Origin of the sequence: Pseudoalteromonas sp. SG45-3 (genome assembly GCF_014164075.1) — a bacterium.
Taxonomy (GTDB): Bacteria; Pseudomonadota; Gammaproteobacteria; order Enterobacterales; family Alteromonadaceae; genus Pseudoalteromonas; species Pseudoalteromonas distincta.
Window position 1 is genome coordinate 1 of sequence record NZ_JACJEN010000014.1, and the last position, 57671, is coordinate 57671.

The 57671-nt window shown below is 39.0% G+C and carries 48 protein-coding genes and 4 tRNA genes (1 of these 52 running past the window's edge); 26 read left to right on the forward strand and 26 right to left on the reverse strand.

Features of this window, described 5'->3' with window-relative positions:
- From H5126_RS14770 to murB, 8 genes are all read right to left on the reverse strand, one after another.
- Positions 1-125 (reverse strand): GTP-binding protein (locus tag H5126_RS14770; RefSeq protein WP_033023824.1); only part of this gene is annotated, 125 nt, incomplete at its 3' end.
- 128 nt (positions 126-253) lie between these two features.
- Positions 254-329: transfer RNA gene (locus H5126_RS14775), tRNA-Thr, on the reverse strand.
- An 11-nt stretch (positions 330-340) separates the two neighbouring features.
- A tRNA-Gly gene (locus H5126_RS14780) sits at positions 341-415 on the reverse strand.
- Positions 416-459: 44 nt separating this feature from the next.
- A tRNA-Tyr gene (locus tag H5126_RS14785) sits at positions 460-544 on the reverse strand.
- 40 nt (positions 545-584) lie between these two features.
- A tRNA-Thr gene (locus H5126_RS14790) sits at positions 585-660 on the reverse strand.
- Between the two features lie 126 nt (positions 661-786).
- On the reverse strand, positions 787-1497 hold the full coding sequence (locus tag H5126_RS14795; RefSeq protein ID WP_024597283.1) for a type III pantothenate kinase: 711 nt from the start codon (positions 1495-1497) through the stop codon (positions 787-789).
- Positions 1494-2486 carry a bifunctional biotin--[acetyl-CoA-carboxylase] ligase/biotin operon repressor BirA gene (gene birA, locus H5126_RS14800; protein ID WP_182721072.1) on the reverse strand — a complete coding sequence of 331 codons (993 nt, stop codon included), beginning with the start codon at positions 2484-2486 and terminating at the stop codon, positions 1494-1496. The genes H5126_RS14795 and birA overlap by 4 nt, the downstream gene beginning before the upstream one ends.
- A complete protein-coding gene (gene murB / locus H5126_RS14805) occupies positions 2483-3493 on the reverse strand; it encodes a UDP-N-acetylmuramate dehydrogenase (protein WP_182721073.1) in 1011 nt (336 codons plus the stop codon). The genes birA and murB overlap by 4 nt, the downstream gene beginning before the upstream one ends.
- A gap of 143 nt (positions 3494-3636) precedes the next feature.
- Between murB and H5126_RS14810 the strand changes: the two genes are divergently transcribed.
- On the forward strand, positions 3637-5478 hold the full coding sequence (locus tag H5126_RS14810; RefSeq protein ID WP_024599730.1) for a M1 family metallopeptidase: 1842 nt from the start codon (positions 3637-3639) through the stop codon (positions 5476-5478).
- Between the two features lie 57 nt (positions 5479-5535).
- Here H5126_RS14810 and H5126_RS14815 read toward each other — a convergent pair whose 3' ends face one another.
- Complete coding sequence (locus H5126_RS14815) at positions 5536-6135, reverse strand: DUF2057 domain-containing protein (RefSeq protein WP_169044554.1); 600 nt, start codon at positions 6133-6135, stop codon at positions 5536-5538.
- A 92-nt stretch (positions 6136-6227) separates the two neighbouring features.
- Here H5126_RS14815 and H5126_RS14820 point away from each other — a divergent pair, with 92 nt between their 5' ends.
- The 3 genes from H5126_RS14820 (at position 6228) to H5126_RS14830 (ending at position 9794) form a co-directional block, all read left to right on the forward strand.
- Positions 6228-6596, forward strand: coding sequence for a histidine triad nucleotide-binding protein (locus H5126_RS14820; RefSeq protein WP_024597062.1), 369 nt, complete (start codon positions 6228-6230; stop codon positions 6594-6596).
- 218 nt (positions 6597-6814) lie between these two features.
- The gene (locus tag H5126_RS14825; RefSeq protein ID WP_004334929.1) at positions 6815-7471 is read left to right on the forward strand and encodes a response regulator transcription factor; all 657 of its coding nucleotides are present in this window, start codon (positions 6815-6817) and stop codon (positions 7469-7471) included.
- A gap of 166 nt (positions 7472-7637) precedes the next feature.
- A complete protein-coding gene (locus H5126_RS14830; RefSeq protein WP_182721074.1) occupies positions 7638-9794 on the forward strand; it encodes a response regulator in 2157 nt (718 codons plus the stop codon).
- Between the two features lie 40 nt (positions 9795-9834).
- On the opposite strand, the gene H5126_RS14835 is transcribed toward H5126_RS14830, so the two are convergent.
- From H5126_RS14835 to H5126_RS14850, 4 genes are all read right to left on the reverse strand, one after another.
- Positions 9835-10470 carry a hypothetical protein gene (locus H5126_RS14835; RefSeq protein WP_259397996.1) on the reverse strand — a complete coding sequence of 212 codons (636 nt, stop codon included), beginning with the start codon at positions 10468-10470 and terminating at the stop codon, positions 9835-9837.
- On the reverse strand, positions 10448-11863 hold the full coding sequence (locus tag H5126_RS14840; RefSeq protein ID WP_182721075.1) for a mannose-1-phosphate guanylyltransferase/mannose-6-phosphate isomerase: 1416 nt from the start codon (positions 11861-11863) through the stop codon (positions 10448-10450). Before H5126_RS14840 ends, H5126_RS14835 begins: the two co-directional genes overlap by 23 nt.
- Positions 11864-11938: 75 nt before the next feature.
- Positions 11939-12712: an amidohydrolase gene (locus tag H5126_RS14845; RefSeq protein ID WP_182721076.1), complete on the reverse strand. Its 774-nt coding sequence runs from the start codon at positions 12710-12712 to the stop codon at positions 11939-11941.
- Positions 12700-13842, reverse strand: a complete 1143-nt coding sequence (locus H5126_RS14850; RefSeq protein WP_182721077.1) for a methionine aminotransferase — start codon at positions 13840-13842, stop codon at positions 12700-12702. The genes H5126_RS14845 and H5126_RS14850 overlap by 13 nt, the downstream gene beginning before the upstream one ends.
- Positions 13843-13950: 108 nt before the next feature.
- Between H5126_RS14850 and H5126_RS14855 the strand changes: the two genes are divergently transcribed.
- The 3 genes from H5126_RS14855 to H5126_RS14865 are packed head-to-tail and all read left to right on the forward strand — an operon-like array spanning position 13951 to position 15802.
- Positions 13951-14580: a methylthioribulose 1-phosphate dehydratase gene (locus tag H5126_RS14855; RefSeq protein ID WP_182721078.1), complete on the forward strand. Its 630-nt coding sequence runs from the start codon at positions 13951-13953 to the stop codon at positions 14578-14580.
- Positions 14577-15263 (forward strand): acireductone synthase, encoded by a 687-nt coding sequence (mtnC, locus tag H5126_RS14860; RefSeq protein ID WP_182721079.1) that lies wholly within the window; start codon positions 14577-14579, stop codon positions 15261-15263. Before H5126_RS14855 ends, mtnC begins: the two co-directional genes overlap by 4 nt.
- The gene (locus H5126_RS14865) at positions 15260-15802 is read left to right on the forward strand and encodes an acireductone dioxygenase (protein WP_182721080.1); all 543 of its coding nucleotides are present in this window, start codon (positions 15260-15262) and stop codon (positions 15800-15802) included. The genes mtnC and H5126_RS14865 overlap by 4 nt, the downstream gene beginning before the upstream one ends.
- A gap of 67 nt (positions 15803-15869) precedes the next feature.
- Here H5126_RS14865 and mtnA read toward each other — a convergent pair whose 3' ends face one another.
- Entirely contained in the window at positions 15870-16895 is a 1026-nt protein-coding gene (mtnA, locus tag H5126_RS14870; protein ID WP_182721081.1) for an S-methyl-5-thioribose-1-phosphate isomerase, read from the reverse strand.
- Between the two features lie 129 nt (positions 16896-17024).
- On the opposite strand from mtnA, the gene mtnK reads away from it, so the two are divergent.
- Positions 17025-18242, forward strand: a complete 1218-nt coding sequence (mtnK, locus tag H5126_RS14875; protein WP_182682781.1) for an S-methyl-5-thioribose kinase — start codon at positions 17025-17027, stop codon at positions 18240-18242.
- A 46-nt stretch (positions 18243-18288) separates the two neighbouring features.
- On the opposite strand, the gene H5126_RS14880 is transcribed toward mtnK, so the two are convergent.
- Positions 18289-19770 (reverse strand): FMN-binding glutamate synthase family protein, encoded by a 1482-nt coding sequence (locus H5126_RS14880; RefSeq protein ID WP_182721082.1) that lies wholly within the window; start codon positions 19768-19770, stop codon positions 18289-18291.
- 175 nt (positions 19771-19945) lie between these two features.
- Positions 19946-21724, reverse strand: coding sequence for a DUF885 family protein (locus H5126_RS14885; RefSeq protein ID WP_182721083.1), 1779 nt, complete (start codon positions 21722-21724; stop codon positions 19946-19948).
- Positions 21725-22058: 334 nt separating this feature from the next.
- On the opposite strand from H5126_RS14885, the gene H5126_RS14890 reads away from it, so the two are divergent.
- The 14 genes from H5126_RS14890 to mdoH all read left to right on the forward strand — a co-directional run bounded on the left by H5126_RS14890 (position 22059) and on the right by mdoH (position 38567).
- Positions 22059-23045 carry a GGDEF domain-containing protein gene (locus H5126_RS14890; protein ID WP_004334947.1) on the forward strand — a complete coding sequence of 329 codons (987 nt, stop codon included), beginning with the start codon at positions 22059-22061 and terminating at the stop codon, positions 23043-23045.
- Positions 23046-23128: 83 nt separating this feature from the next.
- Positions 23129-23884, forward strand: a complete 756-nt coding sequence (gene ubiE / locus H5126_RS14895) for a bifunctional demethylmenaquinone methyltransferase/2-methoxy-6-polyprenyl-1,4-benzoquinol methylase UbiE (RefSeq protein WP_024597074.1) — start codon at positions 23129-23131, stop codon at positions 23882-23884.
- 11 nt (positions 23885-23895) lie between these two features.
- Positions 23896-24579, forward strand: coding sequence for an SCP2 domain-containing protein (locus H5126_RS14900; protein ID WP_004334950.1), 684 nt, complete (start codon positions 23896-23898; stop codon positions 24577-24579).
- Between the two features lie 9 nt (positions 24580-24588).
- Positions 24589-26190: a ubiquinone biosynthesis regulatory protein kinase UbiB gene (gene ubiB / locus H5126_RS14905; RefSeq protein WP_182721084.1), complete on the forward strand. Its 1602-nt coding sequence runs from the start codon at positions 24589-24591 to the stop codon at positions 26188-26190.
- An 80-nt stretch (positions 26191-26270) separates the two neighbouring features.
- Entirely contained in the window at positions 26271-26519 is a 249-nt protein-coding gene (tatA, locus tag H5126_RS14910; protein WP_004334954.1) for a Sec-independent protein translocase subunit TatA, read from the forward strand.
- Positions 26520-26524: 5 nt separating this feature from the next.
- Complete coding sequence (gene tatB / locus H5126_RS14915; protein WP_024597077.1) at positions 26525-26857, forward strand: Sec-independent protein translocase protein TatB; 333 nt, start codon at positions 26525-26527, stop codon at positions 26855-26857.
- Between the two features lie 48 nt (positions 26858-26905).
- On the forward strand, positions 26906-27646 hold the full coding sequence (tatC, locus tag H5126_RS14920; RefSeq protein ID WP_004334958.1) for a twin-arginine translocase subunit TatC: 741 nt from the start codon (positions 26906-26908) through the stop codon (positions 27644-27646).
- A 1-nt stretch (position 27647) separates the two neighbouring features.
- Entirely contained in the window at positions 27648-28163 is a 516-nt protein-coding gene (locus tag H5126_RS14925) for a hypothetical protein (protein WP_004334960.1), read from the forward strand.
- The gene (locus tag H5126_RS14930; protein ID WP_154903832.1) at positions 28163-28948 is read left to right on the forward strand and encodes a TatD family hydrolase; all 786 of its coding nucleotides are present in this window, start codon (positions 28163-28165) and stop codon (positions 28946-28948) included. Before H5126_RS14925 ends, H5126_RS14930 begins: the two co-directional genes overlap by 1 nt.
- Positions 28948-30801, forward strand: a complete 1854-nt coding sequence (locus H5126_RS14935) for a diguanylate cyclase (protein ID WP_182721085.1) — start codon at positions 28948-28950, stop codon at positions 30799-30801. Before H5126_RS14930 ends, H5126_RS14935 begins: the two co-directional genes overlap by 1 nt.
- Before the next feature lie 12 nt (positions 30802-30813).
- On the forward strand, positions 30814-31824 hold the full coding sequence (hemB, locus tag H5126_RS14940; RefSeq protein ID WP_024597079.1) for a porphobilinogen synthase: 1011 nt from the start codon (positions 30814-30816) through the stop codon (positions 31822-31824).
- Between the two features lie 127 nt (positions 31825-31951).
- Positions 31952-34684 (forward strand): ExeM/NucH family extracellular endonuclease, encoded by a 2733-nt coding sequence (locus H5126_RS14945; RefSeq protein ID WP_182716479.1) that lies wholly within the window; start codon positions 31952-31954, stop codon positions 34682-34684.
- Positions 34685-35014: 330 nt separating this feature from the next.
- The gene (locus tag H5126_RS14950) at positions 35015-36634 is read left to right on the forward strand and encodes a glucan biosynthesis protein (RefSeq protein WP_182693856.1); all 1620 of its coding nucleotides are present in this window, start codon (positions 35015-35017) and stop codon (positions 36632-36634) included.
- A complete protein-coding gene (gene mdoH / locus H5126_RS14955; RefSeq protein ID WP_182721528.1) occupies positions 36606-38567 on the forward strand; it encodes a glucans biosynthesis glucosyltransferase MdoH in 1962 nt (653 codons plus the stop codon). Before H5126_RS14950 ends, mdoH begins: the two co-directional genes overlap by 29 nt.
- Positions 38568-39038: 471 nt before the next feature.
- Here the strand turns inward: mdoH and fusA are convergent, their stop codons facing one another.
- The 7 genes from fusA to H5126_RS14990 form a co-directional block, all read right to left on the reverse strand.
- Positions 39039-41123: an elongation factor G gene (fusA, locus tag H5126_RS14960; RefSeq protein WP_182720801.1), complete on the reverse strand. Its 2085-nt coding sequence runs from the start codon at positions 41121-41123 to the stop codon at positions 39039-39041.
- A gap of 206 nt (positions 41124-41329) precedes the next feature.
- Positions 41330-42055 (reverse strand): response regulator, encoded by a 726-nt coding sequence (locus H5126_RS14965; protein ID WP_182720800.1) that lies wholly within the window; start codon positions 42053-42055, stop codon positions 41330-41332.
- A gap of 14 nt (positions 42056-42069) precedes the next feature.
- Positions 42070-43692 (reverse strand): sensor histidine kinase, encoded by a 1623-nt coding sequence (locus H5126_RS14970; RefSeq protein ID WP_182720799.1) that lies wholly within the window; start codon positions 43690-43692, stop codon positions 42070-42072.
- 11 nt (positions 43693-43703) lie between these two features.
- A complete protein-coding gene (locus H5126_RS14975) occupies positions 43704-45224 on the reverse strand; it encodes a tripartite tricarboxylate transporter permease (protein WP_024599701.1) in 1521 nt (506 codons plus the stop codon).
- A gap of 3 nt (positions 45225-45227) precedes the next feature.
- Positions 45228-45695: a tripartite tricarboxylate transporter TctB family protein gene (locus tag H5126_RS14980; protein WP_024599700.1), complete on the reverse strand. Its 468-nt coding sequence runs from the start codon at positions 45693-45695 to the stop codon at positions 45228-45230.
- Positions 45696-45707: 12 nt separating this feature from the next.
- The gene (locus H5126_RS14985) at positions 45708-46688 is read right to left on the reverse strand and encodes a tripartite tricarboxylate transporter substrate binding protein (RefSeq protein ID WP_182692857.1); all 981 of its coding nucleotides are present in this window, start codon (positions 46686-46688) and stop codon (positions 45708-45710) included.
- An 11-nt stretch (positions 46689-46699) separates the two neighbouring features.
- Positions 46700-47941, reverse strand: a complete 1242-nt coding sequence (locus H5126_RS14990) for an OprO/OprP family phosphate-selective porin (protein WP_182720798.1) — start codon at positions 47939-47941, stop codon at positions 46700-46702.
- 498 nt (positions 47942-48439) lie between these two features.
- On the opposite strand from H5126_RS14990, the gene H5126_RS14995 reads away from it, so the two are divergent.
- Entirely contained in the window at positions 48440-51418 is a 2979-nt protein-coding gene (locus tag H5126_RS14995; RefSeq protein ID WP_182720797.1) for a DUF3857 domain-containing transglutaminase family protein, read from the forward strand.
- Between the two features lie 553 nt (positions 51419-51971).
- Here H5126_RS14995 and ylqF read toward each other — a convergent pair.
- On the reverse strand, positions 51972-52925 hold the full coding sequence (ylqF, locus tag H5126_RS15000; RefSeq protein ID WP_182720796.1) for a ribosome biogenesis GTPase YlqF: 954 nt from the start codon (positions 52923-52925) through the stop codon (positions 51972-51974).
- 254 nt (positions 52926-53179) lie between these two features.
- Here ylqF and H5126_RS15005 point away from each other — a divergent pair, with 254 nt between their 5' ends.
- The 3 genes from H5126_RS15005 to H5126_RS15015 all read left to right on the forward strand — a co-directional run bounded on the left by H5126_RS15005 (position 53180) and on the right by H5126_RS15015 (position 55126).
- Positions 53180-54253 carry an ImmA/IrrE family metallo-endopeptidase gene (locus H5126_RS15005; protein ID WP_182720795.1) on the forward strand — a complete coding sequence of 358 codons (1074 nt, stop codon included), beginning with the start codon at positions 53180-53182 and terminating at the stop codon, positions 54251-54253.
- Entirely contained in the window at positions 54234-54716 is a 483-nt protein-coding gene (locus H5126_RS15010) for a PIN domain-containing protein (protein ID WP_182720794.1), read from the forward strand. Before H5126_RS15005 ends, H5126_RS15010 begins: the two co-directional genes overlap by 20 nt.
- A gap of 65 nt (positions 54717-54781) precedes the next feature.
- Positions 54782-55126 carry a hypothetical protein gene (locus tag H5126_RS15015; RefSeq protein WP_182720793.1) on the forward strand — a complete coding sequence of 115 codons (345 nt, stop codon included), beginning with the start codon at positions 54782-54784 and terminating at the stop codon, positions 55124-55126.
- Here the strand turns inward: H5126_RS15015 and H5126_RS15020 are convergent.
- On the reverse strand, positions 55079-55915 hold the full coding sequence (locus H5126_RS15020; RefSeq protein WP_182720792.1) for a hypothetical protein: 837 nt from the start codon (positions 55913-55915) through the stop codon (positions 55079-55081). The two genes, H5126_RS15015 and H5126_RS15020, sit on opposite strands and share 48 nt — an antisense overlap.
- A 127-nt stretch (positions 55916-56042) precedes the next feature.
- Positions 56043-57671, reverse strand: partial view of a PEGA domain-containing protein gene (locus H5126_RS15025; RefSeq protein ID WP_182720791.1) — the 3' end only. 3279 nt of this gene lie beyond the right edge of the window; the window shows 1629 of its 4908 coding nt (coding positions 3280-4908); its start codon lies off the right edge, out of view; the stop codon is at positions 56043-56045.

Consider the following 57671-nt stretch of genomic DNA (forward strand, 5'->3'; position numbering starts at 1 on the left):
CCGCCGTATACTTTTGCAAGTACGTTAGTGATTGCTGCAGTTAGTGTAGTTTTACCGTGGTCAACGTGGCCGATTGTACCAACGTTTACGTGCGGTTTTACGCGTTCAAACTTTTCTTTTGCCATGACGGAACCTATCAGTTTTGTGTATCTAAATTACATATGAAAATAATCCACCATAGGTAGATTAAGTTAATTTTTTCAAATAGTATTTTCTGACAGATAAAGGAAGTAATCAAGGAGATTCTTAGGACTGGTGCTGATAGGCAGAGTCGAACTGCCGACCTCACCCTTACCAAGGGTGCGCTCTACCAACTGAGCTATATCAGCAACACAAGAACTGGAGCGGGCAGCGGGAATCGAACCCGCATCATCAGCTTGGAAGGCTGAGGTAATAGCCATTATACGATGCCCGCATAAAAATCTGTTCTTAAACTACCTCTAACCGTCAAGAATAAAGTGGTGGAGGGAGCTGGATTCGAACCAGCGAAGGCTGAGCCGTCAGATTTACAGTCTGATCCCTTTGGCCGCTCGGGAACCCCTCCACGATAATTCTCTACTAATTCACTTCCGGTAAAAGGAAAGTGGTGCCGACTAACCGAGTCGAACGGTTGACCTACTGATTACAAGTCAGTTGCTCTACCAGCTGAGCTAAGTCGGCACTGCTTTAGTACGGGGCGAGATATTAGAGTAAGGTTTATTGGGATGCAACAATAAAATTAAAAAAAGTGTAAATTTTTAGTTTAAATGCTCAATATTCACGCGAAAACACGTTTTTTGCACTTTTTTATACTGTTTCGGTTAATTCATACCAATAATTTAAGCCCTTCATTACTAACAATGAATCAAAAATACTTCCTGCAAATTGCTGTTGCAATAGCGAGCCATAGCCACCAGCAAAAATAATTTGTGGTGCTTGTTCTGTTTTTTGAGCCGTTAAATTCAGCTTAGCTTGCTCAATTGCACCGATGGTTGCCACTAAAGCACCATTTTTTAAACCGTTTGGCGTGTTTTTACCCAATTCATTAGTAAATGGTGTTTTACCGTCATCAAAAACACGTTGGGTGTTTTGTGTAAGTGATGAGGTCATTAAATCAAGCCCAGGTAAAATCCAGCCGCCTAAATGCTTACCTTCATTATCAAGCACATCAATTGTTGTCGCAGTACCTGCATCAACAACAATGCATGCTTTATGTGGGTATAATGTAAAGCCTGCAATAAGCGCAAGCCACCTGTCGATGCCTAAGTTACCTACGTGCTCGTAAGCGCATACAAGATCTCCAAGCGTTTTGGTTACTTTGGCTTCAAAGCAAGTAATATTATTGCTAGCCGCTTGCGTTAGAATATCGTTTAATAAATCACTGCGCCCTACGCACGCATAAATCACTTCGGTTATTTGCAACCAAGGTAGGTTATTTATATCTGCTGGTTGTGCTTGATCGTTATCCCACAGCACAGCTTTTAGTGATGTATTTCCTACGTCGATCAGTAATCTCATACTTGCGCCTTTCTGAGGGAGACTTCCCCACCGTAATAACTTTTTACTTCACCATCTTGGCGAATTCGTATTCCACCTTGTGGGTCAATACCTTCACATATTCCACGCCAGCTTCGGTGCCCTGTATTAAGCTCAACATAATCACCAGCAAATGCATTGAGTGAATTCCATTGCTCATACATATTTTGCAAACCTGTTTGACGATACTGCACTAAACGCTGCTCTAAATGATGAGTAAGCGATGCCACTAGCTGGTTTTTATCTAGCTGTTGGGTATGTTGATTTAAGTCGGTCCACGCTTGGTCTATATGTTGGCTAAAGCTGTCTGGCATTTGTAAGTTGATACCTATACCAATCACAAGCTGACAAGGACCTTGCGGCTGTCCGTCGAGTTCAACTAATACACCTGCAAGCTTTTGCTTATTTATATAAATATCGTTAGGCCATTTAAGCTCTACGTCAATTTGGTATAACGCTTTAATTGCATCATAAACTGCAAGGCCTACTGCAATTGATACACCCATTGCAGCTTGAAGCCCGTCATCTAAACGCCAAAAGTAACTGTAATACAAATTAGCGCCGAATGGGGATTGCCAAACACGGCCGCGTCGGCCGCGCCCTGCTTGCTGCATTTCAGCAACAATAACAGTCCCAGACTCAAGCGCTGTTTTAACCTGTATACGGCGCATAAGCTCACTGTTGGTCGAATCTATAATAGGGTGTACTTCTACATTGGCCGTATTATCACCTAGCGCTTTGTAGTGTTGATCAATTTGCGTTTTATTTAAAAGGCCCACCTGACTATTCAAACAATAGCCTTTGCCAGTCACTTTAAAAATATCCAAGCCCATTTCTTGTAACGTTTTAATATGTTTACTAACCGCAGCTCGGCTAATTCCTAGCTTTTCACCCAAGGCTTGCCCAGATACAAAGCCTCCTTGGTTGAGTGCATTTAAAATAGCGAGTTTGTTTCCATCAGGTGCTTTCATTGCTCAGGCTCCGCGTTAATATGGCATTCGCTGCACGAATCTATCAAACGTACTTCGTGCTCAAGCATAATGTTGTAGCGCATATAAACCACTTGCTGAATGTGTTTAATCATTTTTATTAGGTCACTACCTTCACTATTTCCGTGATTAACAAGCACTAGCGCTTGTTGTTCATGCACTTCTACACCGGCCTCGCGGTGCCCTTTTAAACCACTTTGATCGATTAACCAACCTGCTGCGACCTTGTGATGGCTTTGCCCATATTCGTAATGAGGTAAATCTGCAAACGGCTTTAATAGCTCAGCTAACTGCTGGTTAGTAATTATTGGGTTTTTAAAAAAACTGCCCGCATTTGGCAATGTATATGGGTTTGGTAATTTACTATTACGCGTTTTTATAACCTGCTCAAACACTGCTTGCGGTGTAATAATATCTAGCTGCTGCAGGGGGCCATAACTTAATACTGGTTGCCACTTTTTTGGAAGCGCTAAATGCACTTGCGTGATCACCGCTTTATTTTTAAGGGCATGTTTAAATATTGAGTCTCTGTAGGCAAATTCACATTGCTCGTTATTTAGTGAGTGCATAGTTTTAGTGGTTATATCAAAGTATTCTACCAACTCAATAAATTTAGCTACCTCAACGCCATAAGCACCAATATTTTGTACCGGCGATGCACCCACTGTGCCCGGTATAAGTGCTAAATTTTCAAGCCCGGGTATATTTTTCTCTAATAAATAACTGACTAGTTGATGCCAGTTTTCGCCTGCGGCAATAGTTATTAGTGTGTCGCTCTCGCGCTCGGTAATTTTAATCCCTTTTAAGGCTATTTTTATAACCGTACCCATGTAGTCATTTAAAAATACGGTATTACTGCCCTCGCCTAGCAAACAAAACGGTGTACTAAAACTTTGCGTTTTAAGTTGCTCAAGCTGAGTAATTTCAACAAAATTTTGGCATTGGTTGTTTAATGCGAATGTATGTAAGGAGTGTAATGAATGCGCCACAAAGCTCTCTAAAAATACCGGTAACTAATCGCAATAGTTTACCTCATCGTCGCAAATGTGGCACTAGATTGTAAAAATCACTCAACCCACCGTGCCAATCGTGATATAAAACCAGCACTTTTTTATTTGTGTTCAGAGTAATGATGAAAATTAAACCTCTTTTTTTAAGCCTCGCTATGGCGGGTATGTGTTCGCAAGCAATGGCTAATGCGATTGACCAAAACTCGTATGCTAACCTTGATGATGTTGTTACTACTCACTTAAACCTTGATTTAGATGTCGACTTTGCCGACAAGCAGTTAGAAGGTTTTGTTGAGCATACTCTTCAGTGGAACAACAGCAAAAGTAGAACGCTTGTACTTGATACCCGCGACTTAGACATTGATAAAGTAATGTACAAAGATCAAAGTGGTAACTGGAAAAAGGCGACTTTTGATTTAGCTAAGCGAGATGACGTTAAAGGTTCAAAGCTTACTATTGTGTTTAAAAACCAAGCTGAAGTAGTTCGTATTTACTACAACAGTCGTCCAGAAGCTTCAGGCCTGCAATGGTTAACACCCACGCAAACGGCAAGTAAAACGCATCCATTTATGTACAGCCAATCGCAAGCAATTCATGCACGTAGTTGGATCCCAGTGCAAGATACACCCGCAATGCGTGTAACTTACTCTGCACGAATTCATACACCAAAAGATATACGTGCTGTAATGAGTGCCGATAACAAAGATGCGCTTTATAAAGATGGCGATTACATTTTTGATATGCCACAAGCAATTTCACCTTACCTAATTGCTATTGGCGCAGGTAACTTAGAATTTAAAGCAATGTCGCATCAAACAGGCATATTTGCTGAGCCGACAATTTTAGATGCCTCAGTTGCTGAGTTTGATGACACCCAAGCCATGATTGATAAAACAAACGCGATGTACGGCGAATATGCTTGGGGTCGTTACGATTTATTAATGTTACCGCCAAGTTTTCCGTTTGGTGGCATGGAAAATCCACGCTTATCATTCATAACTCCAACGGTTGTTGCTGGTGATAAAAGCTTAGTTAACCTTATTGCCCATGAGCTTGCTCATTCTTGGTCAGGTAACTTAGTAACTAACGCAACGTGGGAAGATTTATGGTTAAACGAAGGTTTTACCTCGTACGTTGAAAACCGCATTATGGAAGAAGTATTTGGTCGTGACCGTGCGGTTATGGAACAAGCACTTGATTCAGCGTCTTTACGCGCACAAATTAAAACAATTGATGCACCAGATACACGCCTTAATTTAAAACTTAATGGCCGCGACCCAGACGATGCGTTTAGCTCAGTGCCTTACACTAAAGGTCAGTTATTTTTAATCTATCTAGAAAACAAATATGGCCGCGATAAGTTTGACCCGTTTGTAAAAGCGTACTTTAAAGAGTTTTCGTTTAAATCACTTACTACCGCGCAATTTGTTACTTACTTAAAAGCTAACTTAATTGAGAAGTACCCCGGTGTTGTAAGTATGGATAAAGTAAACGAATGGATTTTTGAGCCAGGCTTACCAAGTGATGCGCCAAACCCTACTTCAGATGCATTTGATAAAGTAGATACTGCAACAGCAGCATGGCTAAAAGGCGACACAACAGCAGCTCAACTACCAACAGCTGATTGGTCTGTGCATGAGTGGCTACACTTTTTAAATAACTTACCACGCGATTTAAGCATAGAGAAAATGAGCGAGCTTGATAGTGAATTTAACCTAACGCAATCAACGAATGCTGAACGTGCATTTGCTTGGTTTATGCTAGCAGTAGGTAATGGTTATCAACCAATTTATCCTGCGCTTAATAAGCACCTATCAGGTATTGGCCGTCGTAAGTTAATTGTACCGTTATACAAATCACTTATCACTAACGGTAAAAAAGAGTGGGCACAAAGCGTGTACTTAAAAGCACGCCCTGGGTATCACCCTCTTGCACAAGGTACTATTGACGCATTATTTGAATAAATAGCGTTAATTAGAAACTAACAAGGGCCAAATTTGGCCCTTTTGTTTTTCTGTTTTTTACTTTGTCACTTTTTCTAAAAAAGCTTTACGCTCCGTAGCCGTGGCTTGCTGCCACCAAAAATCAAGCATTTGCGGCGCACTTGGCATGCCCTTACCTGTAATTGGTGCTATTGGCTTTATTGGTTGGCTAGGACGAGAAGGTCCTGCAGGCATTGTATTTTGCATTGCCGGTTTATTGCTTGCTAGCTGCGTGTTAGAAATAACACTTAAAGGTTTAGCAACAGCGCTACTTTTTGCTTTTAAACTCACTTGAGGGGCTTCTGCAAATACTTTTGCAGATACCGCATTTTCAGCACGATTAAACACTAAGGTATAATCTTTACCTGCTTCAACAGTTACATTTACCCAAAATGGTTCCGACTCTATAACTTCATGCGTGTCATAATCATCTTCATATAAATCGGTGTACTTTAGCCTAAGCTGATAGGTCCCTGGAGCAAGCTCGACATCGTCAATACGACTAAACAAAGAGCTTTCTAGCATTTTATCGCCCACTTGCAGTGGTACAATTTCTTCTGGAAAGTGAATATTCTCAGCATTAGCCGAAAAACTAACTAATAATGCAACTGCACTACTTATTAAAATTGGTTTAAGCATATTAACTCCTTTATTTGATTTCAGTTTGACACTGCTTTGAAAGTTTGTCATTAGTGAGCTTAAAATTCACAACACTTAATTAGGAACACACTATGAGCCAAGAAACTATTTTTACCAAAATAATTAATCGTGAAATTCCGGCAGATATTATTTACGAAGATGAAAACACTCTCGCATTTAAAGATATAAACCCACAAGCGCCATTTCATGTATTAATTATCCCAAAAAAAGCAATTGCTACTATAAATGATATAAATCCTGAAAACTCACATTTAGTAGGCAACTTATACGTAGCCGCAGCTAAATTAGCTAAGCAACATAATTTTGCTGAGGACGGATACCGCGTAGTTATGAACTGTAACGAACATGGTGGGCAAACTGTTTATCACATACATTTACACATGCTTGCCGGTAAAGAGATGGGGTGGCCACCTTATCAAAATGTAAAAAAAGTAAATTAATTAAAATTTTCACTAAACTATTCCACTCAACTAATTAGTTACAAATGTTATGGTTTTTCATGGTTATAAATAATAAATAGTTACTTATTTGCAACATTTTATGTTTAAATAATCGTAATATCGTATTTGTTATTGAGTACATCAACGACTTTCTAATACAAAAGGTGTGGAAGTCGTGATAAACTCAGTCAGTCAGCTTTATAAAAGAGTATAAAAACATGAGCAGTTCAGCCTTTTTGTTATTAGATCAAGAGCCAATTAACACTATTGGTATTAACGTTTTAGAACCTTTGTTAAAAACGCAAGGCCTTGACGTAACCACAGGTACTAATATTTTAGACATACCTGAAGGGACTCGACTTTTGTTTATTGAAACATCAAGCAAGGATGCATGGGGAAAACTAAAAGAACAACTAGTAAACCTACGTATTAAATGCGATATCATATTATTTAATCTAGACGAAAACCCTGAACTTGCTAACCGTGCATTGTTGAGCGGTATTCGTGGCGTGTTTTACACAACAGATAACGCCGATGTATTAATGAAAGGTATTCGCTTACTACTTGAAGATCAACTTTGGTATCGTCGCGATATTATGTGTAATGCATTAAATCGTATGCTTCAGTTTAATAAAGATGCCCTGCATAAATTAACTGAAGGTGATATTGAGCCTGTTAAACTCACTAAACGAGAAAAAGCAATAATCTCACTAATGAGTAAAGGTTCGAAGAATAAAGAGATCGCAGAAGATTTAAGTATCAGTCCACACACTGTTAAAACACATTTATATAGCGCATTTAGAAAAACTAAATGTCGTAACCGTATTGAGCTCCTATCTTGGGCACAGCAAAATATCCCTGATGAAATTCGTTAATCAAATATTTAGTTTAAAATTAAAAGCAGACACTTAGGTGTCTGTTTTTGTATGTGTTGCATGCTTATTTAATACTAATTTGCTTACTTAAGTGATCTGTTTTGAAAATTGGTATAAGTGTATACTTTTGATAATCTTAGTTTAAAACTACTTTGCTGGAATATTAATGCTCGACTCTTTCACTCTTTATTTTGCCAGCATCGCCATCATGGTTGTAATGACCTTACTTAACTTTTTGACGTGGCGAACAAACAAACAAATTCCAGGCACATTGCTTTATATTTTCTATCCCATATTGCTATTAGGCTCAGTTATTGGCTTTACTCTTGTTGGTGATACACATAATTTAGTGATTATTAGCGCTGCTAGTAGCATGATGTTTGCCGCATCAATAGTGCATTGTTTATCGCTCAGTCAGTTTTTAAATTATCACGGTATTGGTTTTAAATTACTTTGCTCAGTGACCGCTTTTTGCACTGTAATGCTTGGCTATTACACCTTTATTGACCCATCTTTACACGAAAGAGTGATTGCATCCGATATACAGCACATAGCAGAAGCCGGTTTTTTACTGTTTATATTTATTAAATGTGCACGCAAACCCTACCCTAATGGCAGTATTGTATACATAACCATTTTAACGCTTGTTGCTTTAAGCTTTATTGGCCGCTCGTTATTTATGAATAACATTGAACAAAAAAACCTTTTAGTAAACGGCTGGTTTAGCTCTTTGCTATTTTTAAATGGCGTAATTGCGCCCATGTTTTATGCTGCAGGTATGGCGTTATTGTGTAATGAGCGCAGAGAGCAGCATCTCAATAAGTTAGCCGATAAAGCACAAAAAGATTTAGAAATACGCGGGCTCTTTTTATCAACTATAAGCCACGAAATTCGCACCCCGCTAAACGGTATTTTAGGCAGCGCCCAACTTGTTATGAACCAAACAAGTGATACCCGCAATAAAGCCTATTGCGAGGCGATTATAAATTCTGCCGAATCTCTTAATTTATTGGTAGATAAAGTACTCGATTATGCAAGTTTGGATCAAAGTGACGAAGCGCTTTACGAAGAAGATGTCGAGTTTAAAACATGGCTTAATAATTTATGCTTATTACTAAGTCCTCTCGCCGAGCAAAAACAGCTCAAGTTTGAACTAATATGTAATATTCCTGAGCAAGCCTGTTATTACTGCGACCAGCAAAAACTTAGGCAAATAATTATTAATTTAGTGGGTAATGCCATTAAGTTTACAGACCACGGAACCGTTAAAATTCAGGTTGATTTAGTTTTAGAAAAGCAACTTGAGCACACTATAAAAATTAGTGTAAAAGATTCAGGGCCAGGTATAGAAAATGATGAGATAGCTTACTTAACAGAGCCCTACGTACAAAGCAGTGCAGGAAAAGAGAAAGGTGGGACCGGCCTTGGTTTAGCTATTACCAGTCGCCTACTTGAAAAGCTCAGTAGCCGACTCGAAATAGCTAGCCAGCTTGGAACCGGCAGTGTATTTAGCTTTACCGTTACTTTTACCTTAGGTGAATTAAGCCTTGTAGAGCAGCGCCATCAAACTAAAGATTACTTAACAGGTCTTGATGTACTACTGGTTGAAGATTTAGATTTAAATCAAAAAATTGCTATAGAATTTATGGCCGACGATGAGCACAAAATTAAGCTCGCAAAAGATGGGAAAAGCGCCATAGAGCTCATGCAAGCTCACCACTTCGATGTTGTTTTGCTTGATATGAACCTACCTGATTTAACAGGCCAAGAAGTACTTAAACGGCTAAAACGCATTGATCATAAAAATCAACGAACGCCAGTACTCGCATTTACTGCAAGCCTTAGCCCTGACGAAGTAAAAGAATATTTAGAATTAGGAATAAAAGACATTGTAGGCAAGCCTATTAAGCACGAAAAGCTTCGCCAAGCACTTAGCGACTCTCAATCTAATCAAACTGCGAGTATTGCAGTAGAGCTTATTGATACGTTGTATGACAAAACAGCGGCCGAAACACTCACCAGCTCGTTTAGTGAAGATGAAGTATCGTCGATTTATAATGAGTTTGTGCTTTCGGCGCGTAACAAACTAATTCGCTGTCAAAAATTAATAGATCAGCAGCCAGAGCAATGCATTAAGCTTTTACATCGCCAAGCAAGTACCGCTCTGCAATTGGGTTTTAATCGCTATGGTATTGAGCTTAAAAAAATAGAGCGCCGTTTACTCGATAAAAAGCCACATAACGATATGCTTGATGAAGCGCTAGATCTGTGGCAACGCAGCTTAGAGCAATATTTAAAGTTTGTGCGAGGACAGTTAGAGTGAAATTAAAAAAGCGTTTAAGTTTTTTAAATTTTACTTTAGGTTAATCAAACCTCGCAACCTCTTCAAAGCTAAGCCCAGTAAAGCCATGGGCTTGCAAGGCACAAAATAGGTTTAAAGTAATATCTTTATCATTTACACGAGAGTCAAAAACGTAAGTGCCTTCAAATCGGTCTTCTGGCATTTTAAATATGCAGCTATGCTTTGGTAGTTTTTCTTTTTTGAACACCGCTTTTTGTAATCCGATATTTAAACTTGGCAGCATAAAAGTACTCATCTCAACATTTAATATACCCTCTATTTTTCGAGTGACATTATAAAAGTACCAATTATCATCACCGACATGGAAAGGCAGTAACTCTCCCGAATCTTCAAAAATCTCTGCCAATTCATTTGCTACATGATCCCTTATAGCAAGACCCTGTAAATTTATTGCTGTCATATCACCTATCGGCGTCTCTTTTTCATTATTATAATGGGCACTAAAATTTATCAGTGTAGACTCTTTTGTAGAAGTATTAGGTTTCCATAACTCAGATTCACATAAAGTTTCATCATCAGGAAATATGACTCGATAATGATTCACGTCAGGTGTGATTTTATAAATGACTTTACTCATTAATATTGAAACGTCCTTTTTGGCATGAATTTTATTTTTAACCCCTTCCATATTTATCATCAAATCGCTCTATATCGCTTTCATCAAGTACAGTACCGGTTTGCACTTCAATAACAATTAACGGCTCTTTTTGATTATTAGCCAAGCTATGAATTTGCTTAGCCGCGATATAACACGATTGGTCATGCGTTAGCGTATACGCTTGCTCATCAATACATACATTTGCAATACCCGAAACCACCACCCAATGTTCAGCGCGATGCTGATGGCGCTGCGTCGAAAGCTTAGCACCGCTATTAACAGTAATTTTTTTAACTTTAAAGCCTGTGCCTTCAACCAAAGTACGGTAATTCCCCCATGGGCGAAAAACCACTTGATGATGATTAAGTTTATCGGCCTGTTTTGTCGCAATTTGCTTGAGCAACAAAGGCAGAGAGTCCAGCTCATTTTGATTTGCGATTAACGTGGCATCATGAGTATGAATAATCGCTAAATTACTTACTCCAAGCGTGGCTATTGTATGCTCAGCCTCGTTAATAACTAAGTTATGAGTGCTTTTTTGAGCCATATAATTAGCATTTAAACTATTACCGTTTTCATCTTTTTTTGTAAGTGCATCAAGGGATGAAAAACTACCTACATCACTCCATTTTAAATCAACAGGCATAACAACTACGTTATTACTGCGCTCTAAAATGGCGTAATCAATTGAATCGCTTGGGCAGTGTTCAAGCACACTTTTGCTTGGGCGGGTAAACCCTAAATCTTTAGTAAATTGTGCCGCTGCGGCGACACTCGTTGCTATTTTTGGCGCAAACCGCTTAAGCTCTTTTAAATAGGCTGCTGGGGTAAATAAAAACATGCCGCTATTCCAGCTATAACCACCTTGAGCTAAATAATGGTTCGCTGTATCTAAGTCAGGCTTTTCTTTAAATTGAGCAACATCGTAACAACCCGTACCGGCAATAGCCGCGCCTTGTTTTATATAGCCATAGCCAGTATGCGGCTGTGTAGGAGTAATCGAAAACGTCACGAGCTTTCCTTGCTCAGCAAGTTTTACAGCTTCAGGGAGCTTAGCTGTTAATACATCAAAGTTTTCAATATGATGATCGGCAGGCATCACTAATAGCGGGCCGGTAATCCCATTTTGCAGTGCATAGTGGGCGGCTAATGCGATGGCAGGCGCGGTATTTTTACCTTTAGGTTCGAGTAATAATGCAGTAGGAATTGAGCTTTCAGCCTGCTCGGCGGCAATAAATCGGTGCTGCTCGTTACACACTAAAATAGCATTATCAAACAACTCATTAGAAACACGCGCCAACGTACTTTGTAGCAATGACATGTTTTCATTTAGTAGTGGTAAAAATTGTTTAGGCATTGCTTGGCGAGAAAGCGGCCACAAGCGAGAGCCTATGCCACCAGCTAAAATTACAGGAGTGATTAAAGTGTTCATTACGAAATTTGCCGCCAACAAAAAATATCAGCGGCTATTTTAACACTTTATTGGCTCTGCGCTAAATTAACGTGTTTATATTAATGTAAAAGAGTCGGCATCTAAATAGGCAGGAAACGCTGCTTTAAACTCATCCAGTGGAGATTTTTCAAGCGTGATAGTAACTAGTTGCTCAGTGTTATCTTGCGCTTTAGTTAATGCATCGCCTTTGAAGTCGTATACTGCGGTACCGCCATTGTGCGCAATACCATTACCATCATTCCCTACACGATTAACGCCTACTACGTAACACAGGTTTTCCATTGCACGCGCCATAAGTAGTGTATCCCATATGTGGCGGCGCACAGCTGGCCAATTTGCTACGTTTATCATTACATCGTAGTCGTTATTATTACGTTGAAATACCGGAAAACGCAGGTCATAACACACCTGTGGTAATAGTTTAAAACCGTTGATTTCAAAAACTTTACGCGCTTGCCCTGCTACAACGTAATCGCCCTCACTGCCTAAGCGAAATAAATGGCGTTTGTCGTAATAACTCACCTCACCGTCGGGCTTTACCCAATAAAACCGATTGGCTTTTTTATTGCCTTGCGCAACCAGTACCGAACCGGCAATAACCGCATTATGTTTATGAGCCTGTGCCTTTAACCAAGTAAGTACTTTACCGCTTTCGGGCTCTGCACAATCTAAATTAATAGCAAAGCCAGTCGAAAATGTTTCGGGCAGTAAAATAAGATTCGGCTGATTAGTAATTGCTTCAAGCTGTTTATTAAACATGGCTAAATTAGCGTCTTTATCAAGCCAGTGAAGCGAACTTTGCAATGCTGTAATAGTTAAAGTTGACATAATATTTGCGCAGCCTCTATGAGAGTGTTGTCGTTTTTAGCAAAGCATAAACGAATGACTTTATCGGTTGGTGGCTTTTGATAAAACACACTTAACGGAATAGCCGCAACACCTGCTTGCTCTACTAACCAATGGCAAAATTCAACATCGTTTAAATCCGATACATCACTGTAATCTAACAATAAAAAGTAAGTGCCTTGGCTAGGTAAAATTTTAAAACGGCTGTTACTTAAATGGCTCGCTAATAAATCACGCTTTTGCTGATAAAACCGACTTAGCTCATCTATATGCTCACCTTGCTGCTCTAGCATATCGCCAAGCGCATGTTGTGCAGGGGTAAAACTTGAAAACGTAACATACTGATGAATTTTTCTAAATTCGACAGCTAAATCGGCAGGTGCAATACAGTAACCCATTTTCCAGCCCGTGCTGTGAAACGTTTTACCAAAACTAGATATAACAAAGCTTTTGGCAAATAACTCATCATCGCGTAATACGCTTAAATGCGGTTGTTCATCAAACGTAATGTGCTCATATACCTCATCGCTTATTACATACAAATTGTGAGTACCAACTAACTCTTTAAGCGCTTTTATATCTTGTGGCTGTAATATTTTACCGCTTGGGTTATGAGGCGTATTAATAATAATTGCACGGGTATTTTTAGTAATAGCTTGGCTTACTACTTGCCAATCAATAGTGTAATTTGGCGCACTTAAAGCAATGTGTACCGACTTTCCACCAGCAAGTTCAATTGCCGGCTGGTAGGAGTCATATGCAGGGTCAAATACAATTACTTCATCACTGGGGCGCACAATTGTTTGAATAGCCACAAACAATGCCTCTGTTGCACCCGAGGTAACAGTAACCTGCTCTGCGGCGCTTATATTAGCGGCATATTTGCGCTTTGCTAAATCAGCAATTTGTTGCTGTAATCGTGGTACACCACTTGAAGGTGAATATTGATTAACGCCCTGCTGAACATAATAATTTAGCTGTGTTTTTAAAAGATCAGGAGCATCAAACTCAGGAAAGCCTTGAGAGAGATTAATTGCTGAAAACTCATTAGCCAACCCACTCATTTGGCTAAATATACTAACGCCTAAATTTGGTAATTTACTTTCAAACACGTGATGCCCTTAATGATGGTTTTGCGCTTAAAGCGATGCTATCATTGCTTAAAACAGAAGTATAGCCGTCTAAAAACAATTAACTTTACGCTCGTTAGTGAGGAATGTATGCAAAACAATACCGCTATTTCACAACTTATTGAAGCCGGAAAATGGGTTAGCCAAAAAGGCTGGGTACCCGCAACAGGCGGAAACTTTTCAGCTCGTACTAGCACTGGCTTTGTTGTTACGGCAAGTGGGCACGATAAAGGCTCACTTACGCAAGCGCATTTTTTGCAATTAGACCACCAAGGCGAACGCCTAAGTGGGGCTGTAAAGCCATCGGCAGAAACACAATTACACCTAAGTTTGTATCAGCTTATACCTGATGCACAGTGTGTTTTGCATACTCACTCTGTAGCCGCCACCGTACTGTCGCAAATTACCCAAAGGCATCAGCTTGATTTAACAGGCTATGAAATGCAAAAAGCACTGAGCGGCTTTACTTCGCATTTAGAAACGCTGAGCATTCCTATTTTCGATAACGATCAAGATATTGACCGATTAAGCCTGCTGGTCAGTGACCATCATTTACATACACCAATTGAGCATGGCGTACTTATACGTGGTCATGGCTTATATGCTGTAGGGCGCAATATTGATGAAGTTCGCCGCCACCTAGAAGCCTTAGAGTTTTTATTTAGTTGCGAACTAGAGCGCCTAAAAATAGTAGGTATTCAAGCGGGAGTAACTAAATGATTAAAGCTATTTTAACCGACATCGAAGGCACAATAACCCGCATCTCGTTTGTTAAAGAGGTGTTGTTTCCTTACGCGGCAAAACAATTACCGACCTTTGTACGTGCCAATGCTAATAAGCCAGATGTAGCCGAACAAATTAATGCCGTAAAAGCGCTTATCGAAAAGCCAAACGCCGATATAGAAGAAGTCATTAGCACCTTACTTACCTGGATTGACGAAGATAAAAAAATCACTCCACTTAAGCAGTTACAAGGCTTAATTTGGCAAACAGGGTATGAACACGGTGATTTTAAAGGTCATTTATACCCAGATGCATTTGATTTTTTACAAGCACAGCACAATAACGATACTGCTTTGTATGTGTATTCGTCAGGGTCGGTAAAAGCGCAGCAGCTACTTTTTAAATACAGTGATTATGGCGACATTCGCAGCTTATTTACTGATTTTTTTGACACCAAAGTTGGCGCAAAACAAGAGCAAGCAGCCTATAACACTATTGTTGAGCTGTTACCGTTTAAAGCAGCAGAAATACTCTTTTTAAGTGATGTAGCCGGCGAGCTTGATGCCGCACAAGCTGCGGGCTTAAAAACTCTACATTTAATTCGTGATGGGCAAGCAAGCACTAAAGCACACCCTTATATTAATGACTTTAGCCAATTTATATTGGAGCAATTGGTATGAGCCAATTAACGGTGTATGCCGACAACGATGCAAACAAAGCACTTGTAAGCACATCAAATGCTGATGATATTGTAAAGCAACTAGCTAAAGTAAACGTACGTTTTGAAAAGTGGCAAGCAAATGCAGAGATTAATGAGCACACTACTCATGAACAAATTATTAGTGCGTACAAAAACGATATAGATCGGTTAAAAACCGAAAATGGCTATCAAACAGTAGACGTAATATCTCTAGCTAAAGGTAATCTTGGCGCATCAGAGCTGCGCAAAAAGTTTTTATTTGAACATACTCATAGTGAAGACGAAGTGCGTTTTTTTGTAAAAGGCCAAGGGCTATTTTGCCTGCATTTAGGCAATAAGGTTTATCAGGTACTTTGCCAGCAAGGCGATTTAATTTCAGTGCCAGAGCTTACCCCGCATTGGTTTGATATGGGAAGCGACCCTGAGTTCACTGCCATTCGCTTATTTAACAATACAGAGGGCTGGGTAGCAAAAAGTACGGAGTCATCTATTGCCAAGCAATTTCCGTTATTATCGTAAGTTAGCCATTCATTCAAAACCTTGGTCCACACTAATAAACATAATGTGGACCAAGGATATTACAAAATTACTTAAGCTTTAAAAGTTCGCCACTTTCTACTTGGCTTTGGTTATAAACGCCAGTATCTAACACCCACCCTGTGACCAGCTTTGCTGGTGTTATATCAAATGCAGGGTTATATACATTAGCGTTAGTGGGTGCCCATAAAGCCTCGCCAAAGCTACCGCTAACTCCGCGCACTTCTTGAGGATTACGTTGCTCTATTTCTATATCATTACCACAAGCAGTATTGGTATCAAGCGTGGTAACAGGCGCGACTACGTAAAATGGAATATTATGAAAATGCGCTAGTACGGCTAAATTATAGGTGCCCACTTTATTAGCAAAATCACCATTAGCGGCAATACGATCAGCCCCAACTACTATTTTATCTACCTTGCCTGCAGCCATTAAACTTGCCGCCATATTATCGCAAATTAGTGTGTACGGAATTTTCCAGCGCTCAAGCTCAAAGGCAGTTAAGCGACCGCCTTGTAATAATGGTCGTGTTTCATCAACCCACACATGTACGTTGCCATATTTTTGCTGCGCTTTGTAAATAACACCTAGTGCAGTACCAATACCAGCGGTTGCAAGCGCCCCTGTATTACAATGAGTTAATATGTTGTCGCCACTATTTATAAGCTCGGCACCACGATTTGCCATTCGTTCACACAGCTCAATATCTTCAATAAACAACCGCTCAGCAGTACTAACAATACCGGCAACATAATCGCTTTGCGTTAAAGCTTTTCGCAATGCCGCCATACAATGCATTAAATTAACCGCCGTTGGACGAGTGGCTTCTAGTTCATTGATTGCTTTTTCAAGCTCACTTTTCACTAACCCTTGCTCAGCTAAATACGCCACTAACAAGCTCGCGCCTAAGCCAATTAGTGGGGCTCCACGCACTTTTAAGTTAATGATCAGCTCTTTCATGGTTTCTACATCATGGCACTGATGCCATACCTGCTGGTGAGGTAGTAAATATTGGTCGAGCACACTAAGCGACCCGTTTTCATATTTTAAACTGCTTGCGATTAAGTTTTGCATAATGCTTAAGGTATTAAAAATGCGTAACGTTATTTTACACCACTTTGAATAACTCTCAAGTTAGACTTGTAGACATCTAAACATTTAAAAGTATAGAATGCTTAAAAGCTGATTTTTGAGATTTAAACCATGACTAACTATGTTGCTTTTAATGCACAGCGCGCTATCGATTACGTATCGACATTAATTGAATCTAAACAATGTAATTTTTTTGATTCCGGACAAACCTTATCGGCATATGAGTTTGGTGATGGCAATCTTAATTTAGTATTTAGAATTACTGATGAGCAAAACAATAGTGTTATTTTAAAGCAAGCTCTGCCTTACGCGCGTTGCGTGGGTGAGTCGTGGCCATTAACGCTTGATAGAGCCCGTATAGAAGCACAAGTTTTACTTAACCATGGTGCTATTTGCCCTACTTATACTGCTAATGTTTTACATTATAGTGAAATGCAAGCGCTGACTATTTTAGAAGATTTAGGTAATTTACAAATATTGCGTACTGCACAAAATAATGCAGAGCAATTCCCTAAATTAGCGCAGCACGTAGCGACCTACTTAAGCCACACCGGCTTTTATAATTCAGATTTTTACTTAACCGCGCAAACTAAAAAAGCACTCGTTAGCCAATTTACTAATCCTGAGCTTTGCCAAATCACTGAAGACTTATTTTTTAGCGATCCGTACATTGAGCACGAACGCAATAACTACCCAAAGCAACTACAAAACGAAGTTGACGCAATACAAAAAAACAACGCATTGAAGTTAGAAATAGCAAAACTAAAAGCTAATTTTTTATCTAACCCGCAAACATTACTTCATGGTGATATGCACAGCGGTAGCATTTTTGTTGATTGTAATAATACAAAGATGATTGACCCAGAGTTTGGCTTTTTTGGGCCTATTGGTTTCGATATTGGCTCTTTTATTGGTAATTTGCTATTGAATTACTGCGCACAAGCAGGGCATATTGATGACTTTGTAGCACGTCGTAATTACCAAACACATTTACTTAGCTGTATCGTAGACACCTATAGTTTATTTGAGCAGCAATGGCTTGAATTAATACGCACTAAAACAACAGATGAATCACTAGCGCCAGTAGGCTATGCGCAATACTTTATGAAAAACGTATTGCAAGATGCTGTTGGTTACTGTGGTGCTGAGTTAATTAGGCGTACTATTGGGCTTGCACACGTAAGCGATATAGATAGTATTAGTGATGACAATGCGCGCCTTACAGTGCAAAAACAAACATTAGCACTAGGCGAGCAACTTATTTTAAATGCACAAACATGCAACAACAAAGAAGCATTCTTTAGTTTATTAATAAGCCAATTAAACTAACAAGCATTAAAAAAGGCGCTATAAGCGCCTTCTAGTTAGTTAAAGCTTACTTGTAGTTTTCATAAATTTTATCAAGCGGCTCTGAAAGCCCACTTTCTTGCACTATACGTACATGCTTACGAGCCAACTCACGTGCACTTGTTACACCGCATGAGTGAGCAATTAAACCGGCTCCGTAATGAATATATTTATTATAGTTAGCTACTCGTTGCGCTTTATCAGCTACATTTAAGCCGCGTTGCAAACGCTCGTTATGCGTAGTGATCCCGGTTGGACAGGTATCTTTATTACATTGCATTGCCTGAATACAGCCCAGTGCAAACATATGACCACGAGCCGATACAACAAAATCAGCACCGAGCGCTAATGCCCATGCAACCTTTGAAGGAACGATTAATTTACCCGATGCAATAATTTTCACGCGTTCTCGAAGCCCGTGCTTTTCAAGCATATTAACTACAAGCGGCAAGCTTTCGCGAAGAGGTAAACCCACCGAATCCATAAGCGGCTGCGGTGCAGCCCCCGTACCACCATCAGCACTATCAATTGTTATAAAATCGGGTGCCGACTCAATGCCACGATGATTAATTTCTGCAAATAACGTTTCTAACCAGGTGTAATCACCAATAACGGCTTTAAAGCCTGTTGGTTTTCCTGTGGCATTACGTACAGTGGCTATCATATCGAGAATATCGGCTGGATTTTTAATTTCAGGGTGTCCATTTGGGCTAATCGAATCTTGCCCTTCTGGAATACCCCTAATTTTAGCTATTTCGGCGTTAACTTTGCGCCCTGGTAACATACCGCCTTTACCTGGTTTTGCACCTTGGCTCATTTTTAGCTCGAACATTTTGACTTGTTCGTGAGCTGCTATTTCTTTAAGTTTTTCGGTGCTTAAGTTTCCATGCTCGTCTCGGGCACCATATTTAGCTGTACCAATTTGAAATACCAGATCGGCGCCACCTTCAAGGTGGTAGGGGCTTAAGCCCCCTTCACCTGTGTTCATCCAACAACCCGCTAATTTAGCACCTTTTGATAAAGCGCGCACAGCAGGCTTTGAAAGCGCACCAAAGCTCATGCCCGACACATTAAATAACGAATTAGTGGTGTAAGGTGTTTTACAATACGGACCTAAAGTAACATTACTCGGGTCGAGTGCTTCTTCATCTAAAGTAGGAAAAGCACAGTTCATAAACATAACCGTACCCGTCACTTCTAAGCTTTGTGTTGAACCAAATGCAGCGGTGCGATCGACATCTTTTGCTGCGCGGTAAACCCAACTGCGCTCAGCGCGGTTAAATGGCATTTCTTCTCGATCGAGAGCAAAAAAGTATTGTCTGAAAAATTCACCTTGGCGTTCAAAAAAATATCGAAAGCGGCCAATTACTGGGTAGTTACGCCTAATAGCATGTTTTGTTTGTGTTATATCGCGAAAGTAAAAAATAATAACAGTAAGCACAATTAACCCAAGTGCGATAATAAAAATACTCGCAAATACGTCAATACTAAACATAATGAAATTGCTCATCTAAGGCCCCTTGATGGCTATATTTTTAGATAATACCTATTGCGTAGTATGTGAATATTTTGACGATTGGAGTCGCTAAAATAAACTACATTACTAGGTCTGTGGTATAAAAAAGGTGTTGCGGTCAAAATGACACAACACCTTTGTTTGTTCAAGGTTTATAAGCCCTACAAAGCTAATTTTGCAGCTTAGTTAACTCATTTTTTATATATAAACGTACCTGTGTTTCTAATACTGACAAGGGCACTGAACCATGGCGAAGAACCTGATGATGAAATTCGCGAATATCAAAATTTGGTCCAAGCGCTTGCTCTGCTTCAACACGTAAACGTTTAATGGTTAACTCACCAATTTTGTATGACAGTGCCTGAGCTGGCCAAGATATATAACGATCAGTTTCTGTTTTAACATTATGCAGCGAAAGCGCGGTGTTCTCGCTCATAAAGTTCATAGCTCGCTCGCGGCTCCAGCCATACATGTGCATCCCTGTATCAACAACCAAACGTGCTGCTCGCCACATTTCATAAGTTAAGCGACCAAAACGGCTATATGGGTCTTGATAAAAGCCTGCCTCTAAACCTAAATATTCAGAGTAAAGCCCCCAACCTTCGCCAAATGCCGAAAGGTAAGCATCACGACGATAGCTCGGCAAATTTTCAAGCTCTGCATTAAGTGATATTTGTAAATGATGACCTGGCACTGCTTCGTGCAACGTTAATGCTTCTAAAACATACAGAGGGCGCTTATCTAAAGCGTAAGTATTTACCCAGTAGTATCCAGCTTCATCATTTCGATTAGAGCCAGAATACCGACCTGTTGTGTATTTAGGGGCAATACTTGCGGGTACCGGTGCCACGCCATAAGGTTTGCGCGGCAAGGTATGAAATAACTTAGGCAGCTGTGCATCCATTTTTTTAGCAATGTAAGATGCTTCTTTCAAAAGTTGCTCTGGTGTTGTTGCGTAAAACTGTGGGTCGGTACGTAAAAAGTGAATAAACTCAGCAAATGAGCCTTTAAAACCAACTTCTTTTATTACAGCTTCCATTTCACCTCGAATGCGAGCAACTTCTTTTAAGCCTAGCTCATGGATCTCTTTTGGTGTCATGTCGGTAGTGGTGTAATGCTTAGCACGATTTTTATAAAAAGCTTTGCCATTAGGGGTTTCTGAAATACCAATACTTGTGCGGGCGCCCGGTTGGTATTGCTCAGTAAAAAACGTTAAGTAGCCTTTATATGCTGGTATTACTTTATTTTTTAAAACAACTTTAGCTCGCTGTTGAAGTGCATAAAAGTCACTCTCACTTAAACTGGCAGTGTTAGCTAAAAACGGTTTATAAAATTCTGATTGAGTTACATCATCAACAATATAAGTACTTATGGAGTCTTCGTATCCTTCTAACACTGCTTTTGGTTGGGTGAGACCTGTTTCGAGCCCTTTTTTCATCCAATATATATTTTGCCCAAAAAAGCGGGGGATTTGTGCTAAACGTGCAAGGTATGTCTCTAAATCTTGCTCTTTTTTATATTGAGAACTGTTAACGATGTACGACAGACCGGAGTGAAAACCATACTCAGATGTAAGCGGCATGTAATGCGCATTAAACACATATTCGTCAACGCTATTTTGCACCTGAGCACGAATAATACTTAAGTTAATTTGATTTTCGTCACTAAGCTTAGTTGCATCTACGGCATCTAAGTCTGCTAATAATTGAGTATTACTTTTGTACTGCTTTGCTAAAAATTCTGGCGATAAATTGGCAAGTAAATAGCCATCAACCCCTTTTGAACTGCTATAAGGATTTATACTTTCTCTATATTGAACAATAGATTGTGCTACTTGAGTAAACTGCTCATCCGCATTGGGTGTGGTTATTTGACATGCACTTAACGAACATAAAGCAGTTATGCCAAGAAGCGTTTGGCGAAGCGTTTTTGGTAAAAAAAGATTCATTATTATTTAACTTGATGATGCAATAGATTGCATAAAACTATCGTAGGCTAAAGAAATAGCAAGTAAATGAGACAAACTAGCATATTGAAATAATGCTACATACGTTAACAGAAGTAAAAACCAGCCGAATTGATGAGAAAAACAGCGATTGGGCTGCTAAAGTAAAATTTAAGTTCCCTAACTATCGTTTTTGCTTTTAAATAGCGCGGATAATGATTACTGTATAAAAAAATAATAAAAAGCTCGGACGCATAACCGCCTCATGGAATGAGATATTTTAAAATTTGCACTTATGCGTACTTAGTTGGTATTTAAAATGATGTTCCATGATTCCATGGCTATTGCACAAGAGAAGATGACTAAAGTGTGTGTGTTTTTAGAGCGCTATGCACTTTCTCCTACGCCGCTCAATTATCAAGTTGTTTATACCTATACTAGCCAAACTAACCTTGAGCTGAACAAAGCCTTAGACCGCGCTATTGCGGTTGAAGATAATATAGACAGTGTTTTAATTGAACAGCTCCATGCTGAATTTTTAAATACCGGTCACACAGAGCAAGTCAACATGATTCAAAATGTTGATGGTGTTATAAGTTCACTTTCTCAAAACTCTCAAGCTACTGAAAAACAGATAATTCGCTTTGCGGGTCAGGTGAGCGAATGCGTACATTCACTAGATGAGAACAACATAGAACAAAGCCGTCAAGCGCTTGAAGTACTTCATAATCAAACCGCCGAATTACTAAATCAACACAAGCAATTTAAGCAAGAACTAAGTAAAGCCAAACAACTACACGAAAAAACAAAAAAGCAGCTAAATCAACTTCGTAAACAACATATTATTGATAGCCAAACAGGGCTTTATAAACGCCATTATTTAACGCAACAAACTCAAGTATGGACTAATCAAAAAAAGTCTATTTGCGCCATTGCGATTCAAATAGATAACCTTGATCACTTTACTGAAAATTACGGTGATATAATTGGTGAAGTTATTTTGAATAAAGTAGCTAAACAAGTGCAAAAATATGTTTTTCAAAGTGGCTTGCCTGGCCGCACAGCTAAAGATCAATTTACTGTTTTACTCGCCGATATAGACCCAGAAACAGCCAATGTTATAGCTGAAAAAGTCCGAAATGGAGTCGAAAAGCTTCGCTTTGTTAGTTCAAAAACAGGGATTAAGTTACCTAGTATTGGCTTATCTCTAGGAATTGCTCAACATCTACAAGAAGATGATTTTAACCAGTTAGCTAAAAAAGCGTCTCATGCGGCTTTTAAAGCGCGGTCATTAGGGCAAAGTAGCTACACTGCAGGGCAATAAATTACCTGATAAATCATATTCAAATTGCACCTACTGCGTACAATAAAGTACACTAACCTCTATTGTCACGATAGAGATTAGTCATGAACGAAACCGAACAAAAGACCACGCATTTTGGTTATAAAACAGTAGCCGAGGGCGATAAAGCTTCTATGGTTGCTGATGTATTTCACTCAGTAGCTGCAAAATACGATGTAATGAATGATTTAATGTCTTTTGGTGTGCATCGTTTATGGAAACGTCAAACTATTGCAAGCTCAGGTGTTCGTAAAGGCCATCATGTACTCGATTTAGCCGGCGGCACTGGCGACTTAACGGCAAAATTTAGTCAACTAGTTGGCGAGACCGGTCAAGTTGTTTTGGGCGATATAAATTCATCTATGCTTAAGGTTGGTCGTGAAAAACTACACAATCTTGGCTTAGTAGGCAATATTGACTACGTACAAATGAATGCTGAAATGCTGCCATTTCCAGATAATAGCTTTGATGTGATCACTATTGCCTTTGGCTTACGTAACGTTACCGATAAAGACAAAGCATTACGCTCTATGTACCGTATTTTAAAGCCAGGTGGCAGATTACTTGTTTTAGAGTTTTCAAAACCAGAGCATGACGTACTTAGTAAAGCTTACGATTTTTACTCATTTAATTTATTGCCAACAATGGGTAAGCTAGTTGCTAACGACAGTGAATCGTACAAGTATTTAGCTGAGTCTATTCGTATGCATCCAGATCAAGACACATTAAAAGCGATGATGGAAGATGCGGGCTTTGAACAAACAACATACCAAAACCTCACAGGCGGAATTGTTGCACTGCATCGTGGTTTTAAATATTAAGGCTAGCAGTTATGGCGCTTGAAAAAATAACAAAAAGCAATAATGGTGCAATGTCATCTGAGTTTTTTATGTTACCTAATTTTGTACTTTCGCTTATTGAGCGTGTACTAAATCAAGCGCTTAGCCTTGACCCACAATTATCTCAAAAGCTAAACGCCGTTAAACATAAGCGCTTAGTGGTTGAAATAAGAGATTGGCAACAAAGCATCCAACTCGTTTATAGTGCTGATCAATTACACTTATACAGTGCCCAAAGTAACGAAAACGCAGATTGTATGATCAGCGCAGATATAGAAACACTTTTAGCGCTCAAAAACCCTGCAATGCTTACCCAATTAATTCGCCAAGATAAGCTCGACTTACAAGGCGATTTAAATATTGCGCAAACTTATAGCAATGCATTTTCAGGTATTGATATTGATTGGCCTGAACAACTTTCTAAATACATTGGCGATGCACCCGCTCAGCAGTTATACCTGCACTTAAAAGAACTAAAACAAAAGAGCAGCAAAACCAATACTAAAATAAGTACCATGCTTACAAGTTTATGCCAAGATGAGCTCGCAATTACTATTCATCCATTAGAACTTGAGCAATTTAAACAAAAAAATAGAGAACTCAAAGGACAAGTCGCTGCCGTTGAGCAACGCATTAACGCCCTCTTAAATTCTTTTTTACCTTCAAACACCCGCTAAGGATTTTTTGTGTCGACTGCACGTTTGTATAACATCACCAAAACGTTACTTAGCTATGGACTAGACGAGCTAATTCCAAAGCATAAAGTGCCTTGGTTTGGTAAAATAGCCCGTGGTAGTTTATTTTGGCTGCGTAATCAGCACAAAGAAAAACCGGCGGGGCTACGTTTACGTTTAGCATTACAAGAGCTGGGTCCTGTTTGGATCAAATTTGGTCAAATGCTCTCTACTCGTCGTGATTTACTCCCTCATGATATCGCTTTAGAGCTTGCGTTTTTGCAAGATCAAGTTCAACCATTTGAAGGCGAACTTGCACAAAAAATAATAGAAAAAGCGCTCGAAATTAACGATATAAATGAATTATTTAGTGAGTTTTCACAAACTCCACTGGCCTCTGCATCTATAGCGCAAGTACATACAGCAAAACTTATTGATGAGCAGAGTATTGAGCAAGATGTCGTAATTAAGGTTATTAGACCTAATATTTATGAGCAAATTAATGCCGATTTAGCGCTAATGGAAAAGCTCGCAAAGGTACTTGCAAAAGTACATAACGAATCAAAACGCCTGCGCCCGGTTGAAGTAGTTAAAGAATATAAAAAAACACTCCTAGACGAGCTCGACTTAATGCGAGAAGGTGCCAACGGCATTCAACTAAAACGCAATTTTGAAGGCTCTGATTCATTATACATCCCTGCAGTTTACAGTGATTACAGCCGTAGCAATGTGCTGGTGATGGAGCGTATTTACGGCATACCCGTCTCTGATACCGATGCACTTATGGCGCAAAACACTAATATGAAATTACTTGCTGAGCGTGGCGTAGAAGTGTTTTTTACGCAGGTGTTTAGAGACAGTTTTTTTCATGCCGACATGCATCCGGGTAATATTTTCGTCTCTCGAGAGCACCCTGAAAACCCAATGTATATCGGTATTGATTGCGGTATTGTTGGTACGTTAAGCAAAGAAGATAAACGCTATTTAGCTGAAAACTTTATCGCCTTTTTTAATCGTGATTATCGCCAAGTTGCACAACTACACGTTGATTCTGGTTGGGTACCACCAGATACTAGCATTGAAGAATTTGAATTTGCGATTCGCACAGTTTGCGAGCCTATATTTAATAAACCTTTGGCTGAAATTTCATTTGGGCACGTACTCGTAAATCTATTTAATACTGCACGTCGTTTTAACATGCAGGTACAGCCGCAATTAGTATTACTACAAAAAACTTTATTATACGTTGAAGGATTGGGGCGTCAGCTATACCCACAACTCGACTTATGGAAAACAGCTAAGCCCTTTTTAGAAGACTGGGTAAAGCAACAAGTTGGACCGCTATCAGTACTGAAGCAAATGTATGCTAACTTGCCATTTTGGGCTGAAAAAATGCCCGAGTTACCGGATCTAATTTACCAAAATTTAAAGCGTGCACCACACATTCAACCGCAAGAACAAAAGGTATCTCATAAACCTTTAATATTGAGTTTATTTGGTAGTGCTACAATGATTATGGCAACACTTTGTTATTTACAGCACGATTTAATAGCTGCAAGTCTTGCAATAAGCTTATCGGCTATTAGCTTTATAGCGGCATGGCGCAGCGCATAAACTGGGTGCTATTTGCGCTAGTGAGCGTATAATTAGTATTTAAAATAAACATTTAACCGTTTTATATATTGGAGAAAACCATGGGTTTTGGTGGTATTAGTATTTGGCAATTATTAATTGTTTTAGCGATCATAGTTTTACTTTTTGGCACAAAAAAACTACGCGGTATGGGTGGCGATATTGGGGGCGCTGTAAAGGGCTTCAAAAAAGCAATGTCAGATGATCAAATGAGCGAGAAAGAGAAATCCGAGCAAATTCAACAATCAGAAAAAAACACTGCTGACAACTCAACCGATACTGAAAAAAACAAAGATAACAATAAGGTTTAATTAGTATGGGCATGTGGGAACTTGTTGTTATTTTTATTGTTGGTTTAGTGGTGCTCGGCCCTGAGCGCTTACCTGTTGCGATTAGAACAGTGAGTAAATGGGTTAAAACCGCTAAATCACTTGCCAACTCAGTAAAAGCCGAAGTAAGTGAAGAGCTTCGCATCCATGAGCTGCACGAAAACCTTAAAAAAGCAGAACAGCAAGAATTAAAAGATTTAAGCCCTGAGTTACAAAGCTCACTAACAGAGCTACAAAAAGCGGCTGAATCAGTTACTCACAGCTACAAAAAACAACAATCTGATACATCAAATAACCAACAACTTGATGAGAAAAAGTGAAATTTATTTCTCACTTTGTGGTCAACTTACTACATGGTATAAAAAATAATGGCTGAGGAAGTAAAATCAGGGTTTGTAGCTCATTTAATTGAGTTGCGTGATCGGCTAATAAAAGCGCTACTAAGCATTTTTGTTATTTTTATTGCCATAGTATATTTTGCAAATGATATTTATGCTTTTGTTGCACAGCCGTTAGTCTCGCATTTGCCAAGTACGGCAACCATGATTGCAACCGATGTAACAGCTCCCTTTTTTGCACCTTTCAAACTTACTTTATTTGTCGCTTTATTTGCGTCGATTCCATGGATATTGCATCAAGTTTGGGGGTTTATAGCGCCGGGTTTATATCAGCACGAAAAGAAAATGCTCATGCCTATTCTCGCCTCAAGTATAATATTATTTTATGGCGGCATAGCCTTTTGTTACTTTGTAGTTCTGCCAATTATTTTAGGGTTTTTTACAAGTACCGGTCCCGAAATGATGACCCTTGCACCTGACATAAGTAGTTATCTAGGATTTGTATTAAAGTTGTTTTTTGCATTTGGCGTCGCTTTCGAAATTCCAGTGGCTATTATGTTGCTATGCTGGAGTGGTGCAACAACAACAAAAAGCTTAAAAGAAAAGCGCCCTTATATCGTAGTGGGTGTTTTTGTAGTCGCGATGTTTTTAACACCGCCTGATGTATTATCACAAACATTGTTAGCATTTCCGATGCTTCTTCTGTTTGAGCTAGGTCTAATTTTAGCAAAGTTTTATACCGCTAAACCACAAAAAGAATCTGAGGAATAAAATGAAAAAACAACTACTCTCACTATTGGTTTTATTAAGCGCACCGACTTTTGCTGCGCAAACAGAGTTTAATACTCAAGCGTTACAAGCATGTAGCTTTATTGAAAACGATTTTAACCGCTTACTTTGTTACGATAATACCATCGCGGGTAAGTCACTGGTTAAGCCATCAGTAACAAAAACGCTCACACCACCAACAGCTAATAATGTGCCTCAGGCAGTAGCCACAACACCAACAGAAGTAAAAACAACAGCTGATGAATTTGGGTTAGAGTACAAAAAATCACAGACAGAAAAAGACGCTGAAATTAAAGCGATGGTTGCTTCAGTTGAAGAAGCTGCTTACGGCGAGTTAATTATTTCGCTAGATAACGGTCAACAATGGCGTCAAATTGGCTCTGACAGCATGCGCTTGAAAAAGAACGATACGATTGTAATTAGCCGTGGTGTTTTTAACTCATTTTTACTTAAAATTGACGGTGAAAACCGCTCTATTCGCGTTAAACGTACTAAGTAATGTCATATACATTAATTGATGCTGGAGTTAACTTAACTAATCATCAATTTGATGAGCAGCATCACGATGTAATTACCCGTGCCAATGAAGCGGGTGTTACAAATATGCTTATTATTGGTTGTGATATTGCAAGCAGTCAGCAATCACTTGAACTTGCAACAAAGCATCTTCAATATTCTACGGCGGGTATCCACCCACATGATGCAAAATCAGCCACTAATGAACTAGAAGCACAACTAACTGTACTTGCAAATAATAAGCATGTTATTGCTATTGGTGAATGTGGCCTTGATTATAACCGCGACTTTTCGCCTCGCGATGTACAGCGTAGTGTTTTTAGGCGCCAATTAGCACTTGCAGAGAAATTAGATTTACCTGTTTACTTGCATGAACGTGATGCAAGTGACGACATGCTAAGTATTTTAAAAGAGTTTAGTATTCGCGGTGTACTCCACTGCTTTACGGGTAACTCAGCAGCTCTAAAGCAATATTTAGATTTAGGTCTATATATTGGTATAACGGGTTGGGTATGTGATGAAAGGCGTGGAAAAGATTTACAACAGCTAGTGCCTAGCATTCCTCTAGATCGATTATTAATAGAAACTGATGCACCATTTTTAATTCCACGAACAGTTAAACCAAAACCTAAATCACGTAAAAATGAACCTGCCCTGCTTCCTTATATCTGTCAAACGGTTGCACAACTTTATCAAATAGATGAAGAAGTTGTAGCCCGTAAAACTACAGAAAACTTTCACCGTGTTTTTGGTTTAGAAGATCGTTAATGGCCTATGCAAAGGCACTTTTAAGCCTATTAGTATTCCTTTGCACTTTTTGCTGTTTCGCAAACCCAGTAATAATAAAACACGATTTTAACTCTCAAAACATTAATAACCTGTATTACTCTTTTGAACCAACGTCGCTATTAAGTGCACAACAAAGTAGCCATATACAGTGGCAAAAAAACACAGCAAAACCCCTTAATTTAGGACTAGAGCAGCGTCCTGTATGGATAAAATTTAAAATAAAAAATACACTTAGTTATAATACTGAGCAAATATTGTCACTAAACAATCCTTTGCTAAACGACGTTCAAGTATATCAATTACATAACTCGCAATTACTTTCTTATACTCAAATTGGTGATGCCTACCCCTTATATAAGCGCACAATTAAAAGTGAATCTTTATTAGTTAAACTGCTCAGCCCTGCAAATAGCGAAACGCTTATTATAATGAAAGTGGCGAATAGTTCAGGCTTGCGAGTCCCTTTAACACTGTGGCAACCAGAAGCTTATTTGGCACACAAAGGAAAACTCAATTTACTCTATGGCTTATTGATTGGTTTTATATTTTCTTTGGGTGTGAGTTGCATAGTTTTATATGGTTTTTCACGTAAAGGTTATTTTGTTTATGCTGGGGTTATATCTCTCACATTAGGTAGTGTATTAGCCTACCTTTGTGGTTTTGGCTTAAGGTACGTTCATCCTAATTTGCCTGCATTACAGCAAGTTATGACCCCTATATTACTTATGCTTATCACTTTATTGTTTTTGCCTTTGCAGAAGCAAGTTTGCCATCCCAGGCCCTCTCTTCTGCTAACTATTCAAAAAGTTGTAGTTAACGCTTTAGCCATTTCGTTATTATTTATTTGGCTACTTCCAAACAACATAGTTACATTATTTTGTTTAATCACTACTCCAATCGTTTTAGGCTTTTATATTGTAACTACGTTTATGTGCGTGCGTTTAACGCCTTCTAAACCAAACAAAGCACTATTACTTGTATTGGTTTTTTTCTTGGTGGTAATGCTTTATTTTACTGTTGCAGTAATGGGCCTATACGCCTTTGACAGAAGTACGCTCGCATTTGTATTTGCATGCTTTTTTGGTTGCACTTTTTGCTTATGCTACAGCGTAATGAAGTTATTTATTTTACAACGCGATGAAGAAGTGATTGCTCAACAAACCTTGATTGCTGAAAACACAGCACAAGATACACTACTTAAAGAGCGCTTAAAATTACAAGAAAAAACTCGCCAAGAACTTGAATCTCAGGTGGACGAGCGCACCTTTGAATTACAAGTGACGCTTAGAGAGCTTGAAGAAAAAAACCGCTCACTTGAGTTACTAAATACTGAAGACGCATTGACTGGAATAAAAAACAGACGCTTTTTTGATAAAAAACTGGTAATGGAGCTTCGTCGCTCTCGTCGAGAACAAACGCCGCTTAGCATTGTTATGCTTGATATAGATCGATTTAAAAATATCAACGACACGTACGGCCATATCATTGGCGATCAAGTTATTAAAGCAGTGTCTGACCTTATAAAAGACCATTTAAAACGACCACTCGATGAAGTTGCCCGTTATGGCGGTGAAGAATTTGTTGTGCTATTACCTAATACCCCTAGTGAAGGCGCACAAGACATAGCTGAAAAAATACGAGCTGATATCTCAGTAAGTACAGTAACGGTTGCCAATAATGATATTCAATTTACTATTAGCGCTGGTGTATACACCAGTATTGCTGATGATGTTAGCAACCCTCAAATTTTTACTGAGTGCGCCGACAAAGCACTTTATTACGCAAAGCAGCATGGCCGTAATCAAGTAATTACTTTTCCATTACCACAGTAGGAGCATATTAACATGGCCCAATCAGGATTAGACCTTTTCCCATATACTCGCATGCGCAGAATGCGCCGCAGCGACTTTTCTCGCCGCTTAATGGCTGAAAACCAGCTTAGCGTAAATGATTTAATTTACCCTGTATTTGTACTTGATGGTAAAAATCGCCGCGAGGTAATTGAATCAATGCCTGGTATTGAGCGCCTATCAATTGATTTACTGCTTGTTGAAGCAAAAGAACTCGTTGAACTTGGCGTACCTGCCGTTGCTATTTTTCCAGTAACGCCTGCGGATAAAAAATCATTATTTGCCGAAGAAGCATATAACGATGATGGCTTAGCACAACGCACCGTAAGAGCGTTAAAAGAAGCTTTTCCTGAGTTGGGTGTGATTACTGATGTAGCACTTGACCCTTTCACTACGCATGGCCAAGACGGTATTATTGATGATTCAGGTTATGTTATTAATGATGTCACTACTGAAATTTTAGTTAAACAAGCACTTTCCCATGCAGAAGCTGGTGCTGATGTTGTTGCCCCTTCTGATATGATGGATGGTCGTATTGGCGCTATTCGCGAAGCACTTGAAGCTGATGGGTTTATTCATACTCGAATTATGGCCTACTCAGCTAAATACGCATCTAGCTACTATGGCCCATTTAGAGATGCTGTAGGCTCTGCTGGTAACTTAAAAGGTGCTGATAAAAAAACTTACCAAATGGATCCAGCAAACTCTGATGAAGCAATACGTGAAGTCGCATTAGACTTACAAGAAGGCGCTGATATGGTTATGGTAAAGCCCGGTATGCCTTATTTAGATATTGTACGGCGTGTTAAAGACGAATTTGGTGTACCTACTTTCGCATATCAGGTAAGTGGCGAGTATGCAATGCACAAAGCAGCAATTGATAACGGTTGGTTAAGTGAAGAGGCTACAATAATGGAATCTTTACTTGCATTTAAGCGTGCAGGAGCCGATGGAATATTAACCTACTTTGCTAAGCAAGCCGCAAAATATCTAGCTAAAAAGTAATTTTTTATTAAAAGGCGGTTAAACCGCCTTTTGTTTACATTCATTTACATTTTTGTATTATTTTCGTCATATTTATTCTCTAAACTGGTGTCCCATTTTGGGATTAATACACGGGAATAATAAAAAAATGTTTAAAACAAAAATAACACCACTCGCACTTGTTATAGCAAGTCTCAGTGCACCAGCATCCGCTGATCTAATCATTTCAGAATATATAGAGGGAAGCAGTAATAATAAAGCAATCGAGCTTTATAATAATGCTGATACGGAGCTTTCTCTTGAAGGTTATACTTTAGGACTCTATTCAAATGGTAGCAGTTCGATTGGCAACTCGATTGATTTAACCGGAACATTGGCCGCCAATACCACCTACATTATTTCAAACCCCAGTGCAGCAGCTGCAATACTTGATATTGCAGATGAAACCAGCACAGTAACCTACTATAACGGTGATGATGCCCTTGTTTTAACTAAAGACGGTGTAATTGTTGATAGTTTTGGTCAAGTTGGTGTTGATCCGGGTTCAGAGTGGTCTGAAGGGGGTGTAACTACGGTTAACAAAACGCTGCGAAGAAAAGATAGCATTACCACAGGCCGAACTGACTCGACAGCCATTTTTGATCCTAGCGAAGAATGGGAACAGTTTGATATTGACACCTTTGATGGATTAGGTTCACACACAGGAAACGGCGGTACCGCTCCTGTGCCAGACCCTGAGCCAGAACCACTTGAACCACTAGTTTGTGGTGCAGAAAAAACACTAATAAATGCTATTCAAGGTGACGGCTCTGCTAGCCCACTTGTAGGTACATTAGTAGAACTTGAAGGTGTTGTAAGCGCCGATTTTCAAGGTGATGAACAATTAAAAGGCTTTTTTGTTAACTCACTGGCTGCTGATATAGATGCAAATCCACTTACCTCTGAAGGTGTATTTGTATATTTTGCAGATACTGACGTGAATGTAGGCGACCATGTACGTGTACAAGGTACTGTTGAAGAATATTTTGATGCAACACAAATTGGCAGTGTTAGCCAAGTTGCGGTGTGTGGCACTGGTTTAGCTGCAGCAGCTACAAAAATCACTTTACCTTTAGCTAATACAACTGATTTAGAAGCTTTTGAAGGTATGTTAGTCACATTAGAGCAACCATTAGTAGTGACTAATAACTTTGGTCTTGGTCGATATGGTGAAGTTGAATTAGCAACAGAGCGCTTGTACCAAGGTACTCAGGTTGCGTTACCTGGCGATGCTGCTAATGCAGTTGAAACTGAAAATCTACTTAAAAAGATTTTAATAGATGATGGCTCTACAGTACAAAACTTAGACCCTACAGCTTATCCAACTCCAGGCTTATCGGCAGAAAATACATTACGAACTGGCGATACTGTTAATACTGTTACAGGGGCACTTGCTTATAGCTTCGGTCTTTACCGAATTCACCCAACTTTAGCGCCTTCGTTTATTGCAACAAATGCACGTGAAGATGCGCCTGAACTTAATGCTGAAGCAGATTTACGTGTAGCTAGCTTTAACGTACTTAATTACTTCAATGGTGATGGCCAAGGCGGAGGGTTCCCTACATCTCGAGGTGCAGATACTGAAGCTGAATTTATTCGTCAAGAAGCTAAAATTGTAAGTGCTATTAGCGCTATTGAGGCCGATGTTGTTGGTTTAATGGAAATTGAGAATGATGGCTTTGGCGAATTTAGTGCAATTGCTAGCTTAGTAGATGCATTAAATGATGCAGATAGTGCTAACAACTATGCATTTGTTGATTTTAACGTAGATCAAATTGGTACCGATGCAATTACTACCGCACTTATCTATCGTGCTAACAAAGTAGAAGAAGTAGGCACTGCTGCCATTACAACTGAGGCTCCATTTGATTTTAGTAACCGTGCTCCAATTGCACAAAGCTTTAAATCAATAGAAACTGATGAAGTATTTACTGTTGCTGTGTCACATCTTAAATCTAAAAGCTGTGGTAGTGCTTCTGGAAATAATGCAGATTTAGGTGATGGCCAAGGCTGTTGGAATGAAATACGCACGCAAGGTGCTAATGCATTCGCAGATTGGCTTGATAGCAAACCAACCGGTGTTGATGACGAAGATACTATTTTAGTCGGCGATATGAATGCTTACGCAATGGAAGATCCAATACGTGCATTTGCTGATAAAGGCTACAAAAATGTAGTTGCTGAAATTGATGGTGATACACTTGGTTATTCTTATAGCTTTTCTGGTCGTGCAGGAAGTTTAGACCATGCAGTAGCTACACAATCATTACTTAGCAAAGTTGTCGCTGCAACAGATTGGCATATCAACGCAGATGAACCTATTTCACTTGATTACAATGTAGAGTTTAAAAGCGAAGGTCAACAATCTAGCTTGTACTCTGAAAGTGCATACCGCGCATCAGACCATGACCCTGTGATTATTGACATTAAATCTGAAATTACTTTAACGCCTGAAGAGCAAACACCTGTAATTGCAGCCGATCAAGTTTTTGCAATCGATGAAAACAGCGCAATTGGCACAATTATCGGCACGCTCGATTTTAGTGATCCAAATGCCGATGAATCACCTGTTGTTAAATTTATTACATCTGATAATGACAGCGTTTCTATTAACAATGAGGGGCAGTTAATTGTTGCTGGAGAGATTGATTACGAATTCGAAAATCGTATTACTTTAACAGTACAAGCTCAAGATAGTGCTGGTAACTTATCAAACATTGAAAAAGTAGCCGTTAAGGTAAATAACTTACGCTCAGATGATGATAATGATGCAGGTTCATTATTATGGTTATCACTTCTTTTAGCACCACTATCAATAGTGCGTCGATTTAAAAAGAAATAATTAAGTAAAATCTAAACATATAAAAAGCCGCTTTTGCGGCTTTTTTATTTTATACAAATGTAATTCAGACAAGCTTCATTAAACTCCCCGTAATATGTTCATACGATTAGTGAGTCTTCTAGTAATTAATCAGTAACAACTACATAAGATTGAGTGAATTTTACACAGCAAAAACCTCAATGAGTTACGTATATTGGTTTTCCTATTGATAAATATGAACTTTTATAAGGGTTCACATTTTGCTTTAAGTAAATTAGAAGATACTTACAAAACAAAATCAATATTTACCCTAAACGTAAAAATAAGTCGTGTTTTTATAAAGGAATGAGAATGAAACAACTAACCCAAAACTTGCCTAAATGGCAAAAAAAGTCAGCACCACTACTGGGTCTACTTATTATTTTTTCGACTTGGGGCAATAGCAACCAAGCGATTGCTGCAACTGTTGATGTAGCAATTCCACAAAGTAGCTTATTTGATGTAATTAGCGCTCGCGCTAAAAAGCTAGCAAGCGAAGAATATGTGGCACCTAAAAACATCGAGCTTGAAGCACTAAATAATATTGATTATCAAGACTACCGTTCAATTCGATTTAAAAAAGACAAAGCGGTGTGGAAAGATGAAGGCCTGTACGAGCTGCAATTATTCCACCCTGGTTTTTTATATAAAACACCTGTAACAATAAATACTGTTGATAGCGACTCTAAACGTAGCCGCTTACCTTTCAGCACCGACTTTTACCAATACGATGGCACTGCTGCACCACTACAAGAAGAAATAGCTAAAAGTGTGGCGGGCACTCAACTAGGCCATGCTGGATTTCGCTTACATTACCCATTAAATACTAACGAGTATAAAGACGAAGTAATGGTATTTCAGGGAGCATCGTATTTTAGAGTCGTTGGCCCTCAACAAGTTTATGGCTTATCAGCAAGAGGCCTTGCCATTGATACTGCTGAGAATTCGGGTGAAGAATTTCCAATGTTCAAAGAGTTTTGGTTAGTTAAACCAAAGGCAGAGCAAACACAAATCACCATTTTTGCATTGTTGGATAGTCCATCTATTTCTGGTGCGTACAAATTTAGCGTCGACCCTACAACGAATATGCTAGTTGATGTTGATATGCAGATTTTTGCGCGTAAAGATATTAAAAAACTAGGTGTAGCACCATTAACGAGTATGTTTTATCACGGCGAAAACAGCACCAAATTTTTTGATGACTATCGCCCTGAAGTTCATGACTCGGATGGCTTATTAACTCAATCTGCTGATGACAAGTGGGTATGGCGCCCTCTTAACAACCCATCACAACTCAGCGTTACTTCATTTTCGTACAATAACCCAAAAGGTTTTGGGTTAGCTCAACGAGACCGAGACTTTAATAACTATCTAGACACAGAAGCACATTACCACGACCGCCCTAGCCTATGGATTGAACCACAAGGTGAGTGGGGAAATGGTCGTGTAGAGCTTGTAGAAATACCGACTGATACAGAAACTAACGACAATATCGTAAGTTACTGGGTACCAGAAAAACCAATGAAGGCCGGAGATTCATTAAAATTAAGCTACAAAATGACGACCTTTAATTCAGTTTTAACTCAGCACGAGAAAGCACGTGTACTACGTACAAGAATTGGTAGCGCCGCTTTACCTGGTGAGGACAACCCACCACCAAAAAGCCACCGCCAATTTACTGTTGATTTTACTGGATCAGAAATAAATCAACTGTCTAAACAGTTAAAACTAGATGCCGACATTCAACTTACAACAGGCGAAGTAACCGACGTGAATGTACAAAAACTTCCGGATTCACGTGGATGGCGTGTAGCCTTTAAAATTGCACCACAGGACGATCAACCCGTTGATATGCGTTTATCGTTAAAACTACGTGACAAAGAAATTAGCGAGGTATGGAGCTATGTTTGGTACCCAAATGACATCAAGTAATAAAGGTAGGGGCACTCCAATGCCATTCAAAACACTAAGAGTATGGCTATTTGCCATTGCGGCACTTGGCACATCTGGCTACGGCATATCTATTATGTTTGAGATTTTAAGCTCAAACGGTATGACACTACTTGAGTATGCTCTTTTAATATTATTCTCAATCACATTTGCTTGGATTGTAACGGCCTTTTGTAGTGGCACAATCGGCTTTGTACTACAGTTGTTTCGAATTGACCCGCTTACGTTAAAACGTATTAAACCAATTGAGTTCAATAACGAGGCAATTAACGCTCAGAAAACCGCCGTTGTAATGCCTATTTATAACGAAGATACCCACCGTGTTATCGCGGGCTTTGAAGTAAGTCTACAATCGTTAAAAGAAACTGGTCAGCTTGATAATTTTGATTTTTATTTATTAAGCGATACACAAGACCCTCAAATAGTTAAAAACGAGCTAAGTGCATGGCATGCATTGTGCGAACGTTTAGGGGATACAGCAAAGCATGTTTTTTATCGTCGTCGCGAAGATAACAAACACCGCAAAGTAGGTAACCTAACCGACTTTTGTGAGCGCTGGGGAAGTAATTACGACCATATGATTGTGCTTGATGCAGATAGCGTAATCACCGGTAAATGTATGTTAGAACTTACTACAAGCATGCTAAACAACCCACAAGCAGGCCTGATCCAAACGATTCCAATACCTGTTCGTCAAGATACCTTTTTTGGTCGTTTTTTACAGTTTGCGTCAGTGCTATATAGCCCAATGCTCGCTACTGGCTCAGCATTTTGGCAAACAGATAAAGCCAACTACTGGGGTCATAATGCAATCATTAGAGTTGAAGCATTTATAACGTGCTGTGGCTTGCCAACACTCAAAGGTAACGCACCTTTTGGCGGTGAGATTTTAAGTCATGACTTTGTAGAAGCATCACTGCTTCATAGTGCAGGTTGGGACGTACTATTACTATCAGATATTGAAGGTAGCTACGAAGAAGTACCAAGTAATATTCTCGATTATGCTGTACGCGATAGACGCTGGGTACAGGGTAATATTCAGCACTTAGGTTTACTATCGTCATCTAAATTAAAATTAATGAGTAAGCTGCACTTTCTATTAGGTGCAACCGCTTATATTTCATCACTAATTTGGCTCTCAATGCTAGCGCTAAGTACTATTGATGCAGTAACGCGCGCATTAAATAGTGATGTGTACTTTAACCGTGTTTATCAATTATTTCCTACATGGCAAATAGCTAAAACCGATCTTATTGATTCACTCTTGTATTTAACTATTGTTATTTTATTAATGCCTAAATTAATGGGCGTAATAGTCACCCTAATACATAGAAACAAACGCTTTGGTGGTTCAATTAAGTTAATCCTAGGTTCAATTATTGAAACTGTATTTGCTATTATTGTCGCACCATTAATGATGGTATTTCATGCTTACTTTGTACTTTGCGTATTTTTAGGTAAAAAAGTGAAGTGGGATGCACAACCGCGCGAAGGTCGTATGGTTCCGTGGAAAGAAGCGTTTGGTTATACGTTATTCTCTACTATTGTGGCTATAGCATGGGGTAGCACAGCCTACTACTTCACACCTGTATTCTTTTGGTGGCTATCACCTATATTATTAGGCTTAGTATTAGGTGCTCCAATTATCCGTTATACCAGTAGTATCAAACTCGGCGTAAAACTAAGAAAGTTAGGTATATTTATTTGCCCTAGTGAAGTTGATAACGACTCAACTCTAGAGGCGCTTAAAGTACATCTAAAAGAGATTTCCGTGCCAAAGGAAGGAACTTACCCACAAACAATTCCGGCACTGCCACAAGAGCATATGGTATCAATGCCTATACAATCTTTTAAAAAGCCACGCAGGCTAAAGATTAAAGCGCTAAAAGCTAAGGCTATAAAAAAGTTTAATTAGCGCGTTATAAAATAAAAACAAAAAAGGAGCAATTAATTGCTCCTTTTTTCTATCTAAATTAAAAAATCATGCGCTGCATTTGCCGCTAATATTTTCTATTTTTCTAGCTAACTTATTACAGTACATTTTAGAAATAACTGATTGCGTTTCATCATCAAGTTGCCAGTTATAAAAATGAAAAACCTTACCATTCTCCAGTTCTACTTAAAAATAGTGAAAAGAAAAAACGAGCTAAATGATACAACAGTAATTTCCTCACTATTGATATAACGCTCTGTGCATAGACGTGTATAACAAATCCCTGCTTTGTAACAATATAAATAAATTGCTCTAGTACCTTCTTATTAATTAAAAATATAGGACTAATTAATAATAAAAAGCAGTTATAAAAAACTATAAAAAATAAAACCAAATTATAGGTAATAAAAAACCCGCAACATGTGCGGGTTTTTTAAAGAGTTAAAGAGCTAATTACTTAGCAGCTTTTTTCTCTTTTTCTGCAGCGATTACTGTGTCAGCTACGTTTTGTGGACATGGTGCGTAGTGTGAGAACTCCATAGAGAACTGACCACGACCAGATGTCATTGTACGTAGTGAACCAATGTAACCGAACATTTCTGATAACGGAACGTCAGCTTTAATGCGAACGCCAGTTAAACCAGCTTCTTGGTCGCTTAGCATACCACGACGACGGTTAAGGTCACCGATTACATCACCAACGTGATCTTCTGGAGTGAACACGTCAACTTTCATGATTGGCTCAAGAAGTTGTGCGCCCGCTTTAGGGATCGATTGGCGGAAAGCACCTTTAGCAGCGATTTCGAACGCGATTGCTGATGAATCCACAGCATGGAAACCACCGTCAAAAAGTTCAACTTCAACGTCTAATACTGGGAAGCCAGCTAGAACACCTTCGCCCATCATTGACTTAAAGCCTTTCTCAACTGCAGGCCAGAATTCTTTAGGTACGTTACCACCAACAACTGATGATTTAAACGTGAAGCCTGAAGCAACTTCGCCTGGCTTGATGCGGTAGTCGATTTTACCGAACTGACCAGAACCACCAGATTGTTTCTTATGCGTGTAGCTATCTTCGATTTCACGAGTGATAGTTTCACGGTAAGCAACCTGTGGTTGACCAACGATAAGGTCTACACCGTAAGTACGCTTAAGGATATCAACTTTGATATCTAAGTGAAGCTCACCCATACCTTTAAGGATAGTTTCGCCTGAATCTTCATCAGTCTCAACTTGGAAAGATGGATCTTCTGCAACCATTTTACCGATAGCAACACCCATTTTCTCATTACCGCCTTTATCTTTAGGCTGTACAGCAATCGAGATTACTGGAGTTGGGAATACCATTGGCTCAAGTGTTACTGGGTGCTTAGGATCACATAGAGTGTGACCAGTTTGCACATTTTTCATGCCTACGATAGCAATGATGTCACCAGCTTGTGCGCTAGTTAATTCGTTACGGTCATCTGCTTGCATCTCAACCATACGGCCAACACGCTCAGTTTTACCAGTAAACGCATTAAGGATAGTGTCACCCTTATTAAGCTTACCTGAGTAGATACGTACGAAAGTTAATGCACCAAAACGGTCATCCATGATTTTGAATGCTAGCGCTTTGAAAGGTTCGTCAGCAGATACGATTGCGAATTCGCCATTTTCGTTACCTTCTTCATCCATAAGAGGTTGAGGATCAACTTCTGTTGGAGCAGGTAAGTAGTCAACAACAGCATCAAGGATTAGTTGCATGCCTTTGTTTTTGAAAGCAGAACCACAGTATGTAGGGAAGAAAGCAAGGTCACGAGTACCTTTACGGATACAACGCTTGATATCTTCGATAGAAGGTACTTCACCTTCCATGTACGCTTCCATAAGGTCATCGTCTTGCTCTACAGCAGTTTCGATAAGCATTTCATGGTATTCATCAGTTTTTTCTACCATGTCTGCAGGAACGTCAGTGATTTCGTAGTTTTCTGGAAGACCAGTGTCATCCCATACGTACGCTTTTTTAGTTAAAACATCTACAACACCAACAAACTCATCTTCGATACCGATTGGTAAAGTCATGATTAGTGGAGTTGCGCCAAGTACTTTACGTACTTGCTCAGTTACACGGTAAAAATCAGCACCCATACGGTCTAATTTATTTACAAAGATAATACGTGCAACTTCTGATTCGTTAGCATAGCGCCAGTTAGTTTCTGATTGTGGTTCAACACCACCAGAACCACAGAATACACCAACACCGCCATCTAATACTTTAAGTGAACGGTATACTTCAACTGTGAAGTCAACGTGTCCAGGAGTATCGATAACGTTAAAACGGTGATCTTTCCAGAAACAGCTTACAGCCGCAGACTGGATAGTAATACCGCGCTCAGCTTCTTGTTCCATGAAGTCAGTAGTAGATTCACCATCATGAACCTCACCTGTTTTATGGATTTGACCAGTAAGCTTTAGGATACGCTCAGTAGTCGTGGTTTTACCCGCATCAACGTGCGCGAAAATACCAATGTTTCTGTACTTCGATAAATCTGCCATTAATTTTACTCTTAATAAAGTCGATAAATTATTCGGCAGGAGTATAACATCACTTAATGCGAACATCACCATACAAGCCGCTTAAAATGCAATCAATTCAACATATTTTTTTTATCGTCAGAATCTATTAAATATCAAACATAACAAAAAAAACGCAAGACATTGAAATTAATAGCGTTTAATACATAAGTTTCAGATACACCAAGTTACTTCGCTATTTTATAGCAACGTTCAGGACGGCCAATACTGCCATAACTTTGATCCGCTGTTAACTTACCTGATTCAAGCAAATACTCTAAGTAACGGCGTGCTGTAGAGCGACTCACACCGACCAAATCGCCCATTTGCTGAGCAGTAAATGCAGTGGTTGCGTGCTCTACAAAAGCATCATGTATTTTTTGCAGGGTAAGTTGGTCGACCCCTTTTGGTAAACGATTAGAAATATTGGTTTGCTGCTTTGAGCCAAATAACGTATCAACCATTGATTGCGTTACTTCACTTGCATCAGAAAAACATTGCTGACGTGATTCAAAACGTGCAAGTGCTTGATCTAGTCGGTTTAACATTAATGGCTTAACTAAAAAGTCGCATGCGCCTAACTGCATTGCTTTTTCAAGGGTTTCAACCTCTTTTGCAGCCGTGAGCAGCATAACTTCACTTTTAATTGTTCGTCGTCGTAAATCAGTTAACAAATCTAAGCCATTACCATCAGGAAGGTGTATATCGAGTAAAATTAAATCAGGTTCAATTGCATGCAGCAAAGCTGTTGCCGTGCTTAAATTACCTGCAATGCCCACTACCTGATACTGTGCTTGCCTAAAACTTTGCTTTGGCGTTTGATTGCCTGCAATACCATTTGGTAATAACAAGTACTGCGCTAATAGCTGTGCTACCTCTACTTCGTCTTCAATTATTACTACTGAATACGTCATGTTTAATGCTCTTATTATTTTGGAATATAAACACTTAGTCTTGCACCAAGTAGGTCTGACTCACCAATTTCCAACGTACCGCCGCATGAGTCTAAATTTGTTTTTACCAAATACAAACCAATACCATGCTCTGCCCCTGATTTAGAACTGTACTGAGGTGTAAAAATAACATCATGGTCAGAGCCTAAGCCAAAGCCAGTATCTTCTACATCAAATAAAAGTGTTTGACTGGTTTCATCAACGGTTACCCGTACTTTTGCAGAGCGAGAATCTGATGCTCTAATTGCAGCTTCAATGGCATTGTCTATTAAGTTTCCTAAAATAGACACTACTCGCTCTAGCATATCTTTGCGTGCAATAACGCCAAGTAGACTGTCAGGATTAAGCTCAAGCACAACATTTAATTCTCGCGCTTTATGATATTTACCCACTAACAAACCAGCAAGCACTGGGTCTTGTATGCACTCTAACAAGTTATGAATTTGTGCTTGGGAGCCTTGGCTTTCTTGCCCTATAATTTCTATAGCTTGCTCATTTTTCCCCATTTGCACTAACGCACCAATTAAGTTGAGCTTATTGGAGTAGTCATGAGTTTGTACCCTTAAAAGCTCTGCAAAAGCCTGAACTTTAGTAAGTTGTTGGCTTAAATATTCAAGTTCATCAGAGGGGCGCATACTTAGTAAAATACCATCTGCCTGCCCTTGCACCTGTAAAGAAAACCTCGATAAAATGAGTCGTTTATCGGCGGCAAACAATTCAAAACCCACTATTTTACGCCGCTGATTTCGTAATAGAAACTCTGCGTGCTCTGGCAGTAAATCGTTTAAGCTGAGGTTCTGATTAATAATTGAAGTTGGTTTATCTAATATTTCGCAGGCGCGTTGATTGAGTTTTCGTACTTTTCCGTCCGGGTCGAGTGCAATAATACCGCTGCGTACCGTATTTAAAATTGCATCTTGCTCTGAAAACAAACGTGCAATTTCATCTGGCTGCAGGCCAAAAATAGCATTTCTGACACGCTGTCCAATATAAATAGCCGCCAGTATACTTAAACCTACAAGTATTAAGCCCCATATTAAAATTTCACTACTGCGAGAGAGAATAAGCGGATCGATTGATTGTACTAAAAAACCAACCGACACAACGCCTACTATCTCATTATTACTTGCGTACACCGGCACTTTGCCACGAATTGATTCACCTAAACTACCATGAGCTACCGAAATATAGCGTTCACCTTTTAATGCAGCTTGGCTATCGCCTCCGACCATTTTTTTGCCAATTTTATCTTCATCTGGATGCACAATACGAAATGCATTCTCATCGCCAATAACAATAAAGTCAGCACCTACAAGTTGTCGTAAATCTTCAATTTGCACGTTAATAGCGTTTAAGTCACTAGGGGTTTGCAATGCATTAATTACATCAGCACGTGTAGCTACACTACCAGCCACAGCTAATGCCTTATCGCCAATATGGCTATGTAAACTTTGCGCTGTAAGTTGATACACCAACGCGCCAAATAATAAAGCCTGCAATACACATAATCCTGTTACCCAAATAATTAATCGCGTTTCTAAACGTTTAGGTTTTGTGACCATGTTTTGCAATGGATTTAGCTTGTTGGTGTTTTTCATTTCATTCTCAATTATGCATTTGCTTTGTCTTCACGGCGTTGCATTAAATAATCTTTTAACGGAAACAACAGCACTAAAATTGAAATTATAAATATGCTCAATGTTAGCGGGCGATCCCATAAAAAGCTTAATGAACCATCGGAAATCATCATTGAACGACGGAAGTTTCGCTCAATCATATCTCCTAATATAAAACCTAATAATAATGGTGCCATAGGAAACGACAGTAATCGCAATATTAGCGCAACCACTGCAAATCCTACCATCATAAATAAGTCGAAGGTATTGAAGGACACTAAGTAAACACCAATTAAGCTAAAGAACAAAATCATCACAGTAAGTACTGACTTAGGCATTGCTAACACTTTTGCAAAGTAAGGGATAAGCGGAAGATTTAAAATAAGCAGCACAATGTTACCAAAGTACATACTTACAATAACCGCCCAAAATACACTTGGGTTTTCTTGCATAAGCATTGGACCTGGCTGAATGCCGTAAGCAATTAAAGCGCCTAGCATAATTGCAGTTGTTCCTGAGCCCGGAATACCAAGCGTTAACAGCGGTACAAACGATCCTGTACACGCGGCATTATTTGCTGATTCTGGGGCAGCTAAGCCACGTAATGAGCCTTTACCAAACTTTTCTTTTAAACCTTTTGGCGCTAAATTTCGCTCTGTTGCATAAGCCATAAAGCTCGCAATAGTTGCACCTGCCCCCGGTAGCACTCCCACTATAAAACCTAAAATAGACGAGCGACCAATTACTGGTGCTATTTCTTTAACCTCGGCTTTACTTAACTTGGTTGAACCTATTTGCGGAGTGTCGGAATCATTAATATTTTTAGCATCTTTTTTCTCTGGCTTTACAACATTTACAAGTGCCTCGGCTAATGCAAACGTTGCCATAGCAACTAATAAAAAGCTTATCCCGTCGAGTAAATCAGGTTGTCCAAAGGTAAATCGGTCAGTACCTGATGACGGATCGATTCCAACCGTTGCTAGCATTAAGCCAAACACGGTCATCATCATTGCTTTTAAAAATTGCCCTTTATTTGAAAATGCGGCGATAGCTGTTAAGCCTAAAAACATCAGTACTACATAATCAGGGGATTGAAAACTCAATGACACCTTTGCTAATAAAGGCGCAGCAACCATTAATAATATGGCGCCAATTGTTCCGCCTATAAAGGAGGAATAAGCAGCAATTGCCAATGCTTTACCTGCATGACCTTGTTTTGCCAGCGGATAGCCATCAAAGGAAGAAGCCACAGTGCCAGCAACCCCTGGTGCATTAATTAAAATAGACGACGTAGAGCCACCAAAAATTGCACCATAATAAACACCCGCCATTAAAATCATGCCCGAGTCGGCGCCAATGCTATAAGTAATAGGGATCATTAAGGCAATTGCGGTAATTGGCCCCAATCCTGGTAACATGCCTATAAAGGTGCCAACAAGGCAACCCGCAATAACATACATTAAATTATTAAAGTCGAGCACGGTCGACAAACCAAGCATAATTCCATCAAACATAACTTAACTCCACAAATCGCCCGGAACCAAGTAAATACCTAATACTTGAGTCATCAAAAACCAAAACACCACTGCAACCGGAATCGATGCAAATAGCAAAATTCCCTTACGTCTTTCGCCCATCACAAAAAAACCGGCAAGCAAAAATGCACTAGTCGAAATTAAAAAACCAATTGGCTCAAGTGCAGCGCTATAAATCACCATTAATATTAATAAACCAAAAGTGCGCAGCATGTGTGATTTTTCAAGAACATCACCTGCATTCGTTTTTTCTCTTGGTTTAAGCAATGTTGAACCAATAGACAGTAAGCACACCACAATACCAAACCCAGCATATACTTTAGGAAGAGTCGCTGAAGTAACTGTTTCGTATTCTTCAAACGGTAATAGTGGAATTTGCCATGCAACCACGGCATATAAAGTAAATAGTGCCAAGAATAAACTTGGCCCTAGTAATTCGCGATTCATCATTTTAAACCTCGATTAACGTGCTGCACGGATAAAACCAAGCTCTTCCATAACCACTTTAAGTTGTGCTTCCTGCGCTTCTAGTGATTTAATAAATTCATCTTTTTCTTGAAACAGATTTAGCCAACCATTACGAGCTCTCACAGCCTCCCACTCAGGAGTACTTTGCAACTCACGAAGCTTTTTTGTGTACTGTGCTAACTTTTCAGCGGGTAAATTAGGCGCAGCAAAAAGACCACGCCAATTTACAAATTCCATATCGTAACCAAGTGACTTAAGCGTAGGGATTTCTGGGTAATCAGGTAAAGGTTTACCAGATGTAACCGCTAAAATGCGTGCTTGACCACCGTTAGCTACTTCAAGCGCTTCACTTAAACCTGTTGAAAGTAAATTCACTTCGCCTGAAAGCAACCCTGCTTTCGCTTTTCCACCTGCATCGTAAGGAATATAACGCAAGCGTCGACCATCTATACCCGCCGCTTTAACAGCTTGAGCCGCCACTAAGTGATCCATACTGCCGCGAGCAGAACCGCCCGCCACTTTTATCGAACTTGGATCTTCTTTTATTGATTTAATAACATCCTCCCAAGTTTTAAATGGAGAATCGTTACGTACAACAAATGCGCCGTAATCTGCAACCATGCTGGCTACAGGGGTTAAATCACGGTAGCTATAAGGAATTCGCCCGCTTAAAGCACGCAATACAATAGGCGTTGAGTTAACCATTAAAATATCGCCCTTTTTTGTACCCGACTCGATTAAGTATGCAATAGCGCGACCGCCACCACCGCCAGACATATTTTGAAAAGATGCGTTACCTTCAATACCCGACTTAACTAAACCTTCACCTATACCTCGGGCTGTTGTATCCCAACCACCACCAGGACCGCCTGGAATTAAAAAGTGAGTGTCGGCTATTGCCAATGGACTGCTAAGCACTAACGATACTGCAATTATGGTCGTTTTTACTGATTTAAATGACTTAAATAATTTCATTGTGTGTATCCTTAAAATAAATACTGCATACGTGCACTAAAGCCCATGCCAGAGTCTTCATCGCCAACAAGTGCTGGAGTGCCGGCACCTTCTACATCGCTGTAAATTAGATTGCCCATAAATTTAATATCACTACTTACGTAATAAGATGTACCTAATGTATAAGTTGTTGCTTTTGTGCCTTGTAAGCTACTTGTAGCGTCTACTTCTGAAACACGTGCCACCAACTCCCATGCATCTTTAATATTTTTAGGTTGTACAAATAATGCAGAGCTCGCTTTGTATTGGCGCTGCTCGCCCCCTAAAAAGTAACTTGCCGATACATGAAAACCATCAAAGCGCTCGCCATCTAAAAAATCAGCACTATTAGCGGCATCAAGTGAGCGGCTTGCATATTCAGCCTCAAGTGTTAAAGAATCCGCCTGATAAGCAAACTCAAAACCGGTTTGCGATAAGCTATCAAGCGGGCTTGTTACACCACCGGCGGCATAATCAACAAGGCGGGTATTGGCTTCGCGCACTTCACCACGCGCAAAACGTGCTCCTAATTCATTGCCTCCCATGTCGCGATATGAATGCCATACGCCTAAATGAATTACATCGCCAGGTGATGCACTCGACCATGTAGCACGCCCAGTAATAGCAAGAGTAAGCTTGTCGTTTTCATCACTACCTGTTGCACCAAATGCATCATTTTTATAAACGCCTATCGCGTAACGAAAGCCAGAGTCTTTAAAATATTGATAAGCAGAAGCGCCCCAACGAAAAAATGGAGAGAAAGTATTGGCTAGCGAACTACGCTCAATCGTATTAATGTGCTTTGAACTGGTTAATGCATTTAGCGATATATCTTCGCGAATTTTACCTGCTTTAACTTTAAGTCCGTTATCAAAAGCATAACGAACACGCGCCATCACTATTTCAGCAGTGCCTTCAGCAAATTCGAGTAATAACTTGTGATCCCAATTTCCGTGCTCACTTTCAACGTAAGTACGAATACGACGAGGAAAAAAATCGCTGCCGCCAGAGCCCTCGTTATCGGCGTTGTAAGCACCGTCAAAATAGTTGTAGTCGAGCTGAACCCGTCCACCAAACTCTAAATTAAAACCGCTGGTAGTTTTTAATGCACTTACTTCTTTTTGTAGCGCATCTAATTGCTCTTGTACTTTTTGCGTATCGTTATTGGCTAAAACGGATGTGCTTGCTAATGCAGCAGCAACTGCCAAAGCGAGTTGTGTGTTACTTGCTTTCATTATTTTCTCCACGCTTGTGTGTATATTTATTGTCAGGTAGATAAGCGACGACAAACTGCTATCTAACGCGCAGCTTATTGTTAACGGGAAATTAACGAAATATTTAGAAGGTAAGGTGCATTGATGATCGTTATGTGCTTTTTGCTCATAAAGTTCATGAACAAAAAGAGCAAAAACAGTTACTGTTATATTTTGATTTATAAACACTTTTAAAGGTTTGAATGATTACCGTACGAATAAATAGATAGGATTTTTGCAGCTCTAATAAAGCCCACAATAAAGTAGGCTTAGCTAATTATGATTTAGCAATACAACTAGAAAATCATTTTAGGAACATTTGAGGGGGTTAAGCGTTTCGCACTTACCATAGCAGTTTATTTATATACTATTAATTAACTGCTCAACAATGAATTTGTTAACATCACATTGTCAAAAAAGCCTGAATTTGGTACATTATTCCTTCAATAGTATTTATAAAAACAACTATAAGACCCTACAATGAAATGGAACTTCCTTCGACTCAGCTCTTGGCTAATTGCACTTACCTTATTAATTTTCTCTCATAATATTTTTGCGCAGCAATATAAAATAGATAAACCAGCTAATTGGGTTAATACACATATTATTGAGCAACCCAAACATTCCGACATAACCAAGGTACGTGACGGCACACTTTATTTGTTACTCGATAACCAATCCTATATACCGAGCAGACAAAAACAGCAACGCTATACGCGTTTGGTTATGAAAGCTTTAAATCAAAGTGGTGTTGATTATATAAGCCAGCTTAGTCTTGATTTTGATCCAAGTTACGAGTCGCTAACACTAAATAGCTTAACGATTATCAGAAATAATGAGCACATTGATAAGCTTGATAGCGCGAGAATGACGGTTATACAGAGTGAATCTGAATTAGCTGAGCGTATTTATAATGGTAGCTTATCACTCAATATTATTATTGATGATATGCGCAGTGGCGACATACTCGATTACAGCTACACAGTGACAGGCAGCAACCCTATATATGCTAATAAGTTTAGTACAAGACGCACGCTGAACTGGTCGGTACCCGTAGTGCAACAAAATATGCGTGTACTTTGGGGTAAACAAACACCTCTACATATAAATACAATAAACGGCACAGCAGATATTCAAGAAACGCTTAATAAATATGGCAAAGATTATTCTATAACTCTTTTTGAAGAACCTTTACTGGAGCAGAATTCTCAAACCCCAACGTGGTACGACCCATATACACAAGTTTACTTTTCTGAGTTTGACGATTGGGGTCAGGTAGTTAACTGGGCATATCCGCTTTATCAATCAGCCATAGAAACCCCAAGCAGCATTTTGGATATAGCTAAAAAAATAAAAGCAAAACACACAAAAACATCAGATAAAATTGCAGCAGCACTGCGCTTTAGCCAAGACGAAGTTCGATATTTAGGGCTTGAAATGGGCACTAACTCGCATCAACCAACGTCAGCTTCAGAAACGCTTTCGCTACGATACGGCGATTGCAAAGATAAAACAGTACTGCTTATCTCGTTATTAAAAGCGATGGATATAGAAGCCTTCCCTGCGCTAGTTGATACAGAGGAAACCAAACGTTTAAAAGAACTTCCACCTTCTGCAAGTGTATTTAATCACGTTATTGTTACGCTTAAACAAAACGGAAAACGCTACTGGCTCGATCCTACGGTTAGCTACCAGCGAGGTACTCTCGAATATTTAGCACAGCCTGATTATGGCTATGCCCTAATTATTGATAAAGGTGAAAGCGCTTTAACTTCAATGGCGCAAAAACCTGTACATACAAATGTATCTGTAGAGGATAACTTTTTTATTGCTGAAAAAGTATCTGAGTCATCACGTTTTGAAACCCAGTACACTTATGCTGAATTTGAAGCAATTAACCGAAGAAACAATATAGCCAGCAGTGGTCTAAATAGCGTTGCTAAATCTTACTTCGAGTATTACCAAGGTTTTTTAAATGGCTTATCAATCAATGAAGCAATGGCAATTAGTGAGCAAGAAAAAACGGGGAATCTAATAACCAAAGAATCGTATTTAATTAGTGAATTTTGGGAAAAAACAGACGAAGGCTACGAAGCTAGTTTTTATGCGAGTGAAATACAAAATAGCGTTTACGAACCAAAGCAGGTAAATCGTACCGACCCACTTTACTTTGACTACCCCAATATAATTAACACCACAATAAAACTACATTTTGCAGAAAAAGGTTGGGGATTTGATAGCGATCAAGAAGAAATTGACAACGACTACTTCAATCTAAAAACAACTACTGAATTTAATGATAATGTTTTAACACTGAGCTATAACTATTACGCAAAACAAGATCATATTAAAGCGGATCAAATAGATGATTATTTAGCACAGCGTAAAAAGTTAATATCAGCAACCCATTACCCTATTCTAAAATATGCAAAGGCGAGCGAAACGCCTCAAACAACAGCTGATGTGCTAGATAGCTTTGGTTATAGCTGGCTTAAATATGTGTTGGCTGGCTATATTTTAGTGCTCATATTCTTCTTCGCCGATTGGCGATTAGAGTCAGCAAAAAAAGTTAAATTTGAAGATAGTCCATTTTATGCTGTATCTGTAAGTAAGTTTATTATTTACAGTATTTTAAGTTTAGGCATATTTGTTAACTACTGGAGTTATCGTAACTTTAAGGCCATTAAAGAGCGCGATAACTCAAGTATTATGCCTATTGCTCGAGGTATATTTGCATTTTTATGGTATTACCCTTTGTATCTCGCACTTGCACAGCACAGCCAACAACAGTTAAACAAAAATAGAGTAATGCCTAACTGGACTGCCTTAACACTCTGGCTAATGGTACTTGCCAGCGCCTTTGCTTATCGTATGGACGAATACGCAACCATAGTGATTTGTATAATGCCATTTTTATGGTTGCCCCTAGTTAGTTACATTGAGCAAACCGATATAAGTAAAGAAGCCCTACATTACAACTCATACTGGCGAATTAGACAGTATTTAATCTCGCTTGCGTTTGCACCTCTATTATTTTTAGGCGTACTTCAAGAAGTAAATATTTTACCCAATGCTGCAATTATAAAAGGCGATAGTTTATGGCCTTACCAAGTACACTTTTTAAAACGTAATCGCCTAACACCTGAAAACGAAGAAATACTTTATTTTTATAGCGATGCAATGTTTGATTACCGAGAAGACGGTAACGGAATAACCGAGAACTATATTTTTAGTTACTACAAAAACGATGACGGTAAGCTTGAATCAGATCTTAGTCACTTTAAAGACATAGAAAAAATAGAAACCACATACGGTAAAACCAAACTTGATAACACAAGCATTAAAGTAATAAAAACTGACGGTAGTGATTTCTTGCTCATTGTAGGGCGTCTAAACAAGCAGGATAAAGTACTAGTAGAGCAGATTAATTTACGTATAACAGCAAATAAAGTGCGTTAGTGGCTTAAAATATCCAGTTAAGTACGAATATTTTTAGCCATAAATTAAAGGCTGTTGATCTTTAGGGGCTAAGGTTTTACAAGCAATGCTTTTATAATAAAAATCCATATCAAATTATTTAATAAGTATTAAGCATCTATTTTTTATTCTTAATTGTTCAACCAAAGTAAGTATTTTTATTAAATGTCAGTGCTAACTAGCCGATTTATATATGAATAAAAAACAAACCCACCAATAATAAGAATTATTTGCATTTAGATATTGACAGATAGTTAGATCTAACTGATAATCAATATCAACAAGACGGATTGCATACCACTTGTTAAGGAATGAATTGATTTGTTTCTCGACCCTGAAACAACGTGTGGCGCACGTAAACAGCTATGGTTACTTGTTATGAACCGCAACGCCCCTTGATGTTGATGATGAGTAACCGCCCTACTATTTTACTTGCTACATTGCTCATATCGGTGACGGTAGATATGAAACTAAAAAAGCCCTTACGGGCTTTTTTTATGTCTGTAATTTAGTTGGTTAAATTAAACTAAATCAATTAACGACGGTTTTTACGTGCGCGTGCTCGGCGTTGTTTTTTCTCTTCTTCTTTAGCTGCCTTTTTAGCTTCTGCTGCAGCGCGTAAACCAGCAACCATTACTTCTTCTTCCTCACGCATTTGCGGAGTTTCCATAGTAATACGGCCAATGATACCGTCGCGTAATTCGTTGATTAGTATTTCAGACATTTTATATGTGTCTATTTGATTACCACCACGAATACAGCCGCGTTTTTTCCCCGCCATTTCAACAAATTCCCAATCACTTTGTGGTAATTCATCTATTTTATAACGCGCTTTTAATAACTCAGGGTATGCACGCAATAGGTACTCAGCTGTGTAACTTGCTACTTCTTCATACTCAAGTGCTGTATCACGAATGGCACCGGTGGCGCCTAAGCGATAACCTGAGTTTTCGTTTTCTACTTTTGGCCACAACATACCTGGCGTATCGTAAAGCATAATACCGTCTTCAAGCTTAATGCGTTGTTGCGCTTTAGTAACAGCAGGCTCATTACCTGTTTTTGCAACTATACGCCCAGCCAATACATTAATTAACGTAGATTTACCCACGTTAGGAATACCCATGATCATGGCTTTAATTTGCTTATCTGCACCCACTTTATGCGGCACTAGCTTTTTACAAAGCTCATTAATACGGTGTACTTCAGCTGCTTTATCATGCCCAAAAGAAATCGCTTTAACACCGTTTTCTTGCTCAAAATAATCTTTCCAGATTTGAGTCATTTTAGAATCAGCTAAATCAGCTTTGTTCAAAATTTTGATGACCGGCTTACCTTCACGCAAGGTTGCCACCATCGGGTTTTCACTACTGTAGGGAATGCGCGCATCAAGCACTTCAATGATCACATCCATTTGTGGCATTATTTCTTTAATTTCATTGCGGGCTTTATTCATGTGCCCAGGGAACCACTGTATTCCTGCTCTACTCATTTGATATGTAAACCTTTTATTTCAACCCATAACACCATGGGGTACTGTGTGGGGTACTGGGTGAATAATTTCGATTTATCACCTCAACTAATGACTCCTAGTTTACTACATAATCCCTTTAAACTTCTCGTAAAAATAAAACCAGTAGTATATCTCAGCTACATAAGTACAATTTATGTTTATGGACAAAAATACACCAATGGTTTATATTTGCGACAAATATATTAATTTTATAAACCACGAGGTACATACACATGTTTGCTGAACGATTCACTCGTGCCCGAAAAGCCTCAGGCCTATCAATGCAAGCACTAGCTACCGCAGTTGGTGTATCCGCTAATGCCATTAAAAAATATGAGCATGGTACTGCTATGCCCTCTTCATCTAACTTATTAAAACTAGCTAGCGCACTTGAAGTGCGCACTGAATACTTTTTCCGTCCTATAAAAGTAAAATTAGAGGGTGTGGAATATCGTAAGCGTGCAAGCACGCCACAGAAGATTTTAGATCGTATCAATGGTGATGTCTTGGATCAGGCTGAGCGCTGGCAAGAGCTTTTAAACTTCTATCCAGACTCGATTAAACCTATTACGCCGTTTTCACTACCAAGTACATTACCTGATGTGATTGATTCATATGAGCAGCTAGAAGGTGTAGCCACCACAATGCGCAATGAATGGGGTTTAGGCTTAAACCCTATTCATGACATGATTGATACGCTGGAATCGAAAGGTGTAATGATAATTTGCACTGATGTAGAAACCAGTAAAAAGTTTGACGGTCTCGCGGGTAATATTAATGGGCTGCCTGTTGTTGTTATCTCTACAGCACAAAGCGGCGATCGCCAACGGTTTACACTTGCTCATGAATTGGGTCACTTAGTATTACACAACCGACTGTCTGAAGAGTTAGATGAAGAAAAGGCATGTAATCACTTCGCAGGGGCTTTTTTATTACCAAGCACTAGCTTAATACAACACTTAGGTAAAAGCCGAACTCAATTAGAAGCACAAGAGCTATACATGCTCAAGCATGAGTACGGCATAAGCATGCTTGCCTCTTTGTTCCGTGCTTCACAGTCTGGTGTAATTTCATATCAAACCCAAAAGAATATGTTTATTTGGTTTGGTAAGCAGGGCTGGCGTACTCAGGAACCTGGCAAACCTTATCCGCATGAAATTACTTACCTCTATAAGCAGCTAGTATATCGTGCGCTAAGTGAAGACTACATTGGTATATCTAAAGCAGCAGAACTATTAGGGGTATCACTTTCAAGCTTTCACAAAGAACGAAAGTTAGAGGTGCTTAATGCAGCAGCTGCTAATTAGTGATGCCAATATATTAATAGATATGGAAGAAGGTGAGCTACTAACCCAACTCTTTCAGCTACCTTACCAATTCGCCATACCTGATATCTTATTCGTTGAAGAACTTGAAGAGGAACATGCGTATTTACCTGCTATGGGCTTAACTTTAGAAGAGCTATCACCTGATTCAATGATGCATGCAATGGAGTTAATTCCGCTGTATTTAAATGCCAGCCGTAACGATATATTTGCTTTGTGTTTAGCTAAGCAAAAAAACTGCCCTCTTGTAACTGGCGATATGGCTTTAAGAAAAGCCGCTGAAAAAGAAGGCGTTGTTGTCCAAGGCACTATTTCATTAATAACGCAGCTTGTTAGGCAACAAGTAGTAACGAAAGAAACTGCACTAAAAGCCTACGAGAAAATGAAGCTATCAGGCCGAAGACTTCCTTGGAAGGTGGCTATAGAGCATTTAAACGCCTTATAACGCAAGTACGGCATAGAGCCAGCGCTACACGCACTGGCTAAATTAGTTTTTAAGAAGGAAACAATATGTCACTTTATAAACAAGAATTTGGTCAAAACTTTGACCTAGGCTTTGATTTAAAAAATCACCCTTATTTAATAGATAAAAGCTGGCACAATGATCTTTGCCCTAGCTTCTATTTTAAAGTAGGCGAGCAGCATTATGTACTATGGGTTGATTATGCTGACATAGAGCAAAGGGAGGAAGAAACACTAAGGTATTTGATTGTAGAAGCAGTTAATGAAGGAAATAATCAAAAGCCAGAGATCTATGCTGGTACTATTACAATCACTTTTGAGTGTGAAGATTACTCTGACTTAAAACTATTTCTTGCAACAATTACCACAAGGCATAAACCCAATTTGTTGTAGAAGGGTCTTATCAAACTGCAACTCAGGGTTAAAGCGAATAAGAAAATATTGCTTAAGTGACTCCTTCAAATCAATCTTGTAGTTATGCCAAGTATTTAAAGGATGCCCTAATATTTTGGCTTCCTTAACTTTATGCGTACCATATCCTTTATTTTCAATAAGATTAAAAACATGCTGGTCTGTACCTTTAAATGCTTGTGCTGATTTAATAAGCTTATCTATCTCATGCTTCAATTCATTTAGATCTAAATTTTTCACAGTAGTTAATCCGCTATTAACTGCTCTAACAGATTTAGGAGGATTCCTTAGAAAAAACTGCGCCTCTAGGCGTTTTAAAAATAAGGACTCATTATCGTCCATTAACGAATAATTTGCTTTTACAAAGCGGCGAAACTTCTCAACCTCAAGATCGCCTCTAGATTGAATTTCTACTGGAATTTCAAGGTTTACATATTGAGAGTGTAGTCTTTCACATTCATACGTTGAATGAAACGCGGGTGTTCCACCTTCCCAAACATATTTTTTAGTATCAACAGACTCCCATTTTTTATAAGCTTGAAAAATATGTTCTGGATTGGAGACTGTTTCTTTATAAATATATAAAAGATTTAATTCAGGCGTTGACAATAAAAACGAAAGAGAAGAGTCATATAAATTTTCAAAATCTTCAGCTCTACCTTTGATTGATGAATATGTTGCAATTTTTGAAGAGTTCGATTTAGTAACGTATACATTCGAAGGCGCATTTGCATACTTTGATAGTGAATCAATAGGGTTATTGTTTAACATTTTTCTATTCCAAGTGTTGGCTATATAAATGTTAAACGGATCGTTTTCTTATAAATTAACAAAAATTAATTTTTTCTGCGACTTTTCAGCTGAGTCTATTTAGTAAACTTATTTCGAACTCAAAAGGTTATATTTCACCATTTTGAGTTAACCACTGTGTAGCTCTTTTATCACCATTGCTATGAGAAATTTTAAATAGTTCCACTGCTTTAGTATAATTGACTTCAATACCATGTCCTTGGAGATACATGTAAGCTAACGGAAATGCTGAAGTAAAATCGCCACTTTCAAGCCCCTTACTAAAAAAAAAGACAGCCTTTTCAAAATCAGATGATATCCCTAAACCATTTTGATAAATCAGACCCAACATACCAGCAGCACCATAACTTATTAACTTATCTTTAGTTTGAAATGCTTTCTCCAACCATAAAACCGCTTTTTTGGTATCTTTATTTACTCCTGAACCACCCAAATAAGCTTCCCCTACTCGATAATATGATGCTTCATTACCCAGCTCTGTAGCCAACATATCCCAATAAAAAGCTTTTGAGAGATTTTTTTCTACACTTTCGCCATTTCTGTATAAGTTCGCTAGCGCTCCACATGCATATGCATGCCCGCTATTAGCCGCATTTTGATACCACTTAAATGCTTTTGAACTATTTTTAACTATACCCCAGCCATAATTATACATACGTCCCAATTCATATTGAGCTGGTGTATAACCTTTATTTGCTGCAATTGTGAGCCATTTAAATGCCTCGACATCATTCATGGATATTTTTGTACCTGTAAGATACTCATACCCCAAAACATACTGAGATTGCACAACTCCCGCATTTGCAGCTTGCTCTAGCCAATATACTCCCTTTTTCCTAGTATTTTCACTCCAAATATATAAAAGCCCAAGTTGATGCATTGCTCCGGTTGAGCCATTATCAGCTGCTTTTTCATACCAAATTTTTGCAAGTTCATAATCTTTTTTAGTGAAACTATAATGGTCACCTAGCTGAGATTGAGATCGCCTATCTCCTTCTTTTGCTTTTTCCTGCAGGAATTGAACATTAAAAGCTTCAGGCTCAGGAGTAATGGACAAACTAAAACTTGAATAATGATCTTCATCTTTCAAGATATTAATAGTGCTCGTTGTTTCTAGATAGCCCTCTTTAACAATTCTTAACTCATGCTTACCTGTAGGTATATGTTTATGAAGCGGGGTTAGTCCAACAAACTTATTATCAATAAAAACCTTTGCACTTTTAGGGGATGTAGTAATTTTGGTATTCTTACTTTCAATTGGATAGGCATTTTTTTCAGTTGGTCGAGACATAAGATCAAGGATATTACCTTCAACATCGAAATAATTAATCGATGCTACATAGTCTCCTTTTGTCGAGTATTTAGTTGTTTTCTTATAGTAATTCATTCCCTTATGGATGGTAGCTTGCCCCATTTTATTAAGGTAATACTCTTGGGTCTGTCTTCCTAAATCATCATAATCATTTTTTAATACTGCCAAGCCATCTATTTCTGTTAGATTCCCTAACTCATCCCAAAATGATTGTTCTATAACATTACCTTGATCATCGTATTTATACGTATTTTTTACGGCATCCCCTCCTATCCTTATGGGTTTTCCATCGATACCAAAATAAGACTCAGAAAGATTATTTCCTCTCATATCAGTTTCAAAAACGACCTTGGCAAAGCCATCACTATTTAACGTTAATCGGTTATCTTCCCCAAGCATAGTGAG

Bases quoted from the DNA above. Each gene is read 5' to 3' on its own strand.
- H5126_RS14795 (WP_024597283.1), bottom strand. From the start codon at position 1,497: ATGAGATTACTGATCGACGTAGGAAATACATCACTAAAAGCTGTGCTG.
- birA (WP_182721072.1), bottom strand. From the start codon at position 2,486: ATGAAAGCACCTGATGGAAACAAACTCGCTATTTTAAATGCACTCAAC.
- H5126_RS14810 (WP_024599730.1), top strand. From the start codon at position 3,637: ATGAAAATTAAACCTCTTTTTTTAAGCCTCGCTATGGCGGGTATGTGT.
- H5126_RS14815 (WP_169044554.1), bottom strand. From the start codon at position 6,135: ATGCTTAAACCAATTTTAATAAGTAGTGCAGTTGCATTATTAGTTAGT.
- H5126_RS14820 (WP_024597062.1), top strand. From the start codon at position 6,228: ATGAGCCAAGAAACTATTTTTACCAAAATAATTAATCGTGAAATTCCG.
- H5126_RS14825 (WP_004334929.1), top strand. From the start codon at position 6,815: ATGAGCAGTTCAGCCTTTTTGTTATTAGATCAAGAGCCAATTAACACT.
- H5126_RS14830 (WP_182721074.1), top strand. From the start codon at position 7,638: ATGCTCGACTCTTTCACTCTTTATTTTGCCAGCATCGCCATCATGGTT.
- H5126_RS14835 (WP_259397996.1), bottom strand. From the start codon at position 10,470: ATGATAAATATGGAAGGGGTTAAAAATAAAATTCATGCCAAAAAGGAC.
- H5126_RS14840 (WP_182721075.1), bottom strand. From the start codon at position 11,863: ATGAACACTTTAATCACTCCTGTAATTTTAGCTGGTGGCATAGGCTCT.
- H5126_RS14845 (WP_182721076.1), bottom strand. From the start codon at position 12,712: ATGTCAACTTTAACTATTACAGCATTGCAAAGTTCGCTTCACTGGCTT.
- H5126_RS14855 (WP_182721078.1), top strand. From the start codon at position 13,951: ATGCAAAACAATACCGCTATTTCACAACTTATTGAAGCCGGAAAATGG.
- mtnC (WP_182721079.1), top strand. From the start codon at position 14,577: ATGATTAAAGCTATTTTAACCGACATCGAAGGCACAATAACCCGCATC.
- H5126_RS14865 (WP_182721080.1), top strand. From the start codon at position 15,260: ATGAGCCAATTAACGGTGTATGCCGACAACGATGCAAACAAAGCACTT.
- mtnA (WP_182721081.1), bottom strand. From the start codon at position 16,895: ATGCAAAACTTAATCGCAAGCAGTTTAAAATATGAAAACGGGTCGCTT.
- mtnK (WP_182682781.1), top strand. From the start codon at position 17,025: ATGACTAACTATGTTGCTTTTAATGCACAGCGCGCTATCGATTACGTA.
- H5126_RS14880 (WP_182721082.1), bottom strand. From the start codon at position 19,770: ATGAGCAATTTCATTATGTTTAGTATTGACGTATTTGCGAGTATTTTT.
- H5126_RS14885 (WP_182721083.1), bottom strand. From the start codon at position 21,724: ATGAATCTTTTTTTACCAAAAACGCTTCGCCAAACGCTTCTTGGCATA.
- H5126_RS14890 (WP_004334947.1), top strand. From the start codon at position 22,059: ATGGCTATTGCACAAGAGAAGATGACTAAAGTGTGTGTGTTTTTAGAG.
- ubiE (WP_024597074.1), top strand. From the start codon at position 23,129: ATGAACGAAACCGAACAAAAGACCACGCATTTTGGTTATAAAACAGTA.
- H5126_RS14900 (WP_004334950.1), top strand. From the start codon at position 23,896: ATGGCGCTTGAAAAAATAACAAAAAGCAATAATGGTGCAATGTCATCT.
- tatA (WP_004334954.1), top strand. From the start codon at position 26,271: ATGGGTTTTGGTGGTATTAGTATTTGGCAATTATTAATTGTTTTAGCG.
- tatB (WP_024597077.1), top strand. From the start codon at position 26,525: ATGGGCATGTGGGAACTTGTTGTTATTTTTATTGTTGGTTTAGTGGTG.
- tatC (WP_004334958.1), top strand. From the start codon at position 26,906: ATGGCTGAGGAAGTAAAATCAGGGTTTGTAGCTCATTTAATTGAGTTG.
- H5126_RS14925 (WP_004334960.1), top strand. From the start codon at position 27,648: ATGAAAAAACAACTACTCTCACTATTGGTTTTATTAAGCGCACCGACT.
- H5126_RS14930 (WP_154903832.1), top strand. From the start codon at position 28,163: ATGTCATATACATTAATTGATGCTGGAGTTAACTTAACTAATCATCAA.
- H5126_RS14935 (WP_182721085.1), top strand. From the start codon at position 28,948: ATGGCCTATGCAAAGGCACTTTTAAGCCTATTAGTATTCCTTTGCACT.
- hemB (WP_024597079.1), top strand. From the start codon at position 30,814: ATGGCCCAATCAGGATTAGACCTTTTCCCATATACTCGCATGCGCAGA.
- H5126_RS14945 (WP_182716479.1), top strand. From the start codon at position 31,952: ATGTTTAAAACAAAAATAACACCACTCGCACTTGTTATAGCAAGTCTC.
- H5126_RS14950 (WP_182693856.1), top strand. From the start codon at position 35,015: ATGAAACAACTAACCCAAAACTTGCCTAAATGGCAAAAAAAGTCAGCA.
- mdoH (WP_182721528.1), top strand. From the start codon at position 36,606: ATGTTTGGTACCCAAATGACATCAAGTAATAAAGGTAGGGGCACTCCA.
- fusA (WP_182720801.1), bottom strand. From the start codon at position 41,123: ATGGCAGATTTATCGAAGTACAGAAACATTGGTATTTTCGCGCACGTT.
- H5126_RS14965 (WP_182720800.1), bottom strand. From the start codon at position 42,055: ATGACGTATTCAGTAGTAATAATTGAAGACGAAGTAGAGGTAGCACAG.
- H5126_RS14970 (WP_182720799.1), bottom strand. From the start codon at position 43,692: ATGAAAAACACCAACAAGCTAAATCCATTGCAAAACATGGTCACAAAA.
- H5126_RS14975 (WP_024599701.1), bottom strand. From the start codon at position 45,224: ATGTTTGATGGAATTATGCTTGGTTTGTCGACCGTGCTCGACTTTAAT.
- H5126_RS14980 (WP_024599700.1), bottom strand. From the start codon at position 45,695: ATGATGAATCGCGAATTACTAGGGCCAAGTTTATTCTTGGCACTATTT.
- H5126_RS14985 (WP_182692857.1), bottom strand. From the start codon at position 46,688: ATGAAATTATTTAAGTCATTTAAATCAGTAAAAACGACCATAATTGCA.
- H5126_RS14990 (WP_182720798.1), bottom strand. From the start codon at position 47,941: ATGAAAGCAAGTAACACACAACTCGCTTTGGCAGTTGCTGCTGCATTA.
- H5126_RS14995 (WP_182720797.1), top strand. From the start codon at position 48,440: ATGAAATGGAACTTCCTTCGACTCAGCTCTTGGCTAATTGCACTTACC.
- ylqF (WP_182720796.1), bottom strand. From the start codon at position 52,925: ATGAGTAGAGCAGGAATACAGTGGTTCCCTGGGCACATGAATAAAGCC.
- H5126_RS15005 (WP_182720795.1), top strand. From the start codon at position 53,180: ATGTTTGCTGAACGATTCACTCGTGCCCGAAAAGCCTCAGGCCTATCA.
- H5126_RS15010 (WP_182720794.1), top strand. From the start codon at position 54,234: ATGCAGCAGCTGCTAATTAGTGATGCCAATATATTAATAGATATGGAA.
- H5126_RS15015 (WP_182720793.1), top strand. From the start codon at position 54,782: ATGTCACTTTATAAACAAGAATTTGGTCAAAACTTTGACCTAGGCTTT.
- H5126_RS15020 (WP_182720792.1), bottom strand. From the start codon at position 55,915: ATGTTAAACAATAACCCTATTGATTCACTATCAAAGTATGCAAATGCG.